The organism is Mycobacterium uberis (genome assembly GCF_003408705.1).
Taxonomy (GTDB): Bacteria; Actinomycetota; Actinomycetes; order Mycobacteriales; family Mycobacteriaceae; genus Mycobacterium; species Mycobacterium uberis.
In genome coordinates this window covers 1-57,671 of sequence record NZ_QAYL01000024.1, presented here as the reverse complement: position 1 = coordinate 57,671, position 57,671 = coordinate 1, and the positions used below count along the sequence as shown (strand labels likewise).

Genomic DNA, 57,671 nt, shown 5'->3' with positions numbered 1-57,671 from the left:
CTGTCGCCCCGAGTGCTTCTCATTTGGCCGTTGCCCCACAGGGAATGGGAAAAAGCGATGCGATATCGGTGTCCTCCTAACGCAACTCAAGCCAACTGCCAACCACGATCACCGGCCGTTAACGCGGTCCCACAACCTGATTGTGTACAGACTGCGTTGCCGGAACGAACTGCAGCAAATGATGACCGCTGTGTGACGACACTAATAGGGTAAATCCGCCCAAACCGCCACAACACAACAATGGTGCACAATGCACATGCCATCACCGATCAGCCGGAATCCCATCTCACAGCCGTCACTGCAAAACACATCATTTTTTGACCTGGCAACAGTCACTCAATCTGCGGATGTGCGTAGAGGTTATAGCGCGTGTTCTGCTGATCACCGCTTACTGACTAAGCAGCCAGCCCACCAGTGAGTGACCACCTAACCGGACCCGTAGTCCCTAAAGCGCAACAACACTGTCGTGAGCTTGCTGGAAAGACGCCCACCGAGACACTCACGCTAAACGGTTCATCTAGCTGGTGAATTAGGCAACTGCTGGCGGAGACTGAGCCAGTATGCGGACATGTGACACCCGACCATATTAATCCCCTACTGCCAAGTAGGGTTTTCACGGCCCTACGATCGGACAGTGCCTGCCGTACGAGTGCTGTTGTGGTTAGTCGACCTGCTTCCCAACGCTAGTCTGCGTGCGCAGCGGGTCATTGCCGCGACCGTCATCCTCACCCAAGGCTGTATTGCCGTCACCGGCGCAGTCGTTCGAGTCACGGCGTCCGGGCTGGGTTGTCCCACCTGGCCGCAGTGTTTTCCGGGTAGCTTCACCCCAGTCGCCATCGCCGAGGTACCACGGGTCCACCAGGCAGTCGAGTTCGGTAACCGGATGGTTAGTATCGCGGTGTTTATCGTCGCAGTGCTGGCCGTTTTGGCCGTTACCCGGGCGCGACGACGCACCGAAGTTATGGTCTATGCGTGGCTGATGCCAATCTCGGTGGTGCTGCAGGCGGTCATCGGCGGCATTACCGTGCTTACCAAGCTGCTGTGGTGGACAGTCACCATACATCTACTGACATCGATGAGCGCAGTATGGCTGGCAATGTTGCTCTACGTCAAGGTAGGTGAACCCGACGGTGGAAGTGCCCATGAGCGAGTAAACCGGTCGCTGCGCGCACTGACAGCTCTGACCGCAGTAAATCTGGCGGTGGTTCTGGTGACCGGTACACTGGTGACGGCTGCCGGCCCGCACGCGGGAGACCGCAGTCCCAGCCGGACGGTTCCGCGGCTAAGAGTCGAGATCGCCACCCTAGTGCACCTACATTCTTCGTTGTTAATCACCTACCTTGTACTGCTGGTTGGGCTGGGCATCAGGCTGTTGGCAGTCGGCGCCACCCGAGTTATCCTGGTGCGACTCGCCATATTGCTCGCTCTGGTTTGCGCACAGACCGCTGTTGGCACCACGCAATACTTTACCGGGGTGCCTGCCGCCCTAGTCGCAGTCCATGTGGCTGGAGCCGCCGCGTGCACCGCGGCTACCGCTGCACTATGGGCCTCAATGCGAACCCGGTTGCGAAAACGGATCAAGCCCGAGACACCCGCATGCTGATTCCACGCCCAATGCGAACTCGCATTGGGCGTGGTCACGGGTACCGGCGTTCAATCGTTACCAGCCCAGCGAAGGCTCCACCAGCTGCAGTTCCAGCATCCGAGGCTTCCGGCAGCTACCGAGCACGTGAACACACGCGTACAACAACTCGCCCACGTCGATACTCACCTCGGGACCGCAGCCGCTAGCGCGGCGGTTGCAGTAGACCGGATTCGAAGTCGGGCTCAGCCTGAATCAAGATGTCCTGTTTGGTAAACGCGTACGACGGCACACCACCGATGAAGATCAATACCGCTCCTTCACCCGATCCGCCCGGTTGCACGAGAACGGTTTGGCCACCCGGGTGCAGTTCGGCTACATAGGTAGCCGCCGACCAGTCGTTGCAACGCCGTGCGCCAGTGCCAACGGTCAGGCTAACAAAAACAGGGCTGGTACACAGCCAACCGGATCCGATCGCCTGGTGCGAAAACCTCCCCAAACACCGTTGACACCCCTCGATTTTCCAGGTCCTCCAGGTAACGCCGGTCGATATTCCACGCGACGACGGCGGGTGGGTTCAGCAGATTGGGCACGCCAGTGGTCAAGGCCAAGAACTCGTAGGGCTGCTCGGCATAGTCACGGATAGTCCGCAGGATCACCAGGTCCATGCGACATAATTTAATAATTTTACCAGGACAATCACCAGATATGCAGGCCACGGCGTCGCAACACCGGAACGAACCCGGCATCATTGCCGGTACCGGCGACCTGCTGACGAGAACCCGCCAACACAATGCGGGGATAGAAGAAGTCTGGCTGCGCGAGCTTCGTGCTCCCGGGGCATGCTAGCCACATGCATGCAATCGAAGTCGTCGAAACTGGCGGTCCTGAAGTCTTGCGCTATGTCGACAAACCGCAACCCAGCCCATGTCACGGCGAGCTGCTGATCAAGACCGAAGCCATCGGCGTCAACTTCATCGACACCTATTTCCGCTCAGGGCAGTATCCCCGCCCTGTACCGTTCATCCTGGGCTCGGAAGTATGCGGCACTGTCGTTGCTACTGGCGAGGGCACCGACATCAACGGTGTCGGCGTAGGTGACCGGGTAGTCAGTGCCACGGCTAACGGCGGCTACGCTGAATTCGCCACTGCGCCAGCATTTTTAACCGCCAAGGTGCCAGACGGAGTAACTTCTGAGATGGCAGCGTCGGTACTACTAAAGGGCCTGACCGCCCACTACCTGATAAAGTCGGTGTATGTAGTGCGAAACAGTGACACTGTACTGGTACACGCCGGCGCTGGCGGCGTCGGTTTAATCTTGACTCAGTGGGCTACTCATCTCGGTGCGCGGGTCATCACCACCGTCTCGAATGCGGAAAAAGCACGGCTGTCCAAGGCGGCCGGAGCCGACGAAGTGCTCTCCTACCCCGACGACGACGCCCAATTCGGCCAGCAGATTCGAGCACTTACCGGAGGTGCCGGTGTGGCAGCGGTTTATGATGGCGTAGGCGCCACCACCTTCGACGCCAGCCTCGCCAGCCTGGCTATCCGCGGGACACTAGCACTGTTCGGTGCAGCCAGCGGACCCGTTGCACCTGTCGATCCGCAGCGTCTCAACGCCGCCGGCTCAATCTACCTCACCCGGCCAACGCTGGCCCATTTCATCCGCACTGGCGAGGAGTTTAACTGGCGAGCCAATGAGCTGTTCAACGCAATCAGCCGCGAAGCCGTCAGCATCAAAGTCAGCGGACGCTACCCGCTATCCGACGCCGCCCGCGCTCATGAAGATCTGCAGGCCCGCAAGACCATCGGCTCGGTCGTGCTGCTGCCGTAAAGCACGCCACAGGGGTGGATAAGACCACAGAGGATAATCAGAATAGTGTCGGCAGGGCGAGCACCGAGTCGACCGCCAAGGCGCAGAACACCACCGCCAGATAGTTGTTCGATTGCAAAAACAGTCTCAGCGGCTTGACCGGTTCACCGGCACAGACCTTAGCATATAATTGATGGGCCATCGTTAAAAACGATATCCCGGCGACGGCGGCCACCGCCGCGTACAGCCATCCCGTCGCCAGCGCCAAAACCAGCGTCGATAACGTGGTTAGCCAGGTGTAGATCAAGATCTGTTTGGCAACGTGACGCTCGGTCGCCACGGCCGGCAGCATCGGGACGCCGGCCATTTTGTAATCGTCCTTGTAGCGCATCGCCAATGCCCAGGTGTGCGGCGGAGTCCAGAAAAAAATGACAGCGAACATTGCCAATGCCGGCCAGCCGATAGTGTCAGTAATCGCCGACCAACCAATCATCACCGGCATACACCCGGCCGCACCGCCCCACACAACGTTTTGCGACGTCCGGCGCTTGAGCAACAGCGTGTAAACGAATACGTAGAACGCGACAGTGGCGAGCGCCAACAGGCCTGACAGCAGATTAGTCGTCCACCAAAACCAGCAGAACGAACCCGCAGTTAACGCCAGCCCGAGCGCCAAGGCATTGCCGGAAGGCACCGCGGCCCGCGCCAGCGGCCGCCGGGCCGTCCGCTTCATCAGCTTGTCGATATCGGCGTCTGCTACACAGTTAAGCGTATTAGCACCTGCGGCAGCCAATATTCCGCCGAGCAGCGTGTTGAGGATCAACAGCGGATTCACGCTACCGCGGTCAGCAAGCAACATCGCAGGTATAGCGGTGACCAGAAGCAGCTCGATGACACGTGGCTTGGTCAACGCTAGGTACGCCAACATTCGGCTCCGCGCTAAGCGCACGCGAACGCTCACGCATTAACTCCTCGGGATCGCAGCAGCGCGCAGCTTCTACTACGCACGATGGTAGACCGCATGCCCACAGCCAACAGCCCGCAGGGTCTCTTCACGAAGATCCTTTCCAAATTGCGGGCCAGATTGCAAAACGCGAGCAGGCGCACGCCAGTGGCACCACAGCAAGCAGTAGGCACCAAGAAAGCGGGCCCTACAGAAGCCCGCACTGCGGCACTAAGGTGGGATTGATCGGGTTGATGACCTGACGACTGACCCAAGGACTGATTCGTGACCACACTCGACCAGATCTCTACGTTGACCCAACCGCGCTATCCCGACGACTGGACCGAGATCGATTCGGCTGCAGTCGACACCATCAGGGTATTAGCTGCTGACGCGGTCCAAAAAGTAGGCAATGGGCACCCGGGTACGGCGATGAGCCTAGCCCCGCTAGCTTACAGCTTGTTTCAGCGCATGCTACGCCACGATCCCAGTGACACCGCATGGCTGGGTCGTGACCGATTCGTGCTGTCAGCCGGACATAGCAGCCTGACCCTGTATTTGCAGCTCTACCTCGGCGGCTTCGGTCTTGAACTGTCTGACATCAAATCGCTGCGTACCTGGGGATCCAAAACTCCTGGACACCCGGAGTTCCGGCACACCAAGGGTGTTGAAATCACCACCGGCCCGCTCGGTCAGGGTTTGGCGTCAGCGGTCGGGATGGCGATGGCATCACGTTACGAGCGTGGCCTGTTCGACCCCGACGCTGAGCCAGGCACCAGCCCGTTCGACCACTACATCTATGTAATCGCCTCTGATGGGGACATCGAAGAAGGGGTGACATCGGAAGCCTCTTCGTTGGCCGCAGTCCAGCAGCTCGGCAACCTCATCGTGTTCTACGACCACAACCAGATCTCGATCGAAGGCGACACCAACATCGCGCTGTGCGAAGACACCGCCGCCCGCTACCGGGCCTACGGCTGGCACGTGCAAGAAGTGGAAGGCGGCGAGAATATCGTCGGCATTGAAGAAGCCATCGCCAATGCGAAAATCGCCACCGGCCGGCCGTCGTTTATCTCGCTGCGCACCATCATCGGTCATCCCGCGCCGACCTTTATGAACACCGGCAAGGCGCACGGTGCGGCCCTCGGTGACGACGAGGTGGCGGCCACTAAGCGAATCCTTGGGTTCGATCCCAACAAAACCTTTGAGGTCCGCGAGGACGTCATCGCTCACACCCGCGGATTGGTGGTTCGCGGCAAGGAAGCCCACGAACGCTGGCAACTGAAATTCGAGGCGTGGGCGCAGCGCGAGCCCGAGCGCAAGGCACTATTGGATCGGTTGCTCGCCCAGCAGTTACCCGACGGCTGGGATACGGCCCTGCCGTACTGGGATCCTGGGTCTAAGGAGTTGGCCACCCGCGCCGCGTCTGGTGCGGTGCTATCCGCGGTAGGACCTAAACTCCCGGAACTGTGGGGAGGTTCGGCCGACCTAGCGAGCAGCAACAACACCACCATTAAAGATGTCGATTCCTTTGGGCCACCATCGATTTCAACCGATGAATACACTGCACGCTTCTATGGCCGCACCTTGCATTTCGGTGTTCGCGAACACGCGATGGGCGCCATCTTGTCCGGAATCGTGCTGCACGGCCCCACCCGCGCATACGGTGGCACATTTCTCCAGTTCTCCGACTACATGCGCCCATCGGTGCGGCTGGCGTCACTGATGAATATCGATACGATCTACGTATGGACGCACGATTCGATCGGACTCGGCGAGGACGGTCCCACCCATCAGCCGATCGAACATCTCGCGGCGTTGCGCGCGATCCCTCGACTGTCGGTGGTGCGTCCTGCCGATGCCAACGAGACGGCGTATGCCTGGCGCACGATCCTGGCCCGCGACGCCAGCAGCGGTCCGGTTGGGCTGATCTTAACTCGGCAAAGTGTACCGGTGCTGGAAGGCACCAACGCCGAAGGCGTCGCCCGAGGCGGCTATGTACTAGGCGATGACAGCAGCTCCGACGCCGAAGAACCCGACGTCATTTTGATTGCCACCGGCTCCGAGGTCCAGCTTGCTGTCGCTGCCCAGAAGCTGTTGGCATACAAAGACATCATTGCACGGGTGGTGTCGATGCCGTGTGTGGAATGGTTCGAGTCCCAGCCGTATGAGTATCGCGACAGCGTATTACCCCCGTCAGTGTCGGCCCGGGTAGCTGTCGAGGCCGGCATCGCACAGTGCTGGCACAAGCTGGTCGGCGATACCGGCAAGATCGTGTCCATCGAACACTATGGCGAATCCGCGGATTACCAGACTTTGTTCCGTGCGTACGGCTTCACGCCGGAGGCCGTGGTTGCCGCCGCGGAACAGGTACTGGATAACTGAGAAAGGGCTATCCGGATGACCTCAAAAACTCAGAACCCCAACCTCGCCGCATTGAATGCTGCTGGGGTGTCCGTCTGGTTGGATGACTTATCACGAGATCGGTTGCAATCGGACAACCTACAGGAGCTGATTGACACCAAGAGTGTCGTTGGCGTGACCACCAACCCGTCCATCTTCCAGAAAGCATTCGCAGACGGCCATGCCTACGATGCCCAGATCGCTGAGCTTGCTGAACGCGGCGCTGACGTGGATACCACCGTGCGCACCGTCACCACCGACGACGTACGTAACGCATGCGACGTATTGGCACGTGAGTGGAAAACTTCCCACGGAAGAGATGGGCGAGTCTCGATAGAAGTCGATCCCCATCTAGCGCATGACACCGACAAGACCATCGCGCAAGCCGTTGAGCTGTGGACAATAGTCGACCGCCCGAACTTGCTCATCAAGATCCCTGCGACCCAAGCTGGACTACCGGCGATTACCACTGTTCTGGCGGGAGGGATCTCGGTCAACGTCACGCTGATCTTCTCTGTGCAGCGGTATCGCGAGGTGATTGAAGCCTACCTGGCCGGGATCGAAAGAGCCGCCGAAGCTGGGCACGATCTGTCTAAGATCGTTTCGGTGGCATCGTTTTTCGTCTCCCGCGTGGATACCGAAATTGACAAGCGACTAGAGAAACTTGGTTCCGAGCAAGCACTCGCACTACGCGGCCAGGCCGGTATCGCTAACGCTCGATTGGCCTACGCGGCCTACCAACAAGCCTTCGAAGGTGGCCAGCGTTACCAGGCGCTCATGGCCCGAGGAGCCCAACCACAGCGCCCGCTCTGGGCGTCGACTGGTATCAAGAACCCTGATTACGCCGACACCTTGTATGTCACCGAACTGGTCGCTCCAAGCACGGTGAACACCATGCCAGAGAAGACGATTGACGCCGTCGCCGATCACGGTGTGATCCGCGGTGACACGATCAGCGGTACCGCCTCTGCTGCTCAAAAGGTACTCGACTCGCTAGCGGTGGTCGGGATCGATCTAACTGATGTGTTCACCGTACTAGAACATGAAGGCGTGCAGAAGTTTGTGAAGTCCTGGAACGAACTACTCCAAGAGACTCAGGCTCAACTGGACTCCGTCGCCAGATGATCCCAGTCACAGCACACACCTTCACCGTCACGCAGTGGCGGAACCCACTACGGGACAAGGAAGATAAGCGACTGCCCAGAATCGCCGGACCGTGTGCGATGGTGATTTTTGGGGTCACCGGTGACCTGGCGCGCAAAAAAGTCATGCCGGCGATCTACGATCTGGCCAACCGGGGCTTACTATCACCCACGTTTTCCATAGTGGGCTTCGCCCGCCGAGATTGGAGCACCCAGGATTTCGGCGACGTCGTGTACAATGCCGTCAAGGAGCACTGCCGGACGCCATTTCAGCAGGCTAACTGGAGTCGGCTGGCCGAGGGGTTCCGTTTTGTATCAGGCTCTTTCGACGATGACGATGCGTTCACTCAGCTCGCAGAGACCCTGAACAAGCTGAACGCCGAGCGCGGTACCGGTGGCAACCACGCGTTCTACCTAGCGATCCCGCCCAAATCTTTCCCGGTGGTCTGCGACCAGCTGCATAAGTCCGGATTGGCCCGCCCACAAAACGGTAGCTGGAGTCGGGTCGTAATCGAGAAACCGTTCGGCCATGACCTGGACAGTGCACGCAACCTAAACAAGTCAGTCAACGCAGTCTTCCCGGAGGAAGCTGTTTTCCGCATCGACCACTACCTGGGCAAAGAGACTGTGCAGAATATCCTAGCACTTCGGTTCGCCAATCAATTGTGGGATCCGATCTGGAATGCACACTACGTCGACCACGTGCAAATCACCATGGCCGAAGACATCGGACTTGGTGGCAGGGCCGGCTACTACGACGGCATCGGTGCAGCCCGTGATGTCATCCAGAACCATCTGATGCAACTGTTGGCGTTGACCGCGATGGAAGAACCGGTCAGCTTCAATCCGGCTGCGTTGCAGGCTGAGAAGATTAAGGTACTATCGGCGACACACCTCGCCGAGTCATTCAACGAGACCACCAGTCGCGGCCAGTACGCCGCCGGCTGGCAAGGTGGCGAAAAAGTGGTCGGGCTGCTCGACGAGGACGGGTTCGCCACGGACTCCAACACCGAGACCTTCGCCGCCATCACACTCGAGGTCGATACCCGGCGCTGGGCCGGTGTGCCGTTCTACCTACGAACTGGGAAACGACTAGGCCGCAGGGTGACCGAAATCGCTCTGGTCTTCAAACGCGCGCCACATCTCCCTTTCGATGCCACTATGACTGACGAACTCGGTGCCAACGCTTTGGTCATCCGCGTACAGCCTGACGAAGGGATCACCTTGCGGTTCGGTTCCAAGGTCCCGGGCAGTGCGATGGAAGTCCGCGACGTCAATATGGACTTCTCCTATGGCTCGGCATTTGCCGAGGATTCGCCGGAGGCCTACGAGCGACTGATCCTTGATGTGTTGCTCGGCGAACCGTCCCTGTTTCCGGTCAATGCCGAGGTCGAATTAGCTTGGGAAATACTCGAACCGGCCCTCACCTATTGGGCAGCACACGGCAAGCCCGATCCGTACGAGGCGGGAACCTGGGGTCCGGAATCATCCTTCGAGATGTTGCAGCGCACCGGCCGGGAATGGCGACGGCCATGATACGTGCCAGCGATGATGCAGAGCGAAACGATGAGAAGGAGCAACGCAAATGATCGTCGAGTTGCCCAACACCACCACCACGGCGGTCAACAAGAAACTCGACGAGCTCCGCGAAAGGATCGGCGCAGTCACGATGGGTCGAGTACTTACGCTGATCATCGCACCGGACAGCGCAGCCGTGCTTGAGGAATCTATCGAGGCCGCCAACGGGGCCAGCCACGAGCATCCCAGTCGAATCATCGTCGCGATGAGGGGCAATCCGTATGCTGACAAAGCGCGTCTGGATGCTCAGCTGCGGGTGGGCACCGACACCGGCACCGGGGAGGTGGTGGTGCTGCGACTGTCCGGGCCTCTATCTGGACATGCCCACAGCGTCGTCATTCCGTTCCTGCTTCCTGACGTCCCGGTAGTGGCCTGGTGGCCGGACATCGCCCCAGCGGTGCCCGCTCAAGACCCGCTGGGTAAGTTGGCGATTCGGCGGATCACTGACGCCACCAACGGCATCGACCCATTGTCGGCCATCAAGAGCCGGCTACCCGGTTATACCGCCGGCGACACCGACCTGGCGTGGGCCCGAATCACCTATTGGCGGGCTCTGCTGACCTCCGCGGTCGACCTGCCACCCCATGAGCCGATCGAGTCTGCACTGGTTTCCGGCTTGAAGACCGAACCCGCACTGGACGTTCTGGCCGGCTGGTTGGCTAGCCGAATCGACGGACCGGTGCGCCGAGCGGTCGGCGAACTGAAGGTCGAGCTGGTACGCAATAGCGAAACCATCGTCTTAAGCCGACCCCAGACTGGGGTAACCGCCACCCTGAGTCGGACTGCTAAGCCAGATGCACTAGTTCCCTTGGCGCGCAGGGAAACCGGCGAGTGCCTGGCAGAAGATCTGCGACGGTTAGATCCCGACGAAATCTACTTCGAGGCCCTCGAAGGCATTAAGAAGGTACAGTACCTGTGGGCGCCAGCGTAGAGATCTTTCCAGACAGCGATACCATGATTGGGGCCGCCAGCAAACGACTTGCCGACACCATCCAGTCCGCCGTGGCAGTCAGGGAAAGAGCATTGATCGTGCTGACCGGTGGCGGCAACGGCATTGGACTGCTGCGGGATTTAAACACACGTAGACGGCAAATCGACTGGACTAAGGTGCATCTGTTCTGGGGCGATGAGCGCTACGTTTCCAAAAACGACGATGAGCGTAACGAAAAGCAGGCACGTGCAGCTTTGCTTGATCACATCGACATCCCACCCAGCCAGGTACACCCGATGCCCGCACGCGACACTGGATTTGGCAACGACCTAGAAGCAGCAGCACTGGCCTACGAACAGCTGTTGGCCGCCAACGCCGCACCCGGTGATCCCACCCCGAATTTTGATGTGCACCTGCTGGGCATGGGACCTGAAGGCCACATTAACTCACTGTTCCCAAATACTGCAGCCGTGCGCGAGACCAGTCGTATGGTGCTCGGAACTGAAGACTCTCCGAAACCACCACCAGCACGAATAACCTTGACAATTCCCGCTATTCAGCGTTCCCGCGAGGTCTGGCTGTTGGTGTCCGGGACGACGAAGGCCGACGCAGTGGCAGCCGCTATGGGTGGAGCTCCCTCTGCCTTGATACCAGCTGCCGGAGCTGTCGGGTTTGAGACCACGCTCTGGCTGCTAGACGAAGAAGCCGCAGCCAAGCTTCCTGGCCAGCGGCGTCATAATGACCCTTATGACAGACAGAGTCGTGCGCAACGGGCCCGAACGAAGACGAATCAAGACACTGACTCAAGCCGCACTGAACGCCGACCGGACGGTTGGGCAAGTCGAAGATGTCCTCGATGGTTTAGGCAAAACGATGAATGAGTTAAACAACTCATTGTCACGGTTGAACGGCACGGTCGAACGCTTCGAGGACACGCTGGAAAACCTGGACAATCTCGCTAAGCGGCTGCTCGCGCTGATCGGTCCGGTGGAAACCATCGTCGAACGGATTGACTACATCGTGGGTTTAGGCGAGACGATGCTATCGCCGCTATCGGCTAGCGAACATGCGGTCCGCGGTGTGCTAGACCGGCTGCGGAATCGGACTGTACAGCAGTCTCACCCGGGCTAGCCGCTGTTACCCGCCGTTACGTAACAGGCTAACCAATCCGTTCATCGTCAAGGAGAATACCGTGGTGCACCAGTCTAGTATCGTCTCCTGAGCGGTAACGGTGCAAAATATCAGCTTGAAGGTGGTTTCATGACTTCAGGTACGGGAAGCGGTTGAACACCGAACGGACTAACACCGGGTTGTCGGCAATCGGGCCGTCATGACTCGTGGTCAGTTTATGTATGACGATGGTTCGCTGGTGCTTATAGATAAGCTTGTTAACACCCTGTGCTGCAAGACTTCGTCGGTCATTAGTTCGACGTAGCAGGCCGCCGCTACGCCCAGGTAGCTTTTGGCCAGTACCTGGATTATGTTGGACAACAAGCTGCAAAAAATGGCCATCTCTGATAGAGGTCGTGCAGTGTTTCTGCCTGCCGTTATTCGCTTTCGTGTCCAGCCGCAATTCACTGCTAAAACACTGATCCGGTACCACACTAACCGGGCAGCATGACCCACGATTGGCTCCACGCCAGCACCCACGGAATGGCATGCAAGTCCGCGATCGATGTGGTGAGCTTGCGTGATATCGGCCGGCTGTCAATGTCCAACGACCCGATCTCGCTGACCCGCGTAGAAGCCCTGAAGCAATCGGCGAAACCTGGTGTGTTGACTAATTCGGCCTTAGGCGCACCGCACGAGGATGGCCACCTCACCGAGTACGACGTAAGCGGGTTCGGCTGCATCGCCAAGGCCTTCGACATCCAATAGCGTCGATTCCAGGGTAGCTGCCACCAAGCTCTCCAGGTTGCGTCGCACCATATGCGGCTTGGCGTATTTGGCAGAGATGATTGCGCTTTGCTCGGTGAGACACAGCGAATCGTTCACCGTCCCCGGCCGGTTGTGCCAGAGTAGCTTAATAGCTAGAGTCGTTACGGCGTCCGACAATGCTGCCGCCATCATGGAAGAGGCGCAATCGGATTTCGTTTTTACGTACCACGCCTACCAAGGTCAGCTCAGCGCGATACACTGGCCAAATAGCGATCAGATAAACCGCCGTCTCTTTGGAGTCGGAGTAGCCGAGTATCACTTCCTGCCAGTCACCGCGAACAGCCATCAGCGCTCGATACAGCGGAATTGCCAGCATCACACACAGAACGGTCGTTCCGTTATGTGGATCGTCGATCGTCTCGAACAGCGGCGAGATGTCCACCGGACAGGATGAGTGTGGTCCGGAGATGTTCAGTAGGGCCGGCCTCCATCAGCAGCATCGTGGTCTCCAAGACATCCGACACGGACTAGCACATCGAGATGGCGTAGTTGGGTACCGCGCCAGTCCAATAGATACCGAATACCGACGGCGTGTGCAGAGGCGGCCAAGACGGCGGGTTCGCTACGCGCCAGGTCAGACAATTGTGCACAGTCCCTGACCAGCGGACGGTGGGCGCCGAGTTAGCCCGCTAACAGCTTGACCCGTTGGCCTTCGGGCAACGAACTGTAGTCCGAGTGCAGACCGGCCCACACCAACAGCTTAGCGATAACCTCTTCGTATACGTCCGAAATTTTACTTTAGATCCAGACCGCATAAGTGAAACCCGAAAACTGCTAATCTTTCTCACAGCAGCGTCACACGGACGTCGGCCAACACTATGGCACCGTACATGCGCAGGGAAACCTCGATGGTGTCCAGGTCGACGTGCAGTTCAGCTAGCGCCAAATACGGTGGCAAAACCAAGTCGGACTGGTCGGATGATTACCTGTCCAGGATATCAGCGTCAATCGCAGACAACTCGGGAGTGACGGTGATTAGTCGCACCGACATCGACAGCTCCTTCTCAAGGTGCGTAAGTTCGGTTAAGTAGTGCGCCACCGCAGTATAAGCGGCACTGTCAGTCACGCGTAGCATCACGTCAGCGATCATGTTCGGGTTTTCGTCCCAGTCACCGCCCATCCAGGAGCCGGGTTGCAGTATGGGGCAGGACAGCAGTTCGGCGTCAGGCCACCAGACACACAACGTATTGCACACATCGGAATTCAACTGCAGGATCACCCGAAAAAACACGACGAGGTAGTACCTCGACCTCGTCGGCAATCTGTAACCGCGAAAGCCGAATCAACACTGCCTGCCACAAGCATGAGAACTTGATGACGCAATTCACGCTTAATACTGCGGCCGTCGTCAGCTTAGGTGTATGCCTCCACGTGCAGTCGCATTAATTCGGTCATCCGATGTTGGGTAACAAAGACAGTACATCGACAGGTCTCGGTGAAATGAGGAGTTATCACCGGCTAGACCAATGCGCCCGTCAAGGAATCTGCCACGATAACCGAATCAAGATCCTCCAGAGCAAGTTTAGCGCAGGTGGCCGCTAGACTACTATCCTATGGCGGCTAAATATGACGCCGACACGCCCGCTAGATGTCCTCGGCAACGCTGGCCAGTAGTGCGAAATGACTGAACACCCGGATGATATAGATAGCCAGGCGAATATCAAAACCAGCCAACATACGCGTCATCTCGGCTCAGTCAATCTGCCGAAAGCAGCACCCGAAACGACTCCACCCGAACTTCGTTCGACGAAGTCGAATACCTCATAACCGTTCTGCTCGCACACGGTGTCATCAAGGATGGCGCTCAACAACCGGATGTCGGTACACATTGGCTCGGTCGCCTCACGACCGAGCCAAACTCGCTGGACCACGCCGATCGATTCCAGCACGACATCAGACACCTCACATCATTGCGTCTGGACATCGACTTGGCCAACAAGCGCTAACGATATTTAATAAGCAAGGCAACACCGATGATAGAGACCAGCCAGATACTGGTGATGAACAGTGTCAACCGATCCAGGTTCTTCTCTACCACCGTCGACCCGGACAGACTGGATTGGACACCACCGCCGAATAGCGTCGACAGGCCGCCCCCCTTCGCACGGTGCAGCAGCACTAGCAACACTACGAGGATGCTAGTGACCACCAGGGTTATATGCAGGGCCAACTCCATGGTCGACAGACTACCTTCTACCTCCGACCAGTCCTAACCTGGCGGAACCGCAGATAGGCTACACCGCACCACTCGGTTCCTTTCCACAAGGCAAAGCTGCACCGCTCAGCGCGATGCTAGCAACCATCACAAGGGTGGCGACTGCAACCAAATGCCAGTGTCGAAACATAGAGAGCCGGTCGACGCCCTATGGAATGTTCACATCAACACCAGACGCCACCCGGTAGTCCGTGCCCGAGACCGCAATGGCTACCCCACCAACGCACCAACGAGCGGTACGAGCACGTCGTTCCTGTTCCTATCATCGCAAACACTCGAGCTCGAGCACCAGCACCGAATCCATACCCACGATCAGCGTCGCAGTGACCCTCGACCACACGGCAGATCAAGTAGCCTACGACGAGCCAGATTGCTAATTTGAATCCGTTGCACAAGAACACTTTTTGCGCCCCATTTCCATTTCAGAAAGCTGTCAACTACTTGCCCAGAGACTACTAAGGAACCAACCAATCCACATGGAAACCCCACACCAAACACACTCAGGCACAACCAAAACCTGGACACAAAATTAGCGCCATCCCAGCCGTCCGCGGTACCGAACCAACACTACGACCAAGCCCCGCAAGGTCACCCACCAATCGAGAGCGGCCCTAGGGCTTCCCTAGGGAAAGGGCCCACCGGCGGCGATGGCCGCCAACGTCGCGAATTGCTCCCCATCCAGCGACGCTCCCCCGACCAGGCCGCCATCGACATCCTGCTGAGCCACAATATCGCCGATGTTTTTGGCATTCACCGAGCCGCCATAGAGTATCCTAACGGTCTCAGCTAACTGCGGTGATGCCAGGGCACCCAGCTCTTTTCGGATCGCCGCGCACATCTCTTGGACGTCGGCCGCACTGGCTACCCGTCCGGTACCGATCGCCCAGACCGGCTCATAGGCGATGACGATATTGCCGATCTGTTCAGGCGACAACCCGGCCAGCGAGTCACGTAGTTGGTTCGCGCAGTATCTGACGTGTTCACCCATCTCACGGATCTCAAGGTGCTCCCCGATGCAGACGATCGGAGTCAGGCTATGCTTGAGCGCCGCGGCCGTTTTCGCGGCCACCAAAGCGTCATCCTCGTTGTGGTAGATGCGTCGCTCGGAGTGCCCCACCACCACGAAGCTGCAGCCCAGCTTGGCCAAGAAGGCCCCACTGATGTCACCGGTGTAGGCACCCAGATCATATTGCGAAAGATCCTGGGCACCATAGGTCAACCGCAGCTTGTCGCCATCAACCAGAGTTTGCACGCTACGCAGATCGGTGAAAGGCGACAAAACTGTGACGTCAATCTTGCCGTAATACTTGTCCGGCAACGAAAACGCAATCTTTTGCACCAGCGCGATCGCCTCGAAGTGATTGATGTTCATCTTCCAGTTGCCGGCGATCAGCGGCTTGCGGCTCATGAATCCCCTCCAGTTGGCTGCCCACGACTTAGTACCTCGATGCCGGGTAGCGTTTTTCCCTCAAGGTATTCCAACGATGCGCCACCGCCAGTGGAAACGTGCGAGACGCCCCGTGCGGGGAGGCCCAACACCCGCATCGCAGCCGCGGAGTCACCGCCGCCTACCACGCTGAACGCACCCTTGCCGGTCGCGGTCACGATCGCTTCAGCAACACCTCGAGTGCCCGCAGCGTACGCCGGGAATTCGAACGCACCCATCGGTCCGTTCCAGAAGATGGTCGAGGCGTTGGATAACAACGCGGCGAACCGTTTGATTGATTCCGGCCCGATATCCAGACCCATCAGTCCATCTGGGATAGCATCAGCGGCGACGATCTGTGGCGGGGAATCGGCGGCGAATTTCTCTGTAGCCACAATATCCACAGGCAACCGAAGCACATCAGCGTAGGCGTCCAGCAACTTGCGACAGATCTTGACCATCTCGGTTTCCAGCAGCGACTTTCCTACTGAAAACCCCTGTGCAACAAGAAATGTGAAACATATTCCACCTCCGACTACGATGCTGTCAGCCTTTGCCGCCAGCGACTCAATGACCCCGAGTTTGTCGGATATCTTCGACCCGCCGAGTACCACTGCGTAGGGGCGTTTGGTCGAGCTGACCAATTGCTCGAGTACCCTTGTCTCGTCGGCGACCAGTGTGCCGGCGTAGTGCGGCAACAGCGTGGCGACATCATACACCGATGCCTGCCTGCGATGCAGCACACCAAATCCATCCGAAACGAAAGCGCCTGCTGTTCCGACCAATTTGACTAGTTGCCTGGCCAGGGTGAGTCGTTCGTCGTCGACCTTACTGGTCTCGCGCGGATCGAAGCGAATGTTCTGCAACAGTAGGAGGTCGCCGTTACTTAGCCTCTCAGCACGGGCGAGTGCGTCGGTCCCGACGACATCTCCGGCCAACTGGACACGCTGTCCCAGCTGCTGACCAAGCGCCGCGGCGACCGGCGCCAGCGACAGCTTCGGGTCTGGCCTGCCCATGGGGCGACCCAGGTGTGCAGTAACCACCACCTTGGCGCCGGCCTGCAGTAACGTTTTCAACGTGGGCACCGATGCAGTGACTCGGCCGAGGTCGATGATGGCGCCGTCATCATCTAACGGGACATTCAAATCGCAGCGCACCAGCACGCTGCGGCCCGAAACACCTGTCGCAAGAATGTCTTTGATGTTAGGAATACTCACGGCTAAAGCGACTTACCAACCAGCGATACCAGATCAACCAGACGATTGGAATAGCCCCACTCGTTGTCATACCAAGACACCACCTTGGCCTGGTTGTCAATTACTTTGGTGAGGCCAGAGTCGAAGATCGAACTGTGCGGGTCGGTGGCGATATCGCTGGAGACAATCGGAGCATCGTAGTATTTCAGGATGCCTTTGAGTCGGCCCTCGGCAGCCGCCTTAAACGCTGCATTGATCTCGGCGGCGCTGGTGGATCTGGACAAATCGGCAGTCAGGTCGGTAACCGAGCCGGTAGGGATTGGCACCCGCAGTGCGTAGCCGTCAAGCTTGCCTTTAAGCTCGGGTATCACCAGGCCGATCGCCATGGCCGCACCAGTGGAGGTCGGCACGATGTTCAGCGCTGCAGCGCGGGCACGACGTAGATCCGAGTGCGGTCCATCCTGCAGGTTCTGATCCTGGGTGTAGGCGTGGATGGTAGTCATCAAGCCCTCGACGATGCCGAACTCATCGTGCAACACCTTCGCCAGCGGCGCAAGACAGTTCGTCGTGCACGACGCATTGGAGATAATATTCTGGCTACCGTCATACTTGTCATCGTTGACCCCGAGTACGATGGTGATATCGGGATCGATGGCAGGTGCCGAAATTATCACTTTTCTGGCGCCAGCGTCCAGGTGGCCTTTGGCCTTGACCGAGTTGGTGAACAAGCCAGTCGATTCGACGACGACGTCGACGCCGAGGTCACGCCACGGCAGTGCCGCCAGACCTTCTCGAACATCAAGCACATTGATTTTTGCGAGGCCAACCACGATCGTGTCTTCTCCTTCGAGGCTGACGTCGTACGGCAGCCGGCCCAAGATGGAGTCGAATTTGAGCAAGTGCGCCAGCGTGCTGTTGTCGGCAATGTCGTTGACGGCGACCACTTGCACGTCGACGCTGCCTTGCTCCTGTTGAGCCAATAAAGCCCGGTAGAAGTTGCGTCCGATGCGGCCGAAACCGTTAATACCTACTCGGACTGTCACTGGTCTCTCCCTTGTCGTCTTCAATCGGCTGATGAACCGCTCGCCGTCAGCCTAGATCAGTAACAGCCAACCGCTGCCGGACTGGTTACAGGTGAGCGCCAGTCTCGGCACCTAGCCCAAGTCATGGCGCGGTCAAGCGCGACAGAATACACTGTGGCAGCTGCGGTTAAAAAGCGTCAATGAACGCATACGCCCTAACGCATATCGAGCATGTCTGCCAGTCTTGCGATTGCCATGCCTAAAATCAACGACTGCTCGGTCACCACGCCGACAAGACACAGCTGGATGTCGGGTCTGTCTCAGCGAGAGGATACGGGCGTCTCCTCCGGTTGTTGAACTCGCAACCAAAACTTGACCGAACCACTGGCGTGTGCTGACCCACTCACCCGGCATTCGGCCCCTACCATCGCCAACGTCAACGATCTTTTGGTCATCTCAGAGATATCAAATGCAAAGGTAATGCGAACGATGCGGGCAGCAATTCGAGGTGTTCTGGTGGCGGTCGGAATCGCTGCTACAGTAGTCGCGGAGCCGGTAGGGGTAAGCCGGGCGGCGGTGAGTCAATCGCCTGGCTTCTCCATCACGTCGATTCTCCCGACGCGGGGCGCGATAGTGGGCGTCGCGCACCCCGTGGTGTTGACGTTCAGCGTGCCCGTCACTAACCGGAAAGCGGCCGAGCGTGCCATTAGAGTGCACTCAGCGCCCGCGATGACCGGCAAGTTTGACTGGCTCGACAGTAACGTTGTGCAGTGGGTTCCCAACCGCTACTGGCCAGCGCACAGCACGATCACACTCTCAGTGGGCGGCCTGCCCACCAACTTCAAAACGGGTCCTGCCGTCCTCGGTGTTGCCGACATCTCAGATCACACGTTCACGGTGACAATCGACGGAGTTGAGGCACAGACACCACCTCGACTGCCCACACCTCACCACCGACCCCACTGGGGAGAAGAAGGGGTGATGCCGGCTTCGATGGGGAAAATGGAATTTCCGACACCTGTCGGCAACTACACTGTCCTGGTCAAGAACCGCTCGGTGATTATGGATTCGAGCAGTGTCGGCATACCTGTCGACGATCCCGAGGGTTACCGACTCTCGGTGGATTACGCCGTCCGTATCAGCAACCGTGGCCTTTATATACATTCGGCTCCGTGGGCAGTGCAGTCAATGGGGTTTGATAACACCAGCCACGGTTGCATCAGCCTGAGCCCCACCGACGCAGAGTGGTATTACGACACGGTTAACATTGGTGACCCAGTAATCGTGAGAGATTAGCTGTCTCCAACTGACAACCGACGCCATTATCTGTCTGGATCATCTATGTAAGGAACGGCAGTAGTTCTGCGCGTGTCATAAACGAACCAGATTTCAGTTTATTGGTCGCAGCACGGCAGTCGTCAATCACAGAAACATCGCGCGGACCTTTGTCCGAAACATGACATGCAATTAGGGTCCGCGGAGCGGATTGCCAATAACCGTGTTCAGCGGGGAACTCTAGTGGCAGAGCAGAGTTCTAGGCTAGTGCAACACGATGCGGCGATCGCGGCACTTAGACTAGACTTAATAGAGAATACGAGCAGTTCTGGGTCCAGGACGTCAAGGCAATGCATTCGGATGAAGTGATCGTGCGTACTGCGTTGAAGTCCATGCCTTCGTAACTGGAGCTGTCTCCGGCAGATCCTGAGCTGACTAGCAGACCCAAGACCTGTACGCCGATAAAGCCACCAACATTCTCAAATGACTCTGGTGGTCAACCGCCATCGACTGCTGTCGACATGACCGCACCCGCGATCTTATCTCCGATCGACATCGCCTGGACTGCGGTTAAAGACCAACGAATCCCCGATACTTAATGAACTCCGCTTACCGACCTTGCAGGGATGACGTCTGCCTTCATAATATAATTTTTATTTGGTTTTCGTGTATCCATTGAAGCCGAGGCGTTTCACAACTGGCTAGCCGCCGCAATTGCTAGCTGATGTGATGTGTTATGGCCTTAGCAAATCCGAACTTGTCGTTCGACAACAGATGAAAGACTGTGCCGACTAAGTCGACGTCGATGGCGTTCGAACTATGGTGCGGCCGTTGTGACAGCTCCCACAGTTCGACCACCAGTGATGCACTTCTTGTGACGGCGATGGCTCACACAGTCGGGTCTGCTACTGCTAGCAGACCCGACTGTCAGTGACATTTGTCAGTTTTTAGAATTTTCGTCAGTTTTTAGAATTCCAGTCACGCCGCGAACGTGGAATCCGGACCCCAGCTAAGCCAACCCTCCAGCGGGGTGACCACTGAAGCACATACAAGTCGAAACTACCTGACTAGTGGTACTGCCTCCACACAGCATAGAAGAGACTCCGCAGCCGCCGGACCAGACTCCCCTACGGGCACGGCGGCAGGAAGTGTTTCGATGCTAGCCGACGGACCAGGCAAAACCACGAAATCAGACAAAGCCGCCTGCGGCGGAGCAGTCGGCACACCCTTACCCGCCAAAGTCCCGCTTCCCAATGCCACCGGGTCCTCAGCCAGTAGAGGTCCCATTACCGGAGCCACAGGCGGCACCACCGGGGGAAACCCGCCAGGAGCCAGCGGTACAGGAGGCACGGGCCCTACTACCGGACCAGGCAGGACCGCCGGAACGGCTGCCGGCGCAGCACCCAGGCCGGACATCTGCTCAATGCATGTGGGACCCCCCGTCGGCATTGGCAGCGGTGCAGCTTCTGCACCGGGACTAAACGCCAACGCAGCACCACATAATCCGGCGCTGACAAGTATTGCGGTGTTGAATCGATCAAAGATCTTCAACGTTAACTCCCTTAATTTCTAACTCCAACTAAAATTATTATTTGTGTAAATTTTTTCACTTATTTGTGCCCATTTGTCGTACTCGGATACCTCCGAATAATGCAGGCTACCAGCACAGTATCGTTTGTCCTGAAACCTTGCCTAGGTAGGCAATGAATTGGTTGTAGAACCGATGTAGAACAATTGCAGAATCGACGTGGAACACAAACCATGCCGTGACCACATCTTTTCCAAATGATGACCCGATGGCGTGATTTGACTTGCCCAATCGTGGGTCTAGCCTTGACCAACCGCCGTCGTCATCATCGTCAGGCTCGAACCACGGCTGGCGAGTCAGCATGCCCACGACCTCGACATAGCCCGCCTCGATCAGCCCGGTCTCGGCACCAAAAACGGGGTACCACTACTTTTGGATGTGGATCGCTTGACCTCGGAAGATAATGATACAGATGTCACCTTTGTCGAAATTGCACCGACGTTGCAACGCGGCTAACAGCTGCTCGTTGTACAGGGGCTTCCACCGAAGTTCCAGCTGACAAGCGGCCCGGCAACTGTTTTGCCCTCGCGAACACGGTAGTCGGCTTCGCTGTCTATTGCCCGGAACAGCAGCCCTTGAACACCCTGTAGTGCGTGCGCATCCGCCGCCACCTTATCCTTGCCCGACATCATTTCGGCGGTCGCCGCCCCCCATACAACTTGGCCAACTGCCTAACAACGAACGCAGAGCTTTTAACAACCAGTCTTCTCTATTTTTTCTTCGGCACTAACGAAGAAGCACCATAAGCTGGCGACCCAGCTACCGGAATAATACCGCATTGTGGGCAGAAACGAAATCTTTTCCGGAAACAGGTTCCCCGATCACAACGGCCACCACAGCGACCATAAGGGTAGGCAGCAGCTGTGCCCGAAGGTCGATGGCACGGAATCGATTCACAGTGTCCGAAACGAAAAGACAGAGAACACGTTCCATGCCAATGGGACTCCTATCGGGAGGTTGTACGTAATGTTGAGGTGGAAAATCATCATAAACCGACAAGGAACCACCGCCACGGTTCACCACCGGCAACCAAAAACCGAATCTCCGGAGCCAGAAATTCTGCGGTGGTGCCGCCGACATGGACCATCAACTTCGGTAACCGGGAAGAGCACAGGGCGTTGACCGGGCCAATGTAGAGCACGTGCTTGATCGGGTTCAACAGCTTGCTTCGAAACAGCCGCTCCACACCACAGCACAAGCATGATGAGCTTGAAAGCTGTAAATGGGAAGAAGAACACGAACAGTTTCAGCCAGTAGTGCTCTCCACGGGCAGCCAGAAAGACGGTCTTGTCGCGCAGACCAAACAGCATCAACGCAACAATGATCGGCATCACCAGCACGAAGGTTATCAAGCCTATGTCGCCCGCAGTGGTGAGACCGATACCGCCTTGACCGAGTAACAACAGTGCACATATTCCGCCAAGCAAAACAGTGACATAGAGCACGACGTCGACGCTGATACAAGTATCACCGCTAGTAAGTGAAATCTTGCCCTGCCAAGTGGTATGCTGAATTTTTTTGGGCTGTAGCAAATAAAGGAAAATGTCTATTGGCGGAATGAACTGCCTGGTCAGCGGTCCAAATCCACAGCCGAGGCCTACGCTTTCGAACAGCAGCGTGAAAACGACGACTTCCTGGTACATAACCAGCTGCGTCCACCAGTCACCTATATAGCCCAAGCCGCTCAGGCCGAGCGGTATGCGAGATAGTCACGGCAAAAGCGAAGATCTACACCACAACCTTGAGCAAGTACAACAAATACACCGCACAGAGAGTTCGGCAGACGCCTTGTTCAACCCGGTATCGGGTCACAACTTGCAGCCGCAGTGCCCGTGCCTTGGTCTGCCAGGTGTAGCGATCGACGTCCGAGAGCTCCGGCGTGATGAATCCCATGGCGGCTTCGTTCTTCGTGTCCAACCAGTTGGTGAATTCAATCTATCGATACCACACAACCGGCGTCTCCCCCTTAACAAGGATCTGGAAACACGCCGATCGCCCTGTACGCCAACCCCTATCGCGCACAAGTGTTTCCTCGGTGCCGTAACACGAGACTTATCCCGAAGCCGAAACGGGATCGCCGCTGCAGGTTTTTGATCATTCCCTGAACCTTTTGTTGGTCCTGTGCTTCGACGCACACCAAGTCCCGAAAGTCAGAAGCCCGTTTAGTGTCGCCGCCAGCTTCGACTGTTACGATCGCCCTCTGGTATTCGTCGATTCGGTCGTCAATACCGTCGTATGCTCCGGCTCCACAGTCCCAGAAAGTATTCGGCCTGTCGGTAATCCGGTGTGACGGCTTCAACCGCACAGCGTTCAACACTGGCTGCAGGCTGGCTCATGCTCGATGAAGACAGTGACTTTTTACGGATATAATCGGATGCACCACTAAAGAATGCTACTGCCGCTTTTGTACGAACCACACAAAAGGACGAAGCGCAAATTTCTATCCACCTCAACATAGTACCACAAGGCGCGATGTTAAGTACGAATTCTTTTGCAATGCTTTTATCTCCTACACCCACCAATGCCATGCTATCTAACAGGTTGTCACTGCTCGCAGCACAACAAGAGCCATCCAGAGGCAGACTTCCAGAACCAAATGCACATTGAACGAATGCCTCAGTGATATAGCGATCCTCAATAGACTTAGCTAGAATCAGTCGACGATAGCGAACTGGCGAAGTCGCTTCAATATTCCGTAATGCACAGCAATGAAATTCATCAACGTTGCGAAAGAATCCGTGGCTATCACGGCGATTTAACCAAGCCACACTGTCGGCTTCAGCGACCAAAGCATTGACGCTTTCTTAGCAATTTTCGGTGTAACCCCGGCTGCACCAGTTATAGCGTTTTGCCTCACAGTGGCCTGTCCGACTCAGCCGGGTTATAGGGAAATAGAAAGGGATCGGTGATGTCTTCTGTAATAGCGGCGCCGGAAGTATTTGCAGCTACGTCAACGGATCTGGCCGGTTTTGGACCGACGCTGACCGCGGCCAACGAAGTCGCACTCGCGGCCACCACCAGCGTACTGACGGCGGGCGCTGATGAAGTGTCGATCACGATCGCCGACCTGTTCAGACAGCATAGCTAGATCTATCAAAAGCTTAGTGCGCAGGCCGGTGTTCTTTACGACTAATTGGTGGGCGCCTTGGCCGTCGCTGGCGGCATGCTTGTATCCGCAGAGACAGCAAACACATCGCCGCTACAGTAACTGCACAACCTGATGTACACGCTCACCCAATCCTGCTTGGGCTACCACTAAATTAACTATGTAGCCAATGCATCTGCTCCCGGTCAAGCCAGCGAGTACGATAACAAGGACGACTTTGACAACGCATCGCCAATGAACGACCTACCGGGAATCCCTCGGCACCGGAGCAATCGGCCTCAATGGTCAATCGGGCTAAACCCGAGTCACGGTTGCGCTTACCGCAATTCCGTGGCGCGCTCCTGTTCAGTCAGTACGGACTCCATGGCGTCGGCCATCTCGCCGATGTCGTTGACAACTTCGGAGTGGTGACAAAGCCAAAGTCCAAGTCCAAGTGGTCCTCATACTAGAAGCAAGCGATCTTTAGGATGACGTCCATGACCGGGTGGCCCAAGTGACACCAGCGATCCCAGCGTGGCGCCAGCCATACACAGCGAGAAGGGCAGGGCGAGCACACTGGAGACGGCAAGGTTGATTGGTGCCAGGTCATGCGACAGCCCCGTGGCCGTGTAGGCGGGTGCGGCCAGCTGCGGTATGCTCGGGTGGGTGACCCCATGACTTAATGCGCCGAGAGCGCTTTGGTCATTTCTTTGGCGCTCTGCGTGCTCTCGTGGATGGTATTGAGTCGTTCGCCGGGGTCAACCACATTGGTGACAAGTGGCCCAGTCGTCGAACCGATCTGGTTCCCAACTTCACTCAGCGTTTTGTCGGTGCGGGTGGGAGACCGGGATCTGCTAGATGAGCGGCTTGACAAGCAACTCGCCACGCTTGTGTATATTCGCGAGCCACCCCCGCCACCAGCGCAAGTACAACGTCGTTGAGCTTGACACGAAGGTGTCTTTGGCACCCTTGACCCGGGCCAGCTCAACGCAACAGCCACTAATCCGCTTATGCAGCGAAACTGACGCATTGAACCGGGTCTTGGGCGCTTCAAAGCGTCGCGACGTCTTGCTGTGGATACCAAGGATGGCAATCTGCTGACGAACGGTCTACTACACCAACCGCCCGATGCGGAAAGGAGTCATAATTCCGACATTAATGAGGGCGGCCACCGCACGCCTTTCCAGGCTCGGGAACCACACTCTATACTTATGCTATCATCATCTGCGCTCGCGGTAGTCAAGATTACGTCATGACGTCTACCAGGATTTCGCCCAACCCAGCGCCCGCGACCCCGTTGACGATAGCAGTGATGCATTTTGGTCAGCGTTACGACACGTATATTTCTGACACCCACAGTTCCCACAATGGTCGTGAACGGTTCAGTTTGCTGGATACCAGCCGGTCCGCGAACTCGTCGATCTCACATCGACCACCGTGAGCGAGCACACCGACGCGGCGGACGCGGAAGTCGCCTTTCAGGTCGTCCTCAACAAGCCACGACTGACCCAGCCCGAGCAAGGCACCGGTAGCACTCCACCGCAACTATGTTAGTTCGGGCCGCCGTTCGTTAATTAGTTCGCGGAGTCGCCGAAAGCTGTACTCGGGTGCGTGAACGGGATCACAGATCACCAACATACATGTGCCAACTCCGCTGTTTCCACAGTACAAAACGTCATATCAACACTGCGAAAAGCCGCTTCATGCCCCGACCATGATCCTAGCATACGGGCCACACCAAGCAATCCTGGGCAATTGCCCCGCCCATCTCTCCCTCACAGCGTTGCATGGCACGCATCGTCGTGAGGCTTAGGCATCCTCCAACAAGTCTGGGGTAACCGCGGACTCGGTGTCGGGGATGCCTTCAACCTTCGCTTTGCGATCAGCCATGGACAGTAATCGCCGAATACGTCCTGCCACAGCATCTTTCGTCATCGGAGGGTCGGCGAGTCGCCCCAGTTCCTCCAGCGAAGCTTGTCGATATTCGACACGCAGTTTGCCTGCCGAGGCCAGATGATCAGGCACCGTATTACCGAGTATCTCCAGTGCCCGCTCTACTCTGGCGGCCGCCGCGACCGCGGCCCGCGCCGAACGGCGCAAATTGGCGTCGTCGAAATTGGCGAGCCGGTTGGCCGTCGCCCGCACCTCGCGACGCATCCGACGCTCCTCCCAAACCAACCGGGTATCCTGGGCGCCCATACGGGTCAGCAGCTCGCCGATCGCCTCAACGTCGCGCACCACCACACGATCGGCACCACGCACCTCGCGGGCTTTAGCACTTACCCCCAGCCTGCGCGCCACACCCACTAGCGCCAGCGCGGCCTCCGGGCCGGGGCAGCTAACCTCCAATGCCGACGAACGTCCTGGCTCAGTCAGCGATCCATGTGCCAAAAAAGCGCCTCGCCACGCAGCCTCAGCGTCGGCACGACTACCACCTACAACCTGGACCGGCAAACCGCGTACCGGGCGGCCACGCATGTCAAGCAGACCGGTTTGACGCGCCAGCGCCTCACCGTCATTGGCCACCCGTAGTACGTATCGAGTGTTCTTGCGAATCCCACTAGCCGACAAGACATGTACAACCGCGTTGTAGCCGTACAGATCGAAGATATCCTTGCGCAGCCGTCGCGCGATGTTGCCCAGGTCGACCTCAGCTTCGACCACCACACGGCCACCAACGATGTGCAACCCGCCAGCGAACCTCAGCAGGGACGTAACTTCCGCACGACGCGCGCTAACCGATTTCACTACTAGGCGGCTCAATTCTTCCTTGACTTCGGTCGTCATCGCCACGCGTCGTCACCCCTTGGTCCCTTGCCAACCGGTCCATTCACCCCGGTCTGTGGACATTCACCGTCGAGCCGCATCGGTTCGGTGGCCATTACCGTAGGCACCGATGAATCCCGGTTACCCACCCGCATCCCGTCCAGGGCTGCCGCCAGCTTGCCTGGATCATGTAAAGGTGTACCAGGTCTGGCCACGTCGACGAAGTGGACCTCGGCCTGCAGCAGTGTTGCGGCGCGACGCAGCTGCTTCCGTTCCCGGTCACTCGGCACTCGGTCAGCGTCGATGATGATGTCGTGGACGGTAAACCCGGGTGCATGCTGGGCAAGTACGTGCAGGTGACGCTCTACGGAAAACCCCGCTGTCTCACCCGGCTCGGCCACCAAGTTGAGCACCAGCGCTCGTCGGGCGGTGGTAGCCTGCAGCGCCGCAACAAGCCCCGGTACCAGCACATGCGGGATCACGCTGGTGAACCACGACCCCGGCCCTAGCACCACTAAGTCGGCAGCCATGATGGCGTCGACGGCCTGTCTGGTCGCCGGCGGGTTCACCGGAAGCAACCGCACCCGCCGCACTTTTCCCGGTGTGGACGCGATCGCCACCTGACCGCAGATCAACCGGAATATCCGTGGATCGACCTCCAGACCGGACACGTCGGCTTCGATCTGCAGCGCAATCGGGCACATAGGCAACACCCTGCCTTTGACCCCCAAGATGCGTCCGACCTCGTCGAGCGCGGCGACTGGATCGGCCAGCACCTCATTGAGACCAGCGAGTAGCAGATTACCGATCGGATGTCCAGCCAAAGCACCACTGCCGCCGAATCGATGCTGCAGGATAGTCGCCCACAGTCGTCCATATGGGCTGTCGGATGCCAATGCCGCCAAGGCCATTCGCAAATCGCCTGGTGGCACCACTCCCAATTCGCTGCGCAGCCGACCAGAGGAGCCCCCATCATCGGCGACGGTCACGATCGCCGTGACGTAGGGGGTAAGCCGACGAGCTGCCGACAACGTCGCGTACAGACCGTGTCCGCCACCCAGCGCCACGATACTTTGGTTGCTTGGGGGGTTGTCAGATGAGCTCATTCGCGACCTAGATCTCGGTGCAACACCCGCACCGACAATTGCAGATCCGACCGCATCAGTCCCATTAACGCTTCCGCGATCGCCACGCTGCGATGCTTGCCGCCGGTGCAACCGATGGCGACTGTCATATAGCGCTTCCCCTCCCGTCGATAGCCGTCGACAACCAGAGAAAGCAATCGATGATAAGTCTCCAAAAATTCATCCGCGCCAAGCTGGTCCAGCACATAGTCGCGCACCGCCGAATGCTGGCCAGTGAGCGGACGTAACTCATCGACCCAATGCGGATTCGGCAGAAACCGCACATCCATCACGATGTCAGCGTCCATCGGCAGGCCGTACTTGAAGCCGAAAGACTCCACAGTCACACTGGTGGTCGCGCCGGCATCACCACCGAACGCACGCTCGATACTTTCCCGCAAGCCGCGCACGGACAGCGTCGACGTGTCGATGATCAAGTCGGCCGTGGCGCGAACCGGAGCCAGCATCCTACGCTCAGCGGCAATGCCCTCAGCCAACGTCTGCTCACCCTGCAGCGGATGACTGCGTCGATTCTGTTCATAGCGACGTACCAACATGTCGTCGGATGCCTCCATAAAAACCACGCGCGGATTGATGTTGCGGGTAGCAAGCTCGCTGCGCACCGAGTCCAGATCGCCGGTGAAGCCGCGCGATCGCACATCCATCACCACCGCCAGCTGGGTGATCCGCGACCCAGCCGCCAACCCGAAATCCACCATCCGGGTGATCAGCTGGGGCGGAAGGTTGTCAGCGACATACCAACCGAGGTCCTCAAGCACCTTGGCCGCGGTGCCGCGTCCGGCTCCGGACAATCCAGTCACCAGGACAACGTCAATTCCGACCATGACCTCGCCAGACACACGCGTAGTACCACGTCGAACCTCGCTATCCCCACTGTGAGTCGTCATCCTCAAGCTCCGGGCAAGTCGGGTTGCAGCGCCTCAAGGACGGCGGTGGCCGTTGCCACACCAATACCTGGAACGGCAGTGATCTGGTCTATGGTGGCCTCCTTGAGGCGAGCTACTGATCCAAAGTGAGTAACCAATGCCTTGCGGCGGTGCTCTCCCAAACCCGGCACCGAGTCCAGTACCGACGCGGTCATTCGTTTGGAGCGCTTGCTGCGATGGTGGGTGATAGCGAACCGGTGCGCCTCGTCACGGACCCTCTGCAGCAGAAATAGACCCTCACTGTTGCGCGACATGATGACCGGGTCAGGATCGAACGGCACCCACACCTCTTCGAGTCGCTTAGCTAGACCAATCACCGCCACATCAGTGATACCAAGCTCGTCGAGCACTGCGCTGGCTGCATTGACCTGGGGCGCACCACCATCCACGACATACAGATTGGGCGGATAGGAGAATCGGCGCGATTTTCCTTCCGGAGAAAGAAAGTTCGTGTCGTTCTGATCGTGCAGATGTCGCATGAATCGACGCCGAGTGACTTCAGCAATGGAGGCGACATCGTCAGAGCGCCCGTGCCCAGCAGCTTCCCGAATCCCGAAGTGACGGTAATCTGACTTGCGTGGCAGGCCGTCCTCGAATACCACCAGAGACCCCACCACATCAGTGCCCTGTACGTGGCTGATGTCGATGCACTCGATCCGCAGCGGCGCATCAGCCAGCCCCAGTGCTTCTTGAATATTCTGTAGCGCAGCGGATCTGGCGTTTAAGTCACCGGAACGCTTCAGCGTATGTTGCTGTAGTGCCTCTTTCGCGTTTTTCTGCACTGTCTCAGCTAACTTGCGTTTGTCGCCGCGTCGTGGTACCCGCAGCATGACTTGAGATCCGCGCATACCGGACAGCCAACTGGCCAACTCATCGGCGTTAGACGGTAGATACGGCACCAACACCTCGCGGGGAACCGGGTTGGCGGATTCGTCAGCAGCACTGTCTAACTCCGCCTGTTCGCCGTAGAACTGTGTCAGGAACTGCTCCACCAATTGCTCTTCACCGGTACCACCAGAGTCGCCAGGCTTTTCAACAATCCAACCACGCTGGCCACGCACCCTCCCGCCGCGAACGTGAAACACCTGCACCGCCACCTCCAGTTCGTCGTAAGCGAATGCCACCACGTCAGCGTCAGTGCCATCACTGAAAACCACCGCCTGCTTTTCCATAGCCTGCTTGATCGCAAAAAGGTCGTCACGAAGCCGGGCGGCTCGTTCGAAATCAAGTTGCTCCGCGGCGGCATTCATCTGCTGTTCTAGGTCACGGGCATACCGGTCGGTCTTGCCGGACAGGAAGTCGCAAAAGTCTGTCACGATTTGACGATGCTGCTCGGCACTGACCCTACCCACACACGGCGCCGCACATTTGTCGATGTAACCGAGTAAGCATGGACGGTCGATTTGCTTGTGCCGCTTGAATACTCCAGCTGAACAAGATCGAACTGGAAACACCCTGGTGAGCAGATCCAGCGTTTCCCGAATAGCCCACGCGTGCGAATACGGTCCGAAATAGCGCACACCCTTACGCCGCGGCCCACGATAGATTATCAGCCGCGGAAACTCCTCTCTCAGGGTGACAGCCAACACCGGATAAGACTTGTCGTCACGGTAGCGGACGTTGAAGCGCGGATCGAATTCCTTGATCCAGTTGTACTCCAGCTGCAGCGCCTCGACCTCGGTGTTGACTACCGTCCACTCGACCTTGGCCGCGGTCGTCACCATTTGCCGAGTCCTCGGGTGCAGGTTCGCGACGTCAGCGAAATACGACGTCAGTCGACTGCGCAGGTTTTTGGCTTTGCCGACGTAAATGACGCGCCCATGCGGATCCCAGAATCGGTACACACCCGGCTCGACCGGGATGGACCCGGCTGCGGGACGATACGTCGCGGGATCTGACACACATCTAGGCTAGTGGTCGCTAGCAGAGGTTCGAGAAAGGCGGGTGCCCATCGGGCAAGCCCGGTCATAGTGCGCTATCCCATATGTTCATATGTTGGTAGAGCGCCTGGTAGGTACACTAGCGGGTGGATACCCACGTGCCAAGATCCAGGCTGCCGAGAACAGCAAGGCAGGCAGCAAGATCATTTTTGATCAGATCGTTGAGCCCGATAGTCCCAGGCTAGCTGATCCAGTTCACGTACAGCTGTAGGCGGGCCCATACCATTGAACCCAGAGCCACACATTCCCTAGGTAAGACCATTCTCTCGAGCTGCCAGTCAGCGATAAGACTCCAGTACTGAAAGTCCGACCCCACTGTAGAAGTTGATTATCACCGGGCCAAACCAACTATCACTCGGGGCATCCAGACAAACATCGCCCAATCGGCTCTTCCACTGGACTGGGCTACCGGCACTCCAACGTTTAGAACCGCGACCGCCAACACCGCCCCTCAACAGCTATTCACGCATTTATACTCCCTGTCCTCGATCTTTGGCCTCATCCTCACGCACCATAAACGACGTAGCCCACACAGAGAACACCGAAAAGGGTTATTGCCCAACTATTCGACAGTCCGTTGAGTTTCGTCAGGTAATCCAGCCGTCGGTTGTACCTTCATTTCCGACACCCTCTGCGCCCGAGCGAACCCGTGCTTGGCATCGGAGGACCACAGCGAACCCACAGGATACGCCGAAGCTATTGATAACCATCGGTTCATACATTCCGAACTGGCAGTTATTGTAGACGACGATGAACTTAGCCTACAACACTGGCACGACAATGTGGCGAGCCCTCGAACAGCGATACCGACGAGAATTCAGCTAACTGCATACTAACGAAAATCATTGTCGACCAACAGAACCACGGTTATGATTACGTCTCGCTACCCCAGAACTGCCATTAGGCAATTAAAAAGTACATGTCCATGTCTTCGACGACACTATCCCTGTCGACGGCTGCACGTGTCGACCACATCTGGGTAAAGAATAATCTTGTAGTTCAAGTGGATTCCTGGAGGAGGACGCTAACGGTCAGACGCGAGCGTTTTGGAGAAGGCAGCGGCAACCGCCTCATCGTAAGGTAAGTGAGTTGCTCATGGTTGTACACGGCCTGTCATTTGACCGAATCTACCTGCTCACGGGCGCATTGTCCGCATACCTCGTGGGAGTCCCCACATAGCGGCAACCATATTAATGGCAACCATATTAATAAGGAGCACCAATAGCGCATCGGCGGCCGCTATCAGCACCACATCCCACCGTAGAGTGCCGTTTGAGTCCGCGATCCAGGTCAGCAGCTCCAGATACATTGTGCAGTCACACACACATATCTGATCAACTGGAAAAGTTGTGGGCTTTGACACAGCAACGTTTTGGCACACTGTAGACGCCAAAGATAGAGTATATATTGTCAATAACGTGTATTCTTGTAGAATCGGTTTGTCGTGGGTTTGGGTCATTGCGGGTACTTTCAGACCAGCGCAACGCATTGCTAACATTAGCGGACAGTTAGAGCGCTTAATCTATAGAGTACTATTGACGAAGCTTGTACTTTGATATCGCCGGCCGCGGTCAAGGCCGGCTTGACGCAGTCCTAGGACCGTTCAAGGTTGCTGCTAAACATAGCGGTGTACTCGTCGATCACCTCCAAGTGGCGATGCTCCTCGGCGAACAGGTCTCGCACCGCCGAGATATCGCCTTGTAGAACAACGATATTCGCTGCAGCGAATAGGACCTAGATGCGCTTGACGGTCGGCTCAGGCGGAGTCGCACTCAACACCAGGTCCAGCCACCGGCGGCCCTCGCCAAGCATCCCATTGAAAAACGCATCGCAATGGTCATCGCTAAAATAGCTTCCAGACTGTCGGTCAAGCCGAGCTGCAACCCCTCGCTGATGTGGGGCATTTCAAGGGTGAAGCGTTGGAGCCACCAAACTTGGCGAAGCCCCCACCATTCCGATGCCGCGTCTGTCAACAGCTGCTGACACCAGACGGCGTGGCGTTGCTGCAGCGGCAGCTAGCCACTGTCGACGATGTGCGCACGATCATAGTCACGGAATGGCATCAAGCAATCTTAAGCGCACCGGGTCGTAGTATTCAGTGTTGATCAGGAATGGATTTATCCACCAAAGCACACAGCACGTCAAAGAAGATCATCAGCGCCCGAGTCCACGATGCACACCTGCTGGGCGGCGGCCAAGCCAAAGCCCCCAGCAAACACCGCAAACCGCTCCCACAACTGCTGCCCAGAGTTAACGCATAGCTGATAGCTCCATCCAATACGCTAGGTCGAGGTTTGCTGACGCTGCGGAACGCCCCGACGCTTACGGGCCAGCGACCCGTAGAGATCAGCCACCCTATCACCGATCTGCGTCAACGACATCGCCTGCAACCGAGCCGCCGCTAACTCATATAGTCAACCGCACGGCCTCCCGCTAGCCGCAGATACATGCTAACGCACCAGTATTGGCGCCACTAAAAATGCAACCCTGCAACGTCGCATGGGCTCGCTCAACAAGCAACCTCGCGGCGTCATAGCCAGCCAACATCCCCAAGGTGGACTTATCGTCAAAGCCCGAACAACCCAGCAGGACCAACGCCACCACTCACATCCAGAACTTCACGGCTAGTAGCCAGAATCTGCAACTGCCCACAGCCCTAACAACACTTCGAACCAGCTTAGCCACCTTATCAATCAAGGCACTTCACTGACAGTTGTCTCAAACCGCCAACGCATGATGCTGACCCAAAGCCTTAACCAAAACGTCGATGGGCCACCGACCCGACCGATCCTGAATGTTTAACATCACGGGCCACCACCTCGACTAACAGTGCACCATCGCGACAATCCCCCAGCTCCACCAATCACACCCCCACCGGCAAACGTCGCCGCCAACTCGCCAACGATATAGCGGGCTAAGGTGATCGAGCCAACCCCGCCCACACTACTAACCGTCACCAACCGCGACCCACCCAATAGCCCGCGCAGCTGCTCACCAAGCTCCCGCACAGTGAGTCGATCCTCCGGCGCACGCGCCATCGCTTCTCGGATCACCACGGCTAACTCATCGGCGACACCATGCTCACATGCCTCAGACACCGGATCAGTAGCAATTCACAAAAACCGTGCCACCACATGCTTACCATGACGCTGTTCAAAAGCAGCATGGCTAGTCAACGCCGCAAACAAACTGCCCTCAAACCATACACCTCTGAAGCTTGCGAAAACATCTCACCACTAACCACCTCCGGCACATAAAACGCTGGCAAACCCACAACCCTCCCGCTAGTGGCCTGAACCTCCCACCACCCGAGCAATACCACAACGACTCGGCGTCGGCTGCCCATAATCGGTCAGCAAAATGTTGTCTGGCCTCACATCACGATGAATAACCTCAAGCCAATACGCCAACGCCTTGGCTATCTTCGCCTCCACCCGCAACACCTTATAAACGGCCAACACCGCCAACCGCACGATCCGCTCCTGCCAAGACCCCTACCAGCAATAAGGCATCACCAAAAACGGATACCCCCGCAGTCTGCCCCACCTGCAACACCGCCACAATGTCGGGATGACCCATTAACCGGACCATTGCTTGCTGTTCACGAGCAAACCTCGCACAATCCTCATTCACCCCCGTCTCCAACACCAGGGCCGCCACCAACTGACCCAACCCCACCCAACTGCCCCGCAACGCAAGCAACATCCTGACCCGCATCACGCCTGGTCCCAAACGGATAATCAACCATCACTCAACCTCCCGACAAGAGACCACACGCCAGGCTAGCCTATGCCACACACCAACACTCGCGCTCAGAACAAAGGCGATTCGGTATACGTCATCTAACAGGGTCGGCCCAAACTAACGGCGGATACCGTATCTTCGATTAATTAGCCCAGCTAGCCAACAAAGGTGACCGCGACAGCATTGAGCAGACGCTGAATCACCGATACAGTGGATCTCATTGAACACCTCAGCTGCTGGGCCTTCACACGACCAAGCACTGATCAAATAATAGTCGCTATCCGCCCGATACGCCGATGGCGTCCGCATCAGCACTCGTGCAGGTTCGACCGATATCGTGCCAGCAGCGCACGTACAGCATCCATGGCCTCCACAGCACGCTCCGCATCAGCAGCCTGGATCGCCATCAACGGAATGTACTCATCGTCGGGCAGGTCGATTCGCGCCCAGCGGCTTCCGGAAGGAAACGACACATCAACCACATCAGACCATGGAATCATAGTGTAGCCTATGAGATTACGCACTGACAGTCCGGCAGCTCCACCCCGAAGTCGTGGCCGCGCAAACAACAGCACTGCGCTCGCTATAACCAACCCCAGCACACCAATCGCCACCTGATCAGCGGTCTGGAAGACCACCCCACTGGACTTGATTTTGAGCAGCAAACTCACCGTGATATGCACTGCTGCGATCAGAAACGCTGCAGCATAGGAAAATAACGGCATCCGGTAGGGACGCAGTTCTATATCCCAGTTGCCCCGGTTCAACTTTGTTGTCATTTCCGAGCGCGCAAATCAAGCAAGGTCAATGCAGTGGCCAGGGCAGCGGTTGCCGCCTGGGCCCCCTTGTCCTCGGTTGACGTCGGAAGTCCAGCCCGATCCAGCGCCTGTTCCTCGGTATTGGTGGTCAGCACGCCGTTGCCAACCGGAGTCGAGGTATCCAGCGCTACGCGCGTCAGGCCTTGTGTTACGGAATTGCAGACATGGTCGAAATGTGGTGTAGCACCACGGATCACAGCTCCCAGTGCAACGACTGCATCATGGTTGCGGGCAAGTTCCTGCGCCACGACCGGAATCTCAATGGCACCGAGCACGCGGACCACCGTCGGACTGTCGATACCCGAGTCAGCGGCAACTTTACGCGCGCCTACCAACAACGCATCGCAGATCTTGCCATGCCACGTGCTCGCGACAATACCGAGCCGTAGACCGGACGCATCAATCGCCGAAACCTCTGGAACTCCGGCTCCACCACTCACAAAGCACCGCCAAATTCACTTGGCGAGTGATCTGATGCATGAAAATCATCCAACCCGGCCAGGTCGTGGCCCATCTTATCGCGCTTAGTCATCAAGTAACGAATGTTATCCGCATTGGCCCGCACTGGAAGCGGCACCCGTTCAATGATGTGCAGTCCGTACCCGTCCAGTCCGACCCGCTTGGCTGGGTTGTTAGTCAATAGCCGCATTGAGCGCACTCCGAGATCGACGAGTATCTGCGCACCAATGCCGTAATCCCTTACATCAGCTGGGAATCCAAGCTTGAGATTAGCGTCCACGGTGTCCACGCCAGCGTCCTGTAGCTGGTAAGCCTGCAGTTTATGCATAAGTCCGATACCTCGACCTTCATGGCCGCGCATGTACAACACCACGCCACGCCCTTCCCGCGCCACCATCGCCATTGCGGCATCGAGCTGGGGTCCACAATCGCAACGCCACGAGCCGAACACATCACCCGTCAAGCACTCAGAATGCACCCGGACCAATACGTCGTCGCCGTCAGCGCTGAGCCCGTCGATCTCGCCACGGACCAGTGCCACATGTTGGACATCCTCGTAGATGCTGGCGTAACCGATAGCACGAAACTCTCCGTGACGGGTCGGGATCCGGGCTTCAGCAACCCGCTCAATATGCTTTTCATGCCTACGCCGCCATTCTATCAGGTCAGCAATGGTTATCAACGCAAGATCGTGCTCATCAGCGAAGACCCGCAACTCGTCGGTTTGTGCCATGGAGCCTTCGTCCTTCTGGCTGACGATCTCGCAGATCGCTCCCGCGGGTTGCAGTCCCGCCAGCCGGGCCAGGTCGACGGCGGCCTCTGTATGACCCGGCCTGCGTAATACGCCGCCATCCTTGGCACGTAACGGAACTACATGACCAGGACGGGTGAAATCGTCGGCGACGCTAGCCGGGTCAGCCAATAACCTCATTGTGGTAGCTCGATCAGAAGCCGAAATCCCGCTGCCGACACCGTTTCTCGCATCGACAGTGACTGTATAAGCGGTCCCATTTTTGTCTTGATTCACCGCAAACATCGGCAACAGGCCCAGCCGGTCGCAGATCGCGCTGTTCAACGGTACACACAGGTATCCCGAGGTATAACGGACCATAAAAGCCACCATCTCCGGCGTTGCCTTTTCGGCAGCGAAGATCAAGTCGCCCTCATTCTCGCGGTCCTCATCATCGACGACGATGACGGCTTTACCGGCCGCAATGTCGGCAACCGCCCGCTCGACGGAGTCCAACCTCGTCATCTTCGCCACCTTGCTATCAAAAGGGCCGATCAAGCAGCCCACGCGCTGCATTCAGTATGAACCACCGTGCCGGTGTGGTTATTACTCCGACTTTTCAGAACAGATTCCACGGCATGAGCCCCGCGGCTACATGACGCAGCCGCAATGTCGCTACGAGAACGGCTATACGGTCAAATCCCGGTGGGCACGTTCTGCATTAGCCGCTCAACATATTTGGCGGTGACGTCCACTTCAAGGTTCACCTGCGCTCCCATCAGAACACGGCCGAGGGTGGTCCGTTCTCGGGTCGTTGGGATCAACGAAACCTCGAACCAGTCCCGCGGTTCAGCGCCAAGCCTGGAAACCGTTAGTGAAATCCCATCGACAGTAATCGAGCCCTTTTCGACGACATAACGAGCCACCATCGGGGGCACTTCGATCCGCACCACCTCCCAATGTTCTGATACGGTGCGGGTCACCACCTTACCGATGTCGTCCACATGTCCCTGCACAATGTGCCCACCGAGCCGGCCATTGACGGCCGCGGCACGTTCCAGGTTGACCCGACTGCCGACCCCTAACTCACCCAAGTTGGACCGATGTAGCGTTTCGGCCATCACATCGGCGCTGAATTGGCCGTCGGGCAGCACCTCCACCACCGTGAGGCACACACCGTTGACCGCGATCGAATCGCCATGGCTAGTGTCGGCGGTAACAGTGCGACCGCGAATGATCAAGCGCGCCGCATCGGCATGAGCGTCCCGACCAATCACCTCTCCGAGTTCCTCGACAATTCCGGTGAACATGGCACCAGGCTAGTTGGCCGTCTGCCCACCCCTATGGGGCACGGCAAACGCCATCGTCAAGCAGTACCGGCACGCTATGTTCGACCCTATGAACATGACCCGTGTTTTCCGGGCTGATCATTGGCACCCTCTACTACGATGCAGGGTATGCAAGACCTCAGACGTCACAGCCGTCTCTTCGCCGTCCTCGCCACCCTGAGCGTCGCTACCGCCATGATCGCCGGCTGTTCGTCGGACTCCAAGCTGAGCGGCGGGCTTCTGCCCGACGCAACGACCTTGGTCAAACAGGCCATTGAGGTCACCAAGAACGTCACGAGCGCACACCTAGTGTTGTCGGTGAACGGCAAAATTACCGGGCTGCCCGTCAAGACGCTCACAGGTGACTTGACCACGCACCCGAACATCGCCGCGTCGGGAAACGCCACGATCACACTTGGCGGGTCCGATCTGAATGCCAACTTTGTGGTTGTCGACGGAGATCTGTATGCCACCTTCACGCCGAACAAATGGAGCAATTTCGGTAAGGCCTCCAACATCTATGACGTCGCGTTGATCCTGAATCCGGACACCGGCCTGGCCAACGTGCTGGCGAACTTCACCGACGCTAAGGCCGAGGGCCGCGACAGCATCAACGGTCAAAACGCCGTCCGTATCGGTGGAACCGTCTCCGCTAATGCCGTGAACAAGATCGCGCCGCCCTTCAACGCTACACAGCCCACGCCGGCTATCGTCTGGGTTCAAGAAACGGGCAATCACCAGCTAGCGCAGATCAGGATGGATAAGGATTCAGGCAATTCCGTCCAGATGACATTGTCGAATTGGGGCGAAACGGTGCAAGTCACAAAACCCCAGGTAAACTGATGGGCACGTGGGCGAGACGGCGAGTCGCGATCAGCGCCGGCAGCCTCGCAGTACTGCTTGGCGCCCTAGATACCTATGTCGTGGTCGCCATCATGCGCGACATAATGCACGATGTCGGCATCCCGGTGAACCAGATGCAGCGAGTCACCTGGATCGTCACGATGTATCTGTTGGGCTACATTGCCGCAATGCCACTGCTGGGCCGGGCTTCCGACCGATTCGGCCGCAAGCTGCTGCTTCAAGTCAGCTTAGCCAGCTTCGCCGTCGGGTCGGTGGTGACTGCGCTGGCCGGGCATTTTGGCGATTTTCATATGCTGATCGCGGGCCGCGCCATCCAGGGTGTCGCCAGCGGTGCGCTGTTGCCGATCACCCTTGCGCTGGGTGCCGATTTGTGGGCACAGCGTAACCGTGCCGGCGTGCTCGGTGGCATTGGCGCCGCGCAGGAGCTCGGCAGCGTGCTGGGTCCGCTGTATGGCATTTTCATCGTTTGGTTACTAAGCGATTGGCGATACGTGTTCTGGATCAACGTCCCGCTGACCGCGATTGCCATGCTGATGATCCAGGTCAGCTTGCCGGCACACGACCGCAACGACGAGTCGGAGAAGGTCGATGTGGTCGGTGGTGTACTGCTGGCCATCACACTGGGCCTCGTGGTCATCGGGCTATATAATCCTCAACCCGACGGCAAACAGGTGCTGCCGAGCTATGGGTTGCCCGTACTGGTCGGGGGGATCGTCGCCGCGGTGGCATTCGCGATCTGGGAGCGCTGCGCGCACACCCGGCTGCTTGATCCTGCCGGTGTGCATTTCCGGCCTTTCCTGTGCACACTGGGCGCGTCGGTCGCTGCGGGTGCGGCGCTGATGGTAACGCTGGTCAACGTGGAATTGTTCGGTCAGGGCGTGTTGGGAATGGACCAAACTCAAGCGGCCGGGCTGTTGGTGTGGTTTCTGATCACGCTGCCGATCGGAGCGCTAGTAGGCGGATGGATCGCCACCAAGGCCGGTGACCGCACGATAGCCTTCATCGGGCTGCTTATCGCTGCCGGCGGCTATTGGCTGATCTCACACTGGCCGGTCGACTTGTTGAACTACCGACATAACATCTTTGGTCTGTTCAGTATGCCCGCGATGCACATCGACCTGTTGGTGGCCAGTTTAGGACTTGGCCTGGTGATCGGCCCACTGTCGTCTGCTACTCTGCGAGTTGTCCCAACAGCGCAGCACGGCATCGCCTCAGCGGCGGTAGTGGTGGCCAGGATGACGGGCATGTTGATTGGGGTAGCTGCGCTAACCGCCTGGGGATTGTACCGGTTCAACCAAATCCTTGCGGGGTTGTCGATGGAAGTCCCGCACGACGCCACCCTGATGGAACGTACGGCTGCGATAGCCGGCCAGGCCCAACGTGCATACACAATGATGTACGGCGACATATTCACGATCACGGCCATCGTGTGTGTTATCGGAGCGTTGCTGGGTCTACTGATAAGCGACCGCAAGGAACACACAGACGAGCCAGAAGTCCCGGAACAGCAGGCCGCAAAAGACCCAGTGGCAACGCCGTGACGGTTACCCGCTACCGCGCCACCAGGCTGAGTACCAGATCCGAGCCAGCCCGGTCGATGCCGTCGAACTGCCAACGCAGCGCCCGCGCAATGTTAGGCACCCCCAAATCGTCGACGGCGGTGACGGGGCCGCCCAGCAGGATCGGCGCGACGTAGGCTAAGACCCGGTTGATCACTCCGGCCCTCAAAAAAGCCCCGGCGAGGGTGGGGCCTCCCTCCAGCAACACGTCTGTCCGGTCTGACAGAACCTTAAGGACTTCCATGGGATCGTGGGTACGGATCACCATGGTGGACGAATCGTCGTTGAGAACGTTCGCTTCTGGCGGTATATCCCGCATACCCACCACTACCCGCAGCGGTTGTCGATCAGCCAGCGTGCCGTTAGCCAGGCGGGCCGTCAGGGTCGGATTGTCGGCTAGGACAGTGCCGGTGCCGACCATGATCGCGTCGGCGGTGGCGCGGCGACGATGCAGGTCGGCACGCGCGGCTTCGCTAGAGATCCACTGACTGGAGCCGTCGGCAGCAGCACTGCGGCCATCGATGCTGCTGGCGTACTTCCACGTCACGTGAGGCAGCCCGGTCCGCTGTTTGTGCAGCCACTCCCGCAGCGGTCCGGCGGTCACCAGATCGGCCAGCACCCCAGACTGCACATGCACGCCAGCTGCCGTCAACCGAGCCGCACCGCCACCAGCGATCGCATTCGGGTCAGCGACACTGTATACTAAGGTGCTTAATCTAGCCTCCAACAACGCGTTCACGCACGGCGGGGTCTTGCCGTAGTGGTTGCACGGCTCGAGAGTGACCACCGCAATAGCGCCGGCCGCGGTACTACCGGCCCTGCGCAACGCCACCACCTCAGCATGGTCGCCGCCGGCAGGCTCGGTGGCACCAACACCGACAACCCGCCCACCAGGGTCTATGATTACTGCCCCGACCGGTGGATTCGGATAGGTGGTACCTTTGACCAGGTAAGACTGTTCTACAGCCAGCCGCATGGCGGCATCGAGGCTGTCGACTGTCTGAACGCTCACCGGCGTAGATGAGGCGATGCAGCATCAGCCTGTCGCCGTAAAGCAGCTACCGCAGCGCTGGGGTCGGTCGCGCCATAAACCGCCGATCCGGCGACGAAGCAGTCTACACCAGCTTCGGCGGCTTGCTCAATGGTGTCTGCATTGATGCCACCATCGATCTCGACCAGGATCGTCAACTCGCCCGAGTCGACCATCTTGCGTACTACACGCACCTTGCTCAGCACTTCGGAGATGAATTCCTGGCCCCCGAAGCCGGGCTCCACCGACATGATGAGCAAGGTGTCGAAGTGCGGCAAGATGTGCAGGTAAGGATCCAGCGGTGTCCCAGGCTTCACACTAATCCCCGCTTTAGCACCAGCCGCCCGGATGTCGTAGGCTATCCTGACCGGATTATCGGCGGCCTCGGCGTGGAAGGTGACGTTATAGGCGCCCGCTTCGGCGTATGGCGGTGCCCACCGGTCTGGGTTGTCGATCATCAGATGACAATCCATCGGGACGTCGCTGGCGGCCAACAGACTCTGCACCACTGGCAGTCCGATCGTCAGGTTAGGCACAAAGTGGCCGTCCATCACATCGATATGTAACCAGTCGGCGCCAGCCACGACGGCGGCTTCGTCGGCGAGCCGGGCAAAATCAGCCGCCAGGATCGACGGCGCAATCAAAGGTCTCGCATTGTTGCCAGACATGAGCGACAGACTACTGAGCTCCGCGGCGCAACTCACAGCAGGCGACGCAGTGCGGCCGCGAACATAGCGTCGGTACCGTACCGGTGCGGCCAAAGCTGCACATACGGACCATCTCCTAGCCCCTCGGTGATCGGCTCAAACAACAATCGGGTGTCCAACGCGCGCACAGGATGGCGACGCAACGCGTCGGCTACCACCCCTACCGTTTCGGCCAAGTGCGGTGAACACGTCGAATAGAGCAGCACACCACCGGGTCGGGTTAGCGCGATCGCGGCGCTCAAAAGCTCGCGTTGCAGCTTTGCTAACGCTGGCACGTCACCGGGCTGACGCCGCCAGCGAGCCTCGGGCCGACGGCGCAGTGCGCCTAACCCGGTGCAAGGCACATCTATGAGCACCCGGTCGAAGCCCAATTCGAGCCCGGACTGGCGCCCGTCGACACACAGGACGTCTACTGGCAACCCTCGGGTGTTGTCCACCACCAGATCGGCGCGGTGTGGCACTGGCTCGACCGCGGTGACCCGAGCACCGCAACCAACACCCAACGCAGCCAGTAGCGCGGTCTTGCCACCCGGCCCGGCGCACAGATCCAGCCATCGGCCAGCATCACCGTCGACCGGAGCCATAGTGAGTGCACGAGCCACCAATTGACTACCCTCATCCTGGACTAGGGCTGCGCCATCGCGCACCGGCGGCAGTTGTCCGGGGTAGCCACCAGACAAGTACACCGCATACGGAGAATACTGCCCGACAGTGCCATGCACCGTGTCGGCCAGGTCTGCGGCACTCAGCCTTCCCGGACGGGCCGCCAAGTGCACCTGGGGCCGTTCGTCGTCACTGGTCAGTACCGCGTCGAGTTCTGCGACCGCCGAGCCGAGCGCATCAGCGAAGGCTTGAGCAATCCAGCGGGGATGAGCATGGACAAACGCCTTATACCCGATCGAATCGCCTGACTTATCGGGGGCAAGTTCGTCCACCCAGGATCGCTCATCTCGCTCGGCGATAGTACGCAATACGCCATTGACAAAACCCGCTCGTGCTGAGTCGAATTCGATTCCAGCCTGTTCGACTGTAGCGGAAACCGCGGCGTGTGCCTCGACGCGGGTACGCAGCAGCTGGTAAGCACCCAGCCGGAGCAGATCGAGTAGCACTGGATTGACCGCTCGCGGCGAGCGTCCTGCCGCAGCACCGATGATCGCGTCGAGCAAACCCTGGGTTCGGCACGCGCCGTACGCCAGCTCGGTCGCAAACGCCGCGTCGCGGCCGCTGATACCGCGTCGCCGCAGCAATGCGGGTAACGCACGGTTCGCATACGCGCCACGTTCAGTGACCGCTCGAAGCACCTGAAACGCAGCGTCACGCGCCGGGTCTAGCGGCCGATGGCACGTTCCGCGTACCCGGTTCTGCGACCGGATCGGTTTGCGGTCTAACCGGTTTCGGCGTGGCTTGTCCCGTTCTGAGGTCATAAGGCCTGCACTGCGAGATCCAGCCGGGCACCACGCGCCCAGTCAATAGCATTCATAAATTTCTTTCCCGGAAGTTGAATCTGACCAAGCCGCACCGGATCTGAACCAGTACCGATCCAAACGCTTTTGCGGTCTACGTGAATATCACCGGGAAGCAAGGGGTTTAGCGTTCTCGGAAGTTCAGCGACGCCAGTACCGAGGCACACCGGTCCGAGTTTGACCCGTAGTTCACCGATGCGTGTCCAAGCACCCGGGTTAGGTGTGACGGCCCGAATACGACGCTCAACAACTAGCGCTGGCAGATCCCAACGCACCCTGGCCTGCTCAACGGTGATTTTCGGCGCGACGCTGACCCCGTCGTCCGGTTGCGGTCGCGGCGTCAACGTTCCGTCAGCGATACCGTCCAAAGTACTCAACAGCAGCGTCGCCCCCGAAACCGCTAATCGCTCAAGCAGATCGCCGGCGATATCAGTCGGCTGGATCTTCTCGGTAACGACTCCGTAAACCGGTCCAGAATCCAAGCTCGGCTCGATCCGAAATGTCGTCGCTCCGGTAATTGTGTCCCCGGCGGCGATCGCAGCTTGCACAGGCGCCGCACCGCGCCAGGCTGGCAGTAACGAGAAGTGCAAGTTAATCCAGCCGTGCGGGGGGACCGCAAGCAGCGGATTGCCTAACAGCGCGCCGTAAGCCACCACCGCGCAACACTCGGGTGCCAACTCCGATAGTTCGCTGACGAACATGGGCGAATTCGGCCGCGCTGGCCGCAGCAATGGGATGCCACGATCGAGCGCCTCACGGGCCACCGGCGACGGTTCCGGCTTGCCCCGCCGACCGGATACGGCGTCGGGTCGGGTTAACACCGCAATCACGTCATGGTGGGGCGAGTCGATGAGACAACGCAGCGCAGGCAGCGCGGGTTCTGGAGTGCCGGCAAAGACGAGACGCACTGAAACAGTTTAAGAACAGTCCCCGTCCCAGCTATTCCGCAGCTTGTACACATGTGACGTAGAATACGTCGACGGCATGTGCAATCACGCACAGATGTTATCGGTAATTTACTTGTTATGGACATTTACTGTTGCTGATACATACTATTTCTAGCGGGCGCTATCATACCTGGGAGGAGAACACATGGACCTTGACATACCCATCCACCAGGACCAATCGCTTGCGGCCATCCATCGAGCGATGTGGGCACTGGGCGATTACGCCCTGATGGCCGAGGAGCTTATGGCCCCGCTAGGACCAATCCTGGTCGCCGCCACAGGCATCCGACCAGGTGTTCGAGTGCTCGATGTCGCCGCCGGTTCCGGCAACATTTCGCTTCCCGCCGCCAAGACGGGTGCCACCATCGTCTCCACCGACCTGACACCGAAACTGTTACAGCGCTCCCAGGCCAGAGCTGCAGAGTGCGGATTGACGCTCGAATACCGGGAAGCCAATGCACAAGCCCTGCCATTTGGTGACGGGGAGTTTGATGTCGTGATGTCAGCAATTGGCGTGATGTTCGCACCAGACCATCGACGCGCTGCCAGCGAGTTGGTTCGAGTTTGCCGGACCGGCGGGATGATCGGTGTGATCAGCTGGACACAAGAGGGATTCTTTGGCCGAATGTTGGCCACCATCCGACCATACCAGCCAAGTCTGTCGGCGGCCTTACCCCCAGCGGCGCTGTGGGGACGTGAGGCCTACATCCGCGGGCTGCTGGGCGATGGCGTCACCGATGTCAAAACGGATCGTAGATTGCTCGAAGTGAAACGTTTTGACACTGCCGAGGGCGTCCACAACTACTTCAAGAACCATTACGGCCCGACGATTGAGGCCTACGCAAACATTGGCGACAACACAGTGCTCGCCGCCGAACTCGACACCCAACTCACCGAGCTCGCACAAGAATACCTGGCCAACGGCACCATGAGGTGGGAATATCTGCTGTTCACCGCGCAAAAACACTGAGACCGGCCGCCCTGAGCTCGGCACCCTCCGTCCCCAATACCGAGCTCAGGGCGCTGCCACAAAGAATTTGGCTATTGGCCCCGAGTAGCGGGCGTCGTGACCTCGCCTATACGACTATATGACCACATCCAGATACGCTTCTGGCTCACCGCCAGCAGCACTGAACGCTGTCAAGGCTCGCACCAGTCCGCGACGTTCGGAGGACGGCATTTTTTCTACGATTCGCGCGATCTCGGAACGCCGCTGCGCGGTGACCCGCCGGACGACCTCCCGTCCACGCTTGGTCAACGCGGCGAGCAGTTCCCGCCGAGAGGTCGGATGTGGCAAACGGTCGATCAACCCAGCAGCGACTAATCGATCGACCATCCGGCCAGTGGCCGACGGTTGCACCCCCAACAAACTAGCCAAGGTGGCTAGGTTGACCGGACCCCGACTGGACAAGATCACCAATGTTCGGAACTGCGGAATAGTAATGGCCTCGTCGACCTGTCCGATTGAGTGAGCTGAAACAGCGATCAGCAACCGGGACGCTGTCAGCAAGGCATCGGTGATATCATCCAACGACTCGTCAGCTACAGTCGCATCTTCCATTACCATCGTGCCCCCATGTCCAGAGCCTTCTCAGGCCATCAACGTCGTTGTCGCACTGCACGGGCTAACGCATACTAACGTGTAACAGCCCTTATAGTGTGGTTACTATAGAGTAATGTGCTGGCACACTATTACCGCAGAGCACGATCGGCGTTGCTAGTCAAAACTTCTTCCTCTCGACGACGAGTTCGGAGTTGAATATCCCTCATTTTCATTATCTAATAAACTCGACAGTTTTCGCCGTACCCAGTTCTTGACAGAAATTTTCTCAAACTTGTTCTTTGCCAATAGTACTCGTGCCAGTGATCGCGTGCTTGTCGTGTCAGCGATCCGATGTTAGCCTTCGCGCCATCAACGTGATGCCGAGGAGCTGGCCCGGTATGTCGTCACCGCGGACGATCGGATTGATTAGCTGGACCCTCGAAAGGTTCTACGGTCGATATCGAACGCGCCAAGCCCTGCCAGTAATACCGGAAAGACGATGTAATGGATTGGAAATAATTGATTTTCGTCGCCCGCAAGCTATAAGACTATCCGATGTGCAGCGGGTCGATCTGCACCCGAACCAGCTGATGAGTTTGCCGGACACTGAGTATACCAATACCACGCCGCAGACTCGCTGCCAGCTGTAGGCCCTGCTCGCGAGGCACCCGTACCAGCATTCTGCTGACCAGCGTGCCGGCGGGCATGCCGGCTGGGCGGCGCACGCCCGGCGGCAGGTCCACCGGACCAAGCAGATCGGCTTCGTCGGGCAACCGGGCCTCCTGCAGCAGCGCCTTAATTGCGCCGGCGGCACCGTCGACGGCCGCGATGTGCACACTAGGCGGCAGACCGACTTCGGTCCGAGCCGCCAGTTCAGCCTCTGCGTGACCGACCGGATCCCACCGGATCAGCGACTGCACTGTCGGAATGGCTGCTTCAGCGACGATCGTCACCACGCCCCCATCGCCACGTGCACGCACTAATGCGGCTGCAGTCATCCAACGCCACAAGGCGTCCTCAGCCGCACGCAAATCTTGCCGGCCCAACAATGCCCAGGTATCCAGCAGCAGCGCAGCCCCGTACCCACCTAACACGCGCGGTTCAGCTCCCGGGGTGGCGACCACCAGGGCCGGTCCGGCACCGACTTCCGGCACTAGGGTGTCACCCGTCGAAGTGATGACCGGCGTACCGGCGAACGCCCGGCCAAGCTCTTCGGCCGTGCGGCGCACCCCAACCACCACCGCGCGCACCACCTCCGACCCGCAGCGCACGCAACGTAACACCGGGTTAACTCGGCCGCACCAGCGGCAAACGGTACCGGGGGTGGCACGGTCTAGCAGCGCGAGCGGACCCGTGCAGTGTCGACAACGGGCAACCGTGCGGCAGCGCCCGCAGGCCAACGACGGCACATACCCACGCCGCGGCACCTGCACGAGCACCGGCGCTCCAGCCGCAAGCACCGAGCGGGCCGCGCGCAGCGCAATCGACGGAAGTCGCGCAGTGCGAGCGGCCGGGTCGCGTTCCTCGGCGTATCTACTGTCGTCGATAGCCATTACCCGAGGTGAGTGGGCGCGAACCACGGGACGTGCCGCGACCACATTGTGGGCCCACCCGCTACGCACCAACGCATGTGCTTCTGCCGTCCGGGTGTAACCGCCGATCAATGCAGCGCAACGGGCCTGATGCGCGCGCAACATCGCCACCTCGCGAGCATGCGGATAGGGTGCCCGCGGCTCGGCCAACGTGTCGTCGGCGTCAGACCAAACCATGACCAGGCCCAGGTCATTTACCGGCGCGAACACCGCACTGCGGGTACCAATCACCAGTCGCGCGTTGCCGCGCAGCGCCGTCAGCCAACACCGATACCGTGCAGCCGGCCCAAGAGCCGCGGAGAGAGTCACCACGTTGTGTTCGTCGACACGAGTCAACACGGCCCGCCGCAGCGCATCCAGATCCCGCTGATCAGGAACGATCGCCAACACGGCACGTCCGGCGTAGATAGTTTGCGCGGCGGCCTCGGCGAATCGGTCCGACCACTGCTCGCCGGGTAGCGCTTGCCAGACGGCGCGGGCGGCGCGCGACTCGGCCAGTGCGGCCAGGAACTGTCCTCCACGGCCGTAAACCTCCCAGCCCGACGGGTCGACCGGCGCCGGAATCAACGGAAGCGCCGACGCAGGGGCCACAGGGGCTTCTCGCTCCGCTCTGGCGTGCCTAGCCGGCACCGCTAGCCGCAACACATCCGGTCTAGTCCCGGCATAACGAGCCGCCACCGCGTCGACGAGCCGACGCACTTCTGCGGTGAGTACCGGTTCAGCAGACACGACACGATCCAACCAGCCGAGTTTCCCAGGATGATCTGTGTCATTGCGACGCTCCAGCACAAACCCGTCGACCATCCGACCGTGGAACGGTACCCGTACCCGCACCCCTGGCTGGGCGTCGTCAGACTGCTCGGTGGATACCAAGTAATCAAACTCGCGATCCAGATGTGGCACCGACAGCATCGGCAGCACTCGCGCGATGGGCTCCACCTCTACGGGCGTGCGGACACCACTGGCTCGGGTCACGTCGAGCAAACCGACCGGTCATAACAGCCGGCTCGGCACCGAATTTTCCATTGAAATATGTTACTATGCAATGATTTTCCCATCAATTCACAACATGCTTCGCACCAGCCTGCGTTCCACTGAGCGGCCTTGTACACGGTAGTCACGACCACTGCCTTTTAGCTTTCAGTGGACTCGGGAGCATGATTCGGCTGCTCTCGACCGAAGAAGAATCCGGCTGTGATCAGGATCTCGGCTGCGGCATACGACCACCAGATAGGCATCGTCAGCGCCTCATTACCCAGGATGAACCGGCCAATGGCGATCATAGCGTCCGACACTGCGAAACATACTGCCCCAACCGCAGTCCAGATCGTTGGCAACTGCGCCAATAGCGCAGCGCAGACCATTGTGCACAGCACAACAACGTAGACCGTCACCGGAATCGTCAGTTTTTCAGCGCCCAGGTGAGGCCAGAACCAGGTCAGCAGCACCACCGAGACCAGGCACACCAAAATCACGCAGACCACACGAATCCGGGACGGCACCAGCAGCGGCATTAATGCGGCCAGGAAACACAAGTGCGCCAACAGAAATACTACAAGGCCCAAGACAAAGGATTCCGTCCACCACGGGATCGCCAACAACCAGTCGCCGGCAGCTGACAACAGTAGCGCGGTAATCAACCACCGCCGTTCCCGAACGATAGAGTGTGCCCCCGCGGCGACCGCCAACAACATCGCCATCAATGCCTTAAATGGTGGCTGAAGAATCCAATGCTCAGTTAGCGCGGTCCCAGGCGAGTAGCGTAATACGATCACAGTCAAATACACGCCGTAGGCGAGACCCACCCAACCGGCGACCATCCAACCGCAAGCCACCAACCGAGGTGCGTACGGTACCTCCATGCCCAACTTGGACAGCACAGCCGACGAGAAACCTGCTATCGACCCCATCTTGCTGAAGGTACTGGATGCGGTTTCGTTCCGGCTATCCACCGGCGATGGGATCGAGGCGATCCGGCAGCGGGTGCGTGACCTGTCACGTCAGACAGTGCACTCCGAACTGCGCATTGCGAATCGGGCCATCCCCGGTCTAGCAGGCCCGGTTGGCATCCGGATTTATTGACCACCAGCCGATCCCGATCGCAGCACGAGCAACTACCGGTCTTCTGTAGTACTGTATTTCCACAATGGCGACTTTCGTCATGGGCGACCTCGATACCCACGACGGGTCCTCCCGCCTGCACGCCGTGGGTACCGGCGCGATCGTGATGCCCGTCTAGTATCGGTTGGTGTCCGAACACCCTTACCCCGCTGCCATCGAAGACGCCTGGGCTGCAACGTTACGGGTCGCCCAAGATCGGTGGCGATACCGCCCCAGATAACCATCGCCGGGAACTCGGTGGGTGGAACTAGGACCGCGATGATCACGCAACGAGCCCACGACAACGCCTATCATGGCGCCCATAACAGATGGACCGCCGCTCGCGTTCCACTTGTTATGTGTTATGGCACCCCTCCACACTGTGCGACCAATCACTGCCGTCATTCCAGAAGAACGCCACAGCAACAACTCTTGACGTCGAGGTGATCGCTGTACTCTACCGTTGATAAGCAGGAAAAATCAACTTGCCCAACCCTTCTGCTGGAATGGCGCCGGGGCAAGCCAATAACCTAGCCAACCTGCCAGCCAGCTACGATCCACTGTGCGACGACCGGATATGACACGGTGAGCTCTTGGCAGCCGTTGGAGTCCCCATCGAGATGCACAACGCCGAAAACGATGGTACACAGCTACGCCGGTACAGTACCCATGGCCACCCGGACATATACCGATCCGATGCTCAAGGAGCTGCTCGACGTATTCCCGCTGATCTTCAGCGTCGCCGAACATGACCCAGTGGGAGAAGACGGAGTTCGGTACGCCGATTTGCTCAACTCGGCAGGGGTGCAAGCAGAGTCGACCATGGTGCACGGCTACATCCACCCCGCCCTGTTAGTGCCCGCCATCAAGGCGATGAACCGAGACTGGCGGCGTTGAAGAAAACCTACACCCATAGTCCTAGTAAGCCGGCGTTTCTGGTGCACCTATAATTACAATGCGCTGGAAGGAGAATCTCAGTGGCGAAGGAGTTTTCACGCCTTGACCTATGGCTGCGAAAGGTCATCGGCAAATAAGCTATGTTTTCCGTAGCGACTGCGGCCCTCTCACGGAGGACGAGTCAACCTCTCGCCCAAGGGATACCGTGATACCTTCGGGGTGCTTGACAACCACACCGTCGCCTATCGCGATCTGTTCGGTAGCGGTGTCTAAGCCATCGCCCACTTACGTGGCAATGGCCGTATCGCCATCATGTTCTGCTCGTTCACCCTCAACTCACGGATCTTGCGGTTGTTTCGGCACTTGCCGCGCCGTGCAACTAGACGACATCGAATTGCCTAGCTTGGCAGCGCATTCCGGGGGACAACATCCTGGCATGCATACTGCCATCGTCATCGATGTCAAGCGCATCGCCAACGCCTGCAGATATGCGGTGCCGTACTAGGAACTCATCGATGAACGCCCGGTACTCGACAACGCTCACAACCAAGACGACTGACGAAAAGCGGCGGTCAAGAAGTTTAACCAGCATTGCTGAGCACAACCGGCACAGCACCGATGACCTACCTGCTCTCGAGCCCAACCATCCGCTACCCGGCTAGATGGCACGTTTGAGATCGTCGACCTTGCTGAGCTGCTCCCACGGAAGTTCGACGTCGGTGCGGCCGAAGTGTCCATAGGCGGCGGTCTGCGCATAGATTGGGCGCAGCAAGTACAGGTCGCGGATGATCGCGCCAGGACGTAGATCAAATACCTCACCGATGGCTTTCTCGATCTTGACTGGGTCGACTACCTCGGTACCAAAAGTCTCGACGAACAGGCCGACCGGGGCGGCTTTGCCGATGGCGTAAGCCACCTGCACCTCGACCCGATCCGCCAGTCCAGCAGCGACGATGTTCTTGGCCACCCAACGCATCGCGTACGCCGCCGACCGGTCCACCTTAGACGGATCCTTGCCGGAGAAGGCGCCACCACCGTGGCGCGCCCAGCCACCGTAGGTGTCGACGATGATCTTGCGACCGGTGAGCCCTGCATCGCCCATCGGCCCACCGAGCACGAACTTGCCGGTCGGGTTCACCAGCACACGCACCGACGATGCATCCAAGGTGTCATAGGGTAAGTCGTCGAGAACAGTGTCTAGCACCTTCTCCCGGATATCAGGAACCAGCGTGGCGTCGAGGTCGATATCGGCGGCGTGCTGAGTGGAGATGACCACCGTGTCTAAGCGGACAGGGACATTGTCCTCGTAGGCGATGGTGACCTGGGTCTTGCCGTCGGGACGCAGGTAGGGCAGCACACCGTTCTTACGTACGTCGGTTAGCCGTCTTGACAACCGATGAGCCAGTGCGATGGGGAGCGGCATCAGTTCCGGGGTGTCGTTGATCGCGTAGCCGAACATCAGACCTTGATCGCCGGCGCCCTGGGCATTCAGCGGATCCGTCGCACCTTCGACGCGTGCCTCATGGGCGGTATCGACGCCTTGGGAAATATCAGGCGACTGAGCACCGATGCCGATGCTAACCCCGCACGACGCCCCATCGAATCCCTTCTCCGAAGAGTCATAGCCGATCTCGAGTATGCGTTCGCGGACCGTATTACTGATACCAGCAAACGCCGTTTTGGCCGACGTCGTCACTTCACCCACTACGTGTACCTGCCCGGTGGTGACCAACGTCTCGACCGCAACACGTGAGCGAGGATCCTCGGTCAAAAGTGCGTCGAGGATTGAGTCGCTGATCGCATCACAGATCTTGTCGGGATGTCCCTCGGTTACCGACTCACTGGTGAACAGCCGACCTTTCTCACTCAATCTGCTTCCTTTCAATAGTTAGTTAAACTAGTTATATCCTCTGACAGCAGTCTTCGGTACATCCACTCGAATTAAGAGATCGTCCAGCACTTGTCCAGAAGTCCTAAAGAACCCGAGTCGTCACCCACCTTGCAGATCGGAAAGGCCGTGCAGAAACGTAGCGATCCCATCAACGATACGACTGGCCATGAGCATCTTGGAACCATGCTGTAGTGTCAACTCGGTACCGTCGGACGCCAGCAGCCAACCATCGTTATTGTCTACTTCGAAGGCCCTGCCGTCGCCCACAGCGTTCACGACCAAAAGGTCACAGCCCTTGCGCCGCAGCTTAGCTCGGGCATGAAACAGCACATCTCCGTTGGCGTCGCCGGTCTCGGCGGCAAATCCCACGATAGCCCGCATGTTAGGCAGTTGCCCGTGCGCACGAGCCCGCACCACACCGGCCAACACGTCGTCGTTGCGCACCAACTCGATCAGCAGCTCGTCCTGTTCATCGGGTCCTTTTTTGATCTTGGCGGTAGCGACTTGGGCAGGTCGGAAGTCGACCACGGCCGCCGCCATAACCAACACGTCCGCGTCAGGAGCGTGCTTAGAAACGGCATCCCCAAGCTGCTGCGCCGAGCCAACATGCACCACATCAACCCCGGCAGGATCGATCAGCCCTGCGGTGTGCCCGGCGATCAAGGTAACTTCGGCGCCACGCTGGGCGGCGACCCGCGCGACGGCATAGCCCTGCTTACCGGAGCTACGGTTCCCAATAAAGCGCACCGGATCGATCGGCTCGCGGGTGCCACCGGCGGTCACCAACAGTTTACGGCCAGCCAGGCCATAGGGTAGAGCGTCGTGTCGCTCTAGCAGCAACTGGGCAAGGGTAGCAATCTCTTCCGCCTCGGGCAGGCGACCCATTCCACTATCGGTACCGTTGAGGCGCCCGGATGCGGGCTCCAGCACCACCGCGCCGCGGCGACGCAGCGTGGCCACATTGTTGACAGTGGCCGGATGCGACCACATCTCGGTATGCATCGCCGGCGCAAACAGGACCGGGCACCGTGCAGTCAGCAGGGTCGCGGTCAATAGATCGTTGGCGCGACCGTGAACTGCGCGGGCCAACAGGTCAGCGGTGGCCGGCGCGACTACCACCAGGTCGGCCCGTTTACCGAAGTGTACATGCGGCACTACCGGAACATCGTCAAATACACCCGTATGTGCCGGTTGGCCCGAGAGCGCCTCGAAAGTGGCGGCCCCAACGAAGCGCAACGCCGACTCGGTTGGGATGACCCGGACCTCGTGACCGGCCTCGACAAGCTGACGAACCACCGTGCACGCCTTATACGCGGCGATGCCTCCGGAGACGCCTACAATGACCCGCTTACGGTCCCTCACCTGCGGTCCTGCCCTAATTACTCGCCCTCAGTGTGCTCGAGCAGATCGGCGTGAATCTCACGCATCGCGATGGACAACGGCTTCTCCTGCAGCCCAGGCTCTACCAGCGGACCAACGTATTCGAGGATGCCCTCGCCGAGCTGGTTGTAGTAGTCGTTGATCTGGCGCGCCCGCTTGGCCGCGTAGATTGCCAGGGCGTATTTACTCGAGACACGGTCCAGCAACTCGTCAATGGGTGGGTTGGTGATACCTAGTGGGGTATCGTAGGCGCCTTGTCCACCTGTTAATGGATCGAACCGATCCACGGCGGTAACGGCGACAAGAGACGCGCCGGACTGTGGAATATTCACGTAAGACAATCTCCATAGAGCAGTGTTGAATTGCGGTTAAGAAATTTCGATGCTAGGTCCTGTTGGCTGGGTGGCTCATGCCGAGTCCGACGCAGTTCCTACCAAAAAGGATACCAATTCGGCACACGCCGACTCCAATCGGCGGTTAACTACAACCTCGTCGAAGTCGTCTTGTGCCGCCAATTCGATGCGCGCAGTCTTGAGCCGGCGCCGAATGTCCTCAGGTGTTTCGGTACCGCGGCCAACCAACCTGGCTTCCAGAGCCTCCCAGCTAGGCGGCGCGAGAAACACGGCAATAGCCTCAGGCATCGCTTTCTTGACCGCCCTGGCTCCAGCTAGGTCGACCTCGATAAGCACCGGAAGACCGGCCGCAGCGGCGGCCCGAACCGGCTCAGCCAGAGTGCCTGAGCAGTGCAAGCCGCCGTGGACTTCGGTCCACTCTAACAATGCGTCTTGGTCGATCAGCTGCTGGAATCGGACGGGACTGACGAAATAGTAATCGACACCGTCAACTTCACCCGGCCTGGGCTCTCGCGTCGTGGCCGACACACTGAAATACAGGTTCGGAATCCGCTCGCGCAGACATTTGACCACCGTTGACTTGCCGACCGCTGAAGGGCCGGAAAGCACAACCACACGTCCCTTATCCATTCGCTCGCGACATGCCCCGCGCTCAGCGTCGGTTCCCCCGCGCGTACTCATTTGGCGTTCCTGCGTCAGTGCCCCCACAGGCCAAGCTGCTTGGATCGTCTGGTCGACCTAAGCGGAACCGAACTTTTCCAGCAGTGCCTTGCGCTGGCGCTCGCCGAGGCCACGCAGTCGGCGAGTTGACGCGATTTCCAGCTCGGTCATGATCTCCTGCGCTTTGACCTTGCCCACCTTTGGCAATGCCTCCAGTAGCGCAGACACCTTCATCTTGCCTAAGACTTCATCACTCTCAGCATCTTTCAGCACCTGTGTGAGGTTGGTGCCGCCACGCTTAAGCCGATCCTTGAGCTCTGCTCGCGCTCGACGTGCGGCAGCAGCCTTCTCCAACGCGGCCGCACGCTGCTTGTCAGTCAACTGGGGAAGGGCCACGATTCCTCCGTCTCTCATCGATGGCAATCGATCATTGTTTGTCTCAGCCGGGGTACTCCAGCCAGCGGAGACGACCGTACTCACGCCTCCTGACGGAATCTAACCCGACCCCCTGGTTTCACCAGCATTTGTCCAGCATTAACCCAGCTCGGTCTCGTAGTTTGGCGTCGCTAAGCAGTAAGCCAGGCAACGTTGAAAGCAACCGAATACGTCAACGTGTCGTGGTCGAAAAATCTGTCCCCGGAGCTCCCAATCATATCGTCTAACAGCAGTTTTAGCTCATAAAACCGACCCCACACCCGATGGCGGGGCACCGTTTGTGAAGACAGGTAACCGTTGCCGTGCACCGCGTGCAACGAATCACGCTTTTTCGTGCGACGGGTCGCGCGTGTCGCCCAGCTTGCCAAAGCGGCCGCTCGCCAGGAGTGAGGTCAGGCAACCGAGGCGACAGCTGTGCCCCGGGCAATAGAACTCGATAGGCAATATGACGAGTTCGCTGTTAAGCGACATCATAACGATGGAGCGCTATGACCTCTTCATGCACAGTGTGTTAGCGGAGCTGCCTTCGTGGGAACCACCACTAGTGGACGATCTTGCACGGTCCGTGGGCCCGCAGCTGCCGACCGCCACTTTAATGGCATCACGTAATTCTCAGGCGCGAGCCTCAAGATTAGGTGCTGTCGGATCGTTTGGGTGTTGTCTAACTGGTGGTTTGACCGGGTCTAGAGCGGGGCGGCAACTGGGTCCGTCCATGAGGGTGCCCATCGGCCTCGAATCACCACTCAACCGACTCATCAATGTGCCAGTCTTTGATGTATTCGACTTACCAGGCCCAGTCGCCATATGGCAAGTTCGATTCTGGTAACGGCCTGTCATTCAGCACTCGTATGGCCTGAAATTTGATTTGGTGGGTATTTCTAAAGTCAGATCGTGCGACTGCCGATCGTGAGGGAATGTGATCGCTAATGGGATGACGTTGCCCCAGATCTTTCGCCAAGACTCGGCTAGATACTCTGAAAATTATTAGGGAAATTATTAGGTTGCTTGACTGTTTCCTCACTGCTACCGAAAATTCTATTGGTGGCCTCATAATACTAGGTAGATGCATGTGGTGTGATTCACCGACGACTATTGGAAGGTTGTCACGACATCGAGATAGAGGATTACGCGGGGTGGCGGCTGGTGCGGATTCGACTGCTGGAAAATATCGACAGACTGAACCGATTGCACGAGGTGCTGGCCGCGTGACTGGACCCCGTGAACTGGTCCAGGTGATGTGTGCCCGTGTTGTTGGTCCGTGGTTATGAAAGTCTAAAGCGGCGTGATCACCAGGAATTCACATGCCCCGTATGTACCCATCATCGGTGCGCCGGCAAACCGTGGCTCGGCTGCGATTGAGCGTATCAGTTGCCGCGATAGCAACCGAGACCGGCATCTGCCAAACGACACTGTTTCTGGTGGAAACGTCAAGCGCTAATCGAGGCCGTGCTTCTCGAAGGCACTCCAAGTATGAAGGCAAACGAACTGGCCGTTACTCACAAAAGGATCACGCAGCTTACAGCTGTATTTGCGTTGACCCACGACACGTATGAGCTGTTCAACACCCAGGAAGTGGTGCCCCCAAACGTCAACACGCGATCGTTGAAGAGTTGATCGCGAGAAGACATTACAATCCGACCGACCACTCAGATAATAAGATCTGCATGCCCCTATTGCAATGCCATCAGCAATGATTCCTGTCACGAATTCTATGTAATTCTGAGGTTACTTGACTACGAATTAAACTTTAACACAAGGGAAGTCATACTGGGAGCAGTCTGGTGAGTGTGTTGAACGCCGCCAGTCCATTTTGAGGTTCCAGTACAAAAATAGCCTCCTCTCTCACTCGAAATATTGCGCAATCCAAGGTAAACAAGTTTTATCGCTGCGTCCTTCTCCGTAAAATAGCTATGATTCTTGGTACTCGTACGCAGCTGGAAGTCGATCCATTCAGTCGCGTTAGTGGTTCAGAAAATTTTGCGTAGTTTCACGGAATAGCTAAAAACAGCACTCGGACCAGGCGTTACGTCATATGTCGGTCACGTCCGGATACTGATGACCGAAGGCAGCATCGAAATCCTTTAAGTGTGAGCTCGGCGGCCTCCACGGCCACTGCGCTGCAAATACTATAAATTACACGCATAGATGAAACGACCTTCTCGTGGTGACCTTCATCTATCTGGCTACGACACGCTGGGCCACTCGGCCAAGCCCGACTCATACACCAACTCGTTGAATTCTGGCGGGGATACGCCGC

50 protein-coding genes and 5 pseudogenes are annotated in these 57,671 nt (G+C 58.4%); 14 read left to right on the top strand and 41 right to left on the bottom strand.

The window, feature by feature from the left end; genetic code table 11:
- Positions 1-589 precede the first annotated feature (589 nt).
- Positions 590-1,603: a COX15/CtaA family protein gene (locus MUBE_RS12255; protein ID WP_424399096.1), complete on the top strand. Its 1,014-nt coding sequence runs from the start codon at positions 590-592 to the stop codon at positions 1,601-1,603.
- Positions 1,604-2,016: 413 nt separating this feature from the next.
- Here the strand turns inward: MUBE_RS12255 and MUBE_RS18335 are convergent, their stop codons facing one another.
- Entirely contained in the window at positions 2,017-2,250 is a 234-nt protein-coding gene (locus tag MUBE_RS18335) for a hypothetical protein (RefSeq protein ID WP_243633034.1), read from the bottom strand.
- Positions 2,251-2,281: 31 nt separating this feature from the next.
- Positions 2,282-2,437 carry a hypothetical protein gene (locus MUBE_RS18330; protein ID WP_243633033.1) on the bottom strand — a complete coding sequence of 52 codons (156 nt, stop codon included), beginning with the start codon at positions 2,435-2,437 and terminating at the stop codon, positions 2,282-2,284.
- Between MUBE_RS18330 and MUBE_RS12245 the strand changes: the two genes are divergently transcribed.
- On the top strand, positions 2,436-3,416 hold the full coding sequence (locus MUBE_RS12245; protein ID WP_116540740.1) for a quinone oxidoreductase family protein: 981 nt from the start codon (positions 2,436-2,438) through the stop codon (positions 3,414-3,416). The genes MUBE_RS18330 and MUBE_RS12245 overlap by 2 nt on opposite strands.
- A 37-nt stretch (positions 3,417-3,453) precedes the next feature.
- On the opposite strand, the gene MUBE_RS12240 is transcribed toward MUBE_RS12245, so the two are convergent.
- Positions 3,454-4,323 (bottom strand): heme o synthase, encoded by an 870-nt coding sequence (locus MUBE_RS12240; RefSeq protein ID WP_116540739.1) that lies wholly within the window; start codon positions 4,321-4,323, stop codon positions 3,454-3,456.
- Positions 4,324-4,623: 300 nt separating this feature from the next.
- On the opposite strand from MUBE_RS12240, the gene tkt reads away from it, so the two are divergent.
- From tkt to MUBE_RS12210, 6 genes and pseudogenes are all read left to right on the top strand, one after another.
- Positions 4,624-6,723, top strand: a complete 2,100-nt coding sequence (gene tkt / locus MUBE_RS12235) for a transketolase (RefSeq protein ID WP_116540738.1) — start codon at positions 4,624-4,626, stop codon at positions 6,721-6,723.
- A gap of 15 nt (positions 6,724-6,738) precedes the next feature.
- Positions 6,739-7,866 (top strand): transaldolase, encoded by a 1,128-nt coding sequence (gene tal, locus MUBE_RS12230; protein WP_116540737.1) that lies wholly within the window; start codon positions 6,739-6,741, stop codon positions 7,864-7,866.
- Positions 7,863-9,419 carry a glucose-6-phosphate dehydrogenase gene (zwf, locus tag MUBE_RS12225; protein ID WP_116540736.1) on the top strand — a complete coding sequence of 519 codons (1,557 nt, stop codon included), beginning with the start codon at positions 7,863-7,865 and terminating at the stop codon, positions 9,417-9,419. The genes tal and zwf overlap by 4 nt, the downstream gene beginning before the upstream one ends.
- Before the next feature lie 49 nt (positions 9,420-9,468).
- Positions 9,469-10,392, top strand: a complete 924-nt coding sequence (opcA, locus tag MUBE_RS12220; RefSeq protein ID WP_116540735.1) for a glucose-6-phosphate dehydrogenase assembly protein OpcA — start codon at positions 9,469-9,471, stop codon at positions 10,390-10,392.
- Positions 10,377-11,117 (top strand): annotated as a pseudogene (pgl, locus tag MUBE_RS12215) (6-phosphogluconolactonase); the annotation flags it as partial. The gene opcA and the pseudogene pgl, both read left to right, overlap by 16 nt.
- A 13-nt stretch (positions 11,118-11,130) precedes the next feature.
- The gene (locus MUBE_RS12210; RefSeq protein WP_116540734.1) at positions 11,131-11,523 is read left to right on the top strand and encodes an ATPase; all 393 of its coding nucleotides are present in this window, start codon (positions 11,131-11,133) and stop codon (positions 11,521-11,523) included.
- Positions 11,524-11,529: 6 nt separating this feature from the next.
- On the opposite strand, the pseudogene MUBE_RS12205 reads toward MUBE_RS12210, so the two are convergent.
- The 5 genes and pseudogenes from MUBE_RS12205 to gap all read right to left on the bottom strand — a co-directional run bounded on the left by MUBE_RS12205 (position 11,530) and on the right by gap (position 18,210).
- Positions 11,530-14,159: pseudogene (locus MUBE_RS12205) on the bottom strand (phosphoenolpyruvate carboxylase).
- A 113-nt stretch (positions 14,160-14,272) separates the two neighbouring features.
- Positions 14,273-14,506 (bottom strand): preprotein translocase subunit SecG, encoded by a 234-nt coding sequence (secG, locus tag MUBE_RS12200; protein ID WP_116540733.1) that lies wholly within the window; start codon positions 14,504-14,506, stop codon positions 14,273-14,275.
- Positions 14,507-15,167: 661 nt separating this feature from the next.
- Positions 15,168-15,953, bottom strand: a complete 786-nt coding sequence (tpiA, locus tag MUBE_RS12195) for a triose-phosphate isomerase (RefSeq protein ID WP_116540732.1) — start codon at positions 15,951-15,953, stop codon at positions 15,168-15,170.
- Complete coding sequence (locus MUBE_RS12190) at positions 15,950-17,188, bottom strand: phosphoglycerate kinase (protein WP_116540731.1); 1,239 nt, start codon at positions 17,186-17,188, stop codon at positions 15,950-15,952. Before MUBE_RS12190 ends, tpiA begins: the two co-directional genes overlap by 4 nt.
- Before the next feature lie 2 nt (positions 17,189-17,190).
- Positions 17,191-18,210: a type I glyceraldehyde-3-phosphate dehydrogenase gene (gene gap / locus MUBE_RS12185; protein WP_116540730.1), complete on the bottom strand. Its 1,020-nt coding sequence runs from the start codon at positions 18,208-18,210 to the stop codon at positions 17,191-17,193.
- A gap of 468 nt (positions 18,211-18,678) precedes the next feature.
- Here gap and MUBE_RS12180 point away from each other — a divergent pair, with 468 nt between their 5' ends.
- Positions 18,679-19,485, top strand: coding sequence for a L,D-transpeptidase (locus MUBE_RS12180; RefSeq protein WP_207801707.1), 807 nt, complete (start codon positions 18,679-18,681; stop codon positions 19,483-19,485).
- 1,038 nt (positions 19,486-20,523) lie between these two features.
- Here the strand turns inward: MUBE_RS12180 and MUBE_RS12175 are convergent.
- From MUBE_RS12175 to MUBE_RS15220, 6 genes and pseudogenes are all read right to left on the bottom strand, one after another.
- A complete protein-coding gene (locus tag MUBE_RS12175) occupies positions 20,524-21,015 on the bottom strand; it encodes a hypothetical protein (RefSeq protein ID WP_116540729.1) in 492 nt (163 codons plus the stop codon).
- Between the two features lie 403 nt (positions 21,016-21,418).
- Positions 21,419-21,526 carry a DUF3556 domain-containing protein gene (locus MUBE_RS18325; protein WP_279386735.1) on the bottom strand — a complete coding sequence of 36 codons (108 nt, stop codon included), beginning with the start codon at positions 21,524-21,526 and terminating at the stop codon, positions 21,419-21,421.
- A 218-nt stretch (positions 21,527-21,744) separates the two neighbouring features.
- Positions 21,745-22,038 (bottom strand): annotated as a pseudogene (locus tag MUBE_RS18320) (DUF3556 domain-containing protein).
- Positions 22,039-22,068: 30 nt separating this feature from the next.
- Complete coding sequence (locus MUBE_RS18315; RefSeq protein ID WP_279386734.1) at positions 22,069-22,695, bottom strand: DUF3556 domain-containing protein; 627 nt, start codon at positions 22,693-22,695, stop codon at positions 22,069-22,071.
- A gap of 85 nt (positions 22,696-22,780) precedes the next feature.
- A complete protein-coding gene (locus MUBE_RS19135; protein ID WP_279386733.1) occupies positions 22,781-22,969 on the bottom strand; it encodes a DUF3556 domain-containing protein in 189 nt (62 codons plus the stop codon).
- Positions 22,970-23,274: 305 nt separating this feature from the next.
- Positions 23,275-23,841: a hypothetical protein gene (locus MUBE_RS15220; RefSeq protein WP_133297110.1), complete on the bottom strand. Its 567-nt coding sequence runs from the start codon at positions 23,839-23,841 to the stop codon at positions 23,275-23,277.
- Positions 23,842-23,960: 119 nt separating this feature from the next.
- Between MUBE_RS15220 and MUBE_RS12160 the strand changes: the two genes are divergently transcribed.
- Entirely contained in the window at positions 23,961-24,140 is a 180-nt protein-coding gene (locus MUBE_RS12160) for a PE family protein (RefSeq protein WP_116540727.1), read from the top strand.
- Between the two features lie 335 nt (positions 24,141-24,475).
- On the opposite strand, the pseudogene MUBE_RS12155 reads toward MUBE_RS12160, so the two are convergent.
- The 13 genes and pseudogenes from MUBE_RS12155 to MUBE_RS12095 all read right to left on the bottom strand — a co-directional run bounded on the left by MUBE_RS12155 (position 24,476) and on the right by MUBE_RS12095 (position 37,975).
- Positions 24,476-25,864 (bottom strand): annotated as a pseudogene (locus MUBE_RS12155) (wax ester/triacylglycerol synthase domain-containing protein).
- Positions 25,865-25,946: 82 nt separating this feature from the next.
- Complete coding sequence (gene whiA / locus MUBE_RS12150; RefSeq protein WP_116540748.1) at positions 25,947-26,924, bottom strand: DNA-binding protein WhiA; 978 nt, start codon at positions 26,922-26,924, stop codon at positions 25,947-25,949.
- On the bottom strand, positions 26,921-28,009 hold the full coding sequence (yvcK, locus tag MUBE_RS12145; RefSeq protein ID WP_116540726.1) for a uridine diphosphate-N-acetylglucosamine-binding protein YvcK: 1,089 nt from the start codon (positions 28,007-28,009) through the stop codon (positions 26,921-26,923). Before yvcK ends, whiA begins: the two co-directional genes overlap by 4 nt.
- A complete protein-coding gene (rapZ, locus tag MUBE_RS12140; RefSeq protein ID WP_116540747.1) occupies positions 28,006-28,872 on the bottom strand; it encodes an RNase adapter RapZ in 867 nt (288 codons plus the stop codon). The genes yvcK and rapZ overlap by 4 nt, the downstream gene beginning before the upstream one ends.
- Before the next feature lie 65 nt (positions 28,873-28,937).
- Positions 28,938-30,875, bottom strand: coding sequence for an excinuclease ABC subunit UvrC (uvrC, locus tag MUBE_RS12135; RefSeq protein WP_116540725.1), 1,938 nt, complete (start codon positions 30,873-30,875; stop codon positions 28,938-28,940).
- A gap of 2,472 nt (positions 30,876-33,347) precedes the next feature.
- On the bottom strand, positions 33,348-33,518 hold the full coding sequence (locus MUBE_RS16015; protein WP_165849843.1) for a hypothetical protein: 171 nt from the start codon (positions 33,516-33,518) through the stop codon (positions 33,348-33,350).
- Positions 33,519-33,718: 200 nt separating this feature from the next.
- Complete coding sequence (locus MUBE_RS12120) at positions 33,719-34,012, bottom strand: hypothetical protein (RefSeq protein ID WP_116540723.1); 294 nt, start codon at positions 34,010-34,012, stop codon at positions 33,719-33,721.
- Between the two features lie 186 nt (positions 34,013-34,198).
- A complete protein-coding gene (locus tag MUBE_RS15215) occupies positions 34,199-34,387 on the bottom strand; it encodes a protein kinase family protein (protein ID WP_133297109.1) in 189 nt (62 codons plus the stop codon).
- Positions 34,359-34,658: a hypothetical protein gene (locus MUBE_RS12115; protein WP_133297108.1), complete on the bottom strand. Its 300-nt coding sequence runs from the start codon at positions 34,656-34,658 to the stop codon at positions 34,359-34,361. Before MUBE_RS12115 ends, MUBE_RS15215 begins: the two co-directional genes overlap by 29 nt.
- A gap of 308 nt (positions 34,659-34,966) precedes the next feature.
- Positions 34,967-35,437, bottom strand: coding sequence for a PH domain-containing protein (locus MUBE_RS12110; protein WP_116540721.1), 471 nt, complete (start codon positions 35,435-35,437; stop codon positions 34,967-34,969).
- A complete protein-coding gene (gene ribH, locus MUBE_RS12105) occupies positions 35,434-35,916 on the bottom strand; it encodes a 6,7-dimethyl-8-ribityllumazine synthase (protein WP_116540720.1) in 483 nt (160 codons plus the stop codon). The genes MUBE_RS12110 and ribH overlap by 4 nt, the downstream gene beginning before the upstream one ends.
- Complete coding sequence (locus tag MUBE_RS12100; protein WP_116540746.1) at positions 35,913-37,190, bottom strand: bifunctional 3,4-dihydroxy-2-butanone-4-phosphate synthase/GTP cyclohydrolase II; 1,278 nt, start codon at positions 37,188-37,190, stop codon at positions 35,913-35,915. Before MUBE_RS12100 ends, ribH begins: the two co-directional genes overlap by 4 nt.
- Before the next feature lie 170 nt (positions 37,191-37,360).
- Positions 37,361-37,975 (bottom strand): riboflavin synthase, encoded by a 615-nt coding sequence (locus tag MUBE_RS12095; protein WP_116540719.1) that lies wholly within the window; start codon positions 37,973-37,975, stop codon positions 37,361-37,363.
- A gap of 147 nt (positions 37,976-38,122) precedes the next feature.
- Here MUBE_RS12095 and MUBE_RS12090 point away from each other — a divergent pair, with 147 nt between their 5' ends.
- Together MUBE_RS12090 and MUBE_RS12085 are read left to right on the top strand one after the other, a co-directional pair.
- Positions 38,123-38,836, top strand: a complete 714-nt coding sequence (locus tag MUBE_RS12090; RefSeq protein WP_116540745.1) for an LppX_LprAFG lipoprotein — start codon at positions 38,123-38,125, stop codon at positions 38,834-38,836.
- On the top strand, positions 38,836-40,398 hold the full coding sequence (locus MUBE_RS12085; RefSeq protein ID WP_116540718.1) for an MFS transporter: 1,563 nt from the start codon (positions 38,836-38,838) through the stop codon (positions 40,396-40,398). Before MUBE_RS12090 ends, MUBE_RS12085 begins: the two co-directional genes overlap by 1 nt.
- 10 nt (positions 40,399-40,408) lie before the next feature.
- On the opposite strand, the gene ribD is transcribed toward MUBE_RS12085, so the two are convergent.
- From ribD to fmt, 4 genes are read right to left on the bottom strand one after another with little or no spacing between them, the layout of a single operon-like run.
- Positions 40,409-41,392 (bottom strand): bifunctional diaminohydroxyphosphoribosylaminopyrimidine deaminase/5-amino-6-(5-phosphoribosylamino)uracil reductase RibD, encoded by a 984-nt coding sequence (ribD, locus tag MUBE_RS12080; RefSeq protein ID WP_424399095.1) that lies wholly within the window; start codon positions 41,390-41,392, stop codon positions 40,409-40,411.
- Positions 41,393-41,424: 32 nt separating this feature from the next.
- A complete protein-coding gene (gene rpe, locus MUBE_RS12075; RefSeq protein ID WP_424399094.1) occupies positions 41,425-42,114 on the bottom strand; it encodes a ribulose-phosphate 3-epimerase in 690 nt (229 codons plus the stop codon).
- A 32-nt stretch (positions 42,115-42,146) separates the two neighbouring features.
- Entirely contained in the window at positions 42,147-43,577 is a 1,431-nt protein-coding gene (locus MUBE_RS12070) for an RsmB/NOP family class I SAM-dependent RNA methyltransferase (protein ID WP_116540716.1), read from the bottom strand.
- Positions 43,574-44,524, bottom strand: a complete 951-nt coding sequence (fmt, locus tag MUBE_RS12065) for a methionyl-tRNA formyltransferase (protein WP_116540715.1) — start codon at positions 44,522-44,524, stop codon at positions 43,574-43,576. Before fmt ends, MUBE_RS12070 begins: the two co-directional genes overlap by 4 nt.
- 184 nt (positions 44,525-44,708) lie before the next feature.
- Between fmt and MUBE_RS12060 the strand changes: the two genes are divergently transcribed.
- On the top strand, positions 44,709-45,533 hold the full coding sequence (locus MUBE_RS12060; protein ID WP_116540714.1) for a class I SAM-dependent methyltransferase: 825 nt from the start codon (positions 44,709-44,711) through the stop codon (positions 45,531-45,533).
- Positions 45,534-45,647: 114 nt separating this feature from the next.
- On the opposite strand, the gene MUBE_RS12055 is transcribed toward MUBE_RS12060, so the two are convergent.
- The 3 genes from MUBE_RS12055 to MUBE_RS12045 all read right to left on the bottom strand — a co-directional run bounded on the left by MUBE_RS12055 (position 45,648) and on the right by MUBE_RS12045 (position 49,560).
- On the bottom strand, positions 45,648-46,130 hold the full coding sequence (locus tag MUBE_RS12055; RefSeq protein WP_116540713.1) for a MarR family winged helix-turn-helix transcriptional regulator: 483 nt from the start codon (positions 46,128-46,130) through the stop codon (positions 45,648-45,650).
- A gap of 524 nt (positions 46,131-46,654) precedes the next feature.
- Complete coding sequence (locus MUBE_RS12050) at positions 46,655-48,610, bottom strand: primosomal protein N' (RefSeq protein ID WP_116540743.1); 1,956 nt, start codon at positions 48,608-48,610, stop codon at positions 46,655-46,657.
- Positions 48,611-48,831: 221 nt separating this feature from the next.
- The gene (locus tag MUBE_RS12045; protein ID WP_116540712.1) at positions 48,832-49,560 is read right to left on the bottom strand and encodes a lysoplasmalogenase; all 729 of its coding nucleotides are present in this window, start codon (positions 49,558-49,560) and stop codon (positions 48,832-48,834) included.
- Here MUBE_RS12045 and MUBE_RS16395 point away from each other — a divergent pair.
- A pseudogene (locus tag MUBE_RS16395) lies at positions 49,559-50,695 on the top strand (alpha/beta hydrolase fold domain-containing protein). The gene MUBE_RS12045 and the pseudogene MUBE_RS16395 sit on opposite strands and share 2 nt — an antisense overlap.
- Before the next feature lie 379 nt (positions 50,696-51,074).
- Here the strand turns inward: MUBE_RS16395 and MUBE_RS16390 are convergent.
- The 7 genes from MUBE_RS16390 to MUBE_RS11995 form a co-directional block, all read right to left on the bottom strand.
- Positions 51,075-51,239, bottom strand: a complete 165-nt coding sequence (locus MUBE_RS16390; protein ID WP_207801706.1) for a hypothetical protein — start codon at positions 51,237-51,239, stop codon at positions 51,075-51,077.
- Positions 51,240-51,353: 114 nt separating this feature from the next.
- Positions 51,354-52,565, bottom strand: coding sequence for a methionine adenosyltransferase (metK, locus tag MUBE_RS12020; RefSeq protein ID WP_116540708.1), 1,212 nt, complete (start codon positions 52,563-52,565; stop codon positions 51,354-51,356).
- A 120-nt stretch (positions 52,566-52,685) separates the two neighbouring features.
- Positions 52,686-53,948 carry a bifunctional phosphopantothenoylcysteine decarboxylase/phosphopantothenate--cysteine ligase CoaBC gene (gene coaBC, locus MUBE_RS12015; protein ID WP_116540707.1) on the bottom strand — a complete coding sequence of 421 codons (1,263 nt, stop codon included), beginning with the start codon at positions 53,946-53,948 and terminating at the stop codon, positions 52,686-52,688.
- Positions 53,949-53,965: 17 nt separating this feature from the next.
- Positions 53,966-54,298, bottom strand: a complete 333-nt coding sequence (rpoZ, locus tag MUBE_RS12010) for a DNA-directed RNA polymerase subunit omega (protein ID WP_116540706.1) — start codon at positions 54,296-54,298, stop codon at positions 53,966-53,968.
- A 75-nt stretch (positions 54,299-54,373) separates the two neighbouring features.
- Positions 54,374-55,000: a guanylate kinase gene (gene gmk, locus MUBE_RS12005; RefSeq protein WP_116540705.1), complete on the bottom strand. Its 627-nt coding sequence runs from the start codon at positions 54,998-55,000 to the stop codon at positions 54,374-54,376.
- Positions 55,001-55,057: 57 nt separating this feature from the next.
- Positions 55,058-55,375, bottom strand: coding sequence for an integration host factor, actinobacterial type (gene mihF, locus MUBE_RS12000; protein ID WP_116540704.1), 318 nt, complete (start codon positions 55,373-55,375; stop codon positions 55,058-55,060).
- Between the two features lie 170 nt (positions 55,376-55,545).
- Positions 55,546-55,782 carry a hypothetical protein gene (locus tag MUBE_RS11995; protein WP_116540703.1) on the bottom strand — a complete coding sequence of 79 codons (237 nt, stop codon included), beginning with the start codon at positions 55,780-55,782 and terminating at the stop codon, positions 55,546-55,548.
- Positions 55,783-57,671: the final 1,889 nt, after the last annotated feature.

Excerpts from the sequence above, each read along its gene's own strand:
- MUBE_RS18335 (WP_243633034.1), bottom strand. The coding sequence starts at position 2,250 with ATGGACCTGGTGATCCTGCGGACTATCCGTGACTATGCCGAGCAGCCC.
- MUBE_RS12245 (WP_116540740.1), top strand. The coding sequence starts at position 2,436 with ATGCATGCAATCGAAGTCGTCGAAACTGGCGGTCCTGAAGTCTTGCGC.
- MUBE_RS18330 (WP_243633033.1), bottom strand. The coding sequence starts at position 2,437 with ATGTGGCTAGCATGCCCCGGGAGCACGAAGCTCGCGCAGCCAGACTTC.
- MUBE_RS12240 (WP_116540739.1), bottom strand. The coding sequence starts at position 4,323 with ATGTTGGCGTACCTAGCGTTGACCAAGCCACGTGTCATCGAGCTGCTT.
- tal (WP_116540737.1), top strand. The coding sequence starts at position 6,739 with ATGACCTCAAAAACTCAGAACCCCAACCTCGCCGCATTGAATGCTGCT.
- zwf (WP_116540736.1), top strand. The coding sequence starts at position 7,863 with ATGATCCCAGTCACAGCACACACCTTCACCGTCACGCAGTGGCGGAAC.
- opcA (WP_116540735.1), top strand. The coding sequence starts at position 9,469 with ATGATCGTCGAGTTGCCCAACACCACCACCACGGCGGTCAACAAGAAA.
- MUBE_RS12210 (WP_116540734.1), top strand. The coding sequence starts at position 11,131 with ATGACCCTTATGACAGACAGAGTCGTGCGCAACGGGCCCGAACGAAGA.
- secG (WP_116540733.1), bottom strand. The coding sequence starts at position 14,506 with ATGGAGTTGGCCCTGCATATAACCCTGGTGGTCACTAGCATCCTCGTA.
- tpiA (WP_116540732.1), bottom strand. The coding sequence starts at position 15,953 with ATGAGCCGCAAGCCGCTGATCGCCGGCAACTGGAAGATGAACATCAAT.
- MUBE_RS12180 (WP_207801707.1), top strand. The coding sequence starts at position 18,679 with ATGCGGGCAGCAATTCGAGGTGTTCTGGTGGCGGTCGGAATCGCTGCT.
- MUBE_RS18315 (WP_279386734.1), bottom strand. The coding sequence starts at position 22,695 with ATGTACCAGGAAGTCGTCGTTTTCACGCTGCTGTTCGAAAGCGTAGGC.
- MUBE_RS12160 (WP_116540727.1), top strand. The coding sequence starts at position 23,961 with ATGTCTTCTGTAATAGCGGCGCCGGAAGTATTTGCAGCTACGTCAACG.
- whiA (WP_116540748.1), bottom strand. The coding sequence starts at position 26,924 with ATGACGACCGAAGTCAAGGAAGAATTGAGCCGCCTAGTAGTGAAATCG.
- yvcK (WP_116540726.1), bottom strand. The coding sequence starts at position 28,009 with ATGAGCTCATCTGACAACCCCCCAAGCAACCAAAGTATCGTGGCGCTG.
- rapZ (WP_116540747.1), bottom strand. The coding sequence starts at position 28,872 with ATGGTCGGAATTGACGTTGTCCTGGTGACTGGATTGTCCGGAGCCGGA.
- MUBE_RS12110 (WP_116540721.1), bottom strand. The coding sequence starts at position 35,437 with ATGACAACAAAGTTGAACCGGGGCAACTGGGATATAGAACTGCGTCCC.
- MUBE_RS12100 (WP_116540746.1), bottom strand. The coding sequence starts at position 37,190 with ATGACGAGGTTGGACTCCGTCGAGCGGGCGGTTGCCGACATTGCGGCC.
- MUBE_RS12095 (WP_116540719.1), bottom strand. The coding sequence starts at position 37,975 with ATGTTCACCGGAATTGTCGAGGAACTCGGAGAGGTGATTGGTCGGGAC.
- MUBE_RS12090 (WP_116540745.1), top strand. The coding sequence starts at position 38,123 with ATGCAAGACCTCAGACGTCACAGCCGTCTCTTCGCCGTCCTCGCCACC.
- MUBE_RS12085 (WP_116540718.1), top strand. The coding sequence starts at position 38,836 with ATGGGCACGTGGGCGAGACGGCGAGTCGCGATCAGCGCCGGCAGCCTC.
- ribD (WP_424399095.1), bottom strand. The coding sequence starts at position 41,392 with ATGCGGCTGGCTGTAGAACAGTCTTACCTGGTCAAAGGTACCACCTAT.
- rpe (WP_424399094.1), bottom strand. The coding sequence starts at position 42,114 with ATGTCTGGCAACAATGCGAGACCTTTGATTGCGCCGTCGATCCTGGCG.
- MUBE_RS12070 (WP_116540716.1), bottom strand. The coding sequence starts at position 43,577 with ATGACCTCAGAACGGGACAAGCCACGCCGAAACCGGTTAGACCGCAAA.
- MUBE_RS12060 (WP_116540714.1), top strand. The coding sequence starts at position 44,709 with ATGGACCTTGACATACCCATCCACCAGGACCAATCGCTTGCGGCCATC.
- MUBE_RS12055 (WP_116540713.1), bottom strand. The coding sequence starts at position 46,130 with ATGGTAATGGAAGATGCGACTGTAGCTGACGAGTCGTTGGATGATATC.
- MUBE_RS12050 (WP_116540743.1), bottom strand. The coding sequence starts at position 48,610 with ATGCTGTCGGTGCCACATCTGGATCGCGAGTTTGATTACTTGGTATCC.
- MUBE_RS12045 (WP_116540712.1), bottom strand. The coding sequence starts at position 49,560 with ATGGAGGTACCGTACGCACCTCGGTTGGTGGCTTGCGGTTGGATGGTC.
- gmk (WP_116540705.1), bottom strand. The coding sequence starts at position 55,000 with ATGAGTACGCGCGGGGGAACCGACGCTGAGCGCGGGGCATGTCGCGAG.